The 54,426-nt window shown below is 74.5% G+C and carries 53 protein-coding genes and 1 pseudogene; 30 read left to right on the top strand and 24 right to left on the bottom strand.

Translation table 11 applies throughout. The features are described 5' to 3' along the window. Positions 1-572: 572 nt before the first annotated feature. Positions 573-1,169, bottom strand: a complete 597-nt coding sequence (locus tag BJP25_RS23485) for a TetR/AcrR family transcriptional regulator (protein WP_075977173.1) — start codon at positions 1,167-1,169, stop codon at positions 573-575. A gap of 69 nt (positions 1,170-1,238) precedes the next feature. Between BJP25_RS23485 and BJP25_RS23480 the strand changes: the two genes are divergently transcribed. From BJP25_RS23480 to BJP25_RS23460, 5 genes are all read left to right on the top strand, one after another. Next, on the top strand, positions 1,239-1,445 hold the full coding sequence (locus BJP25_RS23480; protein WP_075977779.1) for a ribbon-helix-helix protein, CopG family: 207 nt from the start codon (positions 1,239-1,241) through the stop codon (positions 1,443-1,445). Positions 1,446-1,459: 14 nt separating this feature from the next. After that, the gene (locus BJP25_RS23475) at positions 1,460-1,846 is read left to right on the top strand and encodes a type II toxin-antitoxin system death-on-curing family toxin (protein ID WP_075977172.1); all 387 of its coding nucleotides are present in this window, start codon (positions 1,460-1,462) and stop codon (positions 1,844-1,846) included. 62 nt (positions 1,847-1,908) lie between these two features. Next, entirely contained in the window at positions 1,909-2,322 is a 414-nt protein-coding gene (locus tag BJP25_RS23470) for a MerR family transcriptional regulator (protein ID WP_075977171.1), read from the top strand. Further along, positions 2,319-3,296 carry an aldo/keto reductase gene (locus BJP25_RS23465; RefSeq protein ID WP_075977170.1) on the top strand — a complete coding sequence of 326 codons (978 nt, stop codon included), beginning with the start codon at positions 2,319-2,321 and terminating at the stop codon, positions 3,294-3,296. The genes BJP25_RS23470 and BJP25_RS23465 overlap by 4 nt, the downstream gene beginning before the upstream one ends. Positions 3,297-3,355: 59 nt before the next feature. Further along, on the top strand, positions 3,356-4,285 hold the full coding sequence (locus BJP25_RS23460; protein ID WP_198943609.1) for an aldo/keto reductase: 930 nt from the start codon (positions 3,356-3,358) through the stop codon (positions 4,283-4,285). A 490-nt stretch (positions 4,286-4,775) separates the two neighbouring features. On the opposite strand, the gene BJP25_RS23455 is transcribed toward BJP25_RS23460, so the two are convergent. After that, positions 4,776-5,363, bottom strand: a complete 588-nt coding sequence (locus BJP25_RS23455) for a hypothetical protein (protein ID WP_075977168.1) — start codon at positions 5,361-5,363, stop codon at positions 4,776-4,778. Between the two features lie 253 nt (positions 5,364-5,616). On the opposite strand from BJP25_RS23455, the gene BJP25_RS23450 reads away from it, so the two are divergent. From BJP25_RS23450 to BJP25_RS23420, 7 genes are all read left to right on the top strand, one after another. Further along, the gene (locus tag BJP25_RS23450; protein WP_075977167.1) at positions 5,617-7,398 is read left to right on the top strand and encodes an acetyl/propionyl/methylcrotonyl-CoA carboxylase subunit alpha; all 1,782 of its coding nucleotides are present in this window, start codon (positions 5,617-5,619) and stop codon (positions 7,396-7,398) included. Positions 7,399-7,428: 30 nt separating this feature from the next. Further along, positions 7,429-7,884: a DUF1707 SHOCT-like domain-containing protein gene (locus BJP25_RS23445; RefSeq protein ID WP_075977166.1), complete on the top strand. Its 456-nt coding sequence runs from the start codon at positions 7,429-7,431 to the stop codon at positions 7,882-7,884. 36 nt (positions 7,885-7,920) lie between these two features. Then, positions 7,921-8,313 (top strand): DUF1707 SHOCT-like domain-containing protein, encoded by a 393-nt coding sequence (locus BJP25_RS23440; protein WP_075977165.1) that lies wholly within the window; start codon positions 7,921-7,923, stop codon positions 8,311-8,313. 444 nt (positions 8,314-8,757) lie between these two features. After that, a complete protein-coding gene (locus BJP25_RS23435) occupies positions 8,758-9,306 on the top strand; it encodes a GNAT family N-acetyltransferase (RefSeq protein WP_075977164.1) in 549 nt (182 codons plus the stop codon). A gap of 121 nt (positions 9,307-9,427) precedes the next feature. Next, positions 9,428-9,817, top strand: coding sequence for a transcriptional regulator (locus BJP25_RS23430; protein ID WP_143219271.1), 390 nt, complete (start codon positions 9,428-9,430; stop codon positions 9,815-9,817). A gap of 51 nt (positions 9,818-9,868) precedes the next feature. Then, entirely contained in the window at positions 9,869-11,314 is a 1,446-nt protein-coding gene (locus BJP25_RS36325) for a PPE domain-containing protein (protein WP_075977162.1), read from the top strand. Positions 11,315-11,319: 5 nt separating this feature from the next. After that, positions 11,320-12,108 (top strand): ESX secretion-associated protein EspG, encoded by a 789-nt coding sequence (locus BJP25_RS23420; protein WP_075977161.1) that lies wholly within the window; start codon positions 11,320-11,322, stop codon positions 12,106-12,108. 401 nt (positions 12,109-12,509) lie between these two features. Here the strand turns inward: BJP25_RS23420 and glpD are convergent, their stop codons facing one another. Further along, a complete protein-coding gene (glpD, locus tag BJP25_RS23415) occupies positions 12,510-14,249 on the bottom strand; it encodes a glycerol-3-phosphate dehydrogenase (protein WP_198943591.1) in 1,740 nt (579 codons plus the stop codon). 181 nt (positions 14,250-14,430) lie between these two features. On the opposite strand from glpD, the gene BJP25_RS23410 reads away from it, so the two are divergent. After that, the gene (locus tag BJP25_RS23410) at positions 14,431-15,174 is read left to right on the top strand and encodes an MIP/aquaporin family protein (protein ID WP_075977159.1); all 744 of its coding nucleotides are present in this window, start codon (positions 14,431-14,433) and stop codon (positions 15,172-15,174) included. Positions 15,175-15,201: 27 nt separating this feature from the next. After that, a complete protein-coding gene (gene glpK / locus BJP25_RS23405; protein WP_075977158.1) occupies positions 15,202-16,713 on the top strand; it encodes a glycerol kinase GlpK in 1,512 nt (503 codons plus the stop codon). A 288-nt stretch (positions 16,714-17,001) separates the two neighbouring features. Here glpK and BJP25_RS23400 read toward each other — a convergent pair whose 3' ends face one another. The 5 genes from BJP25_RS23400 to BJP25_RS23390 form a co-directional block, all read right to left on the bottom strand. Continuing rightward, on the bottom strand, positions 17,002-17,349 hold the full coding sequence (locus tag BJP25_RS23400; protein WP_075977157.1) for a hypothetical protein: 348 nt from the start codon (positions 17,347-17,349) through the stop codon (positions 17,002-17,004). 246 nt (positions 17,350-17,595) lie between these two features. Next, positions 17,596-18,000: a DUF4190 domain-containing protein gene (locus BJP25_RS23395; RefSeq protein ID WP_075977156.1), complete on the bottom strand. Its 405-nt coding sequence runs from the start codon at positions 17,998-18,000 to the stop codon at positions 17,596-17,598. A gap of 99 nt (positions 18,001-18,099) precedes the next feature. Beyond that, positions 18,100-18,234 carry a hypothetical protein gene (locus BJP25_RS36320; RefSeq protein WP_269844572.1) on the bottom strand — a complete coding sequence of 45 codons (135 nt, stop codon included), beginning with the start codon at positions 18,232-18,234 and terminating at the stop codon, positions 18,100-18,102. A 125-nt stretch (positions 18,235-18,359) separates the two neighbouring features. Then, positions 18,360-18,506 (bottom strand): hypothetical protein, encoded by a 147-nt coding sequence (locus BJP25_RS34315; RefSeq protein WP_158075707.1) that lies wholly within the window; start codon positions 18,504-18,506, stop codon positions 18,360-18,362. A 23-nt stretch (positions 18,507-18,529) separates the two neighbouring features. After that, positions 18,530-19,930 carry an NAD(P)H-quinone dehydrogenase gene (locus BJP25_RS23390; RefSeq protein ID WP_075977155.1) on the bottom strand — a complete coding sequence of 467 codons (1,401 nt, stop codon included), beginning with the start codon at positions 19,928-19,930 and terminating at the stop codon, positions 18,530-18,532. A 165-nt stretch (positions 19,931-20,095) separates the two neighbouring features. Between BJP25_RS23390 and BJP25_RS23385 the strand changes: the two genes are divergently transcribed. Continuing rightward, entirely contained in the window at positions 20,096-20,557 is a 462-nt protein-coding gene (locus tag BJP25_RS23385) for a gamma-glutamylcyclotransferase (protein WP_075977154.1), read from the top strand. Between the two features lie 336 nt (positions 20,558-20,893). On the opposite strand, the gene BJP25_RS23380 is transcribed toward BJP25_RS23385, so the two are convergent. The 5 genes from BJP25_RS23380 to BJP25_RS23360 form a co-directional block, all read right to left on the bottom strand. Next, positions 20,894-22,192, bottom strand: a complete 1,299-nt coding sequence (locus BJP25_RS23380) for an amidohydrolase (protein WP_075977153.1) — start codon at positions 22,190-22,192, stop codon at positions 20,894-20,896. A gap of 300 nt (positions 22,193-22,492) precedes the next feature. Next, complete coding sequence (locus BJP25_RS23375) at positions 22,493-22,780, bottom strand: hypothetical protein (protein WP_143219270.1); 288 nt, start codon at positions 22,778-22,780, stop codon at positions 22,493-22,495. 5 nt (positions 22,781-22,785) lie between these two features. Further along, on the bottom strand, positions 22,786-23,790 hold the full coding sequence (gene meaB, locus BJP25_RS23370) for a methylmalonyl Co-A mutase-associated GTPase MeaB (protein ID WP_233158227.1): 1,005 nt from the start codon (positions 23,788-23,790) through the stop codon (positions 22,786-22,788). Further along, a complete protein-coding gene (gene scpA, locus BJP25_RS23365) occupies positions 23,783-25,966 on the bottom strand; it encodes a methylmalonyl-CoA mutase (RefSeq protein WP_075977151.1) in 2,184 nt (727 codons plus the stop codon). Before scpA ends, meaB begins: the two co-directional genes overlap by 8 nt. Next, on the bottom strand, positions 25,963-27,882 hold the full coding sequence (locus BJP25_RS23360) for a methylmalonyl-CoA mutase family protein (RefSeq protein WP_075977150.1): 1,920 nt from the start codon (positions 27,880-27,882) through the stop codon (positions 25,963-25,965). The genes scpA and BJP25_RS23360 overlap by 4 nt, the downstream gene beginning before the upstream one ends. A gap of 206 nt (positions 27,883-28,088) precedes the next feature. Here BJP25_RS23360 and BJP25_RS23355 point away from each other — a divergent pair, with 206 nt between their 5' ends. After that, a complete protein-coding gene (locus tag BJP25_RS23355) occupies positions 28,089-29,729 on the top strand; it encodes a serine/threonine-protein kinase (RefSeq protein WP_075977777.1) in 1,641 nt (546 codons plus the stop codon). Between the two features lie 25 nt (positions 29,730-29,754). Here BJP25_RS23355 and BJP25_RS23350 read toward each other — a convergent pair whose 3' ends face one another. Next, positions 29,755-30,408: a MerR family transcriptional regulator gene (locus tag BJP25_RS23350; protein WP_075977149.1), complete on the bottom strand. Its 654-nt coding sequence runs from the start codon at positions 30,406-30,408 to the stop codon at positions 29,755-29,757. A 101-nt stretch (positions 30,409-30,509) separates the two neighbouring features. On the opposite strand from BJP25_RS23350, the gene BJP25_RS23345 reads away from it, so the two are divergent. The 5 genes from BJP25_RS23345 to BJP25_RS23325 all read left to right on the top strand — a co-directional run bounded on the left by BJP25_RS23345 (position 30,510) and on the right by BJP25_RS23325 (position 34,913). Further along, a complete protein-coding gene (locus BJP25_RS23345; RefSeq protein WP_198943590.1) occupies positions 30,510-31,460 on the top strand; it encodes a hypothetical protein in 951 nt (316 codons plus the stop codon). After that, positions 31,457-31,882 carry an ABA4-like family protein gene (locus tag BJP25_RS23340; RefSeq protein WP_075977148.1) on the top strand — a complete coding sequence of 142 codons (426 nt, stop codon included), beginning with the start codon at positions 31,457-31,459 and terminating at the stop codon, positions 31,880-31,882. Before BJP25_RS23345 ends, BJP25_RS23340 begins: the two co-directional genes overlap by 4 nt. A gap of 43 nt (positions 31,883-31,925) precedes the next feature. Further along, on the top strand, positions 31,926-32,726 hold the full coding sequence (locus BJP25_RS23335; RefSeq protein WP_075977775.1) for a purine-nucleoside phosphorylase: 801 nt from the start codon (positions 31,926-31,928) through the stop codon (positions 32,724-32,726). Continuing rightward, complete coding sequence (locus BJP25_RS23330; protein WP_075977147.1) at positions 32,723-34,384, top strand: phospho-sugar mutase; 1,662 nt, start codon at positions 32,723-32,725, stop codon at positions 34,382-34,384. The genes BJP25_RS23335 and BJP25_RS23330 overlap by 4 nt, the downstream gene beginning before the upstream one ends. 76 nt (positions 34,385-34,460) lie before the next feature. Continuing rightward, complete coding sequence (locus tag BJP25_RS23325; RefSeq protein ID WP_075977146.1) at positions 34,461-34,913, top strand: flavodoxin family protein; 453 nt, start codon at positions 34,461-34,463, stop codon at positions 34,911-34,913. Positions 34,914-35,102: 189 nt separating this feature from the next. Here BJP25_RS23325 and BJP25_RS23320 read toward each other — a convergent pair whose 3' ends face one another. From BJP25_RS23320 to BJP25_RS23295, 6 genes are all read right to left on the bottom strand, one after another. After that, the gene (locus BJP25_RS23320; RefSeq protein WP_075977145.1) at positions 35,103-36,425 is read right to left on the bottom strand and encodes a dicarboxylate/amino acid:cation symporter; all 1,323 of its coding nucleotides are present in this window, start codon (positions 36,423-36,425) and stop codon (positions 35,103-35,105) included. A gap of 67 nt (positions 36,426-36,492) precedes the next feature. Then, the gene (locus BJP25_RS23315; RefSeq protein ID WP_075977144.1) at positions 36,493-37,125 is read right to left on the bottom strand and encodes a Maf family protein; all 633 of its coding nucleotides are present in this window, start codon (positions 37,123-37,125) and stop codon (positions 36,493-36,495) included. 50 nt (positions 37,126-37,175) lie between these two features. Further along, complete coding sequence (locus BJP25_RS23310) at positions 37,176-38,996, bottom strand: CocE/NonD family hydrolase (protein WP_233158226.1); 1,821 nt, start codon at positions 38,994-38,996, stop codon at positions 37,176-37,178. A gap of 60 nt (positions 38,997-39,056) precedes the next feature. Further along, the gene (locus BJP25_RS23305) at positions 39,057-40,634 is read right to left on the bottom strand and encodes an MFS transporter (RefSeq protein ID WP_075977143.1); all 1,578 of its coding nucleotides are present in this window, start codon (positions 40,632-40,634) and stop codon (positions 39,057-39,059) included. A gap of 157 nt (positions 40,635-40,791) precedes the next feature. After that, positions 40,792-41,022: an acyl-CoA carboxylase epsilon subunit gene (locus BJP25_RS23300; protein ID WP_084794423.1), complete on the bottom strand. Its 231-nt coding sequence runs from the start codon at positions 41,020-41,022 to the stop codon at positions 40,792-40,794. A gap of 83 nt (positions 41,023-41,105) precedes the next feature. Then, positions 41,106-42,743 (bottom strand): acyl-CoA carboxylase subunit beta, encoded by a 1,638-nt coding sequence (locus BJP25_RS23295; protein ID WP_075977142.1) that lies wholly within the window; start codon positions 42,741-42,743, stop codon positions 41,106-41,108. A 188-nt stretch (positions 42,744-42,931) separates the two neighbouring features. Between BJP25_RS23295 and BJP25_RS23290 the strand changes: the two genes are divergently transcribed. The 7 genes and pseudogenes from BJP25_RS23290 to BJP25_RS35775 all read left to right on the top strand — a co-directional run. Continuing rightward, positions 42,932-43,753 (top strand): biotin--[acetyl-CoA-carboxylase] ligase, encoded by an 822-nt coding sequence (locus BJP25_RS23290; RefSeq protein ID WP_075977772.1) that lies wholly within the window; start codon positions 42,932-42,934, stop codon positions 43,751-43,753. A gap of 93 nt (positions 43,754-43,846) precedes the next feature. Next, positions 43,847-44,452: a PH domain-containing protein gene (locus tag BJP25_RS23285; RefSeq protein WP_075977141.1), complete on the top strand. Its 606-nt coding sequence runs from the start codon at positions 43,847-43,849 to the stop codon at positions 44,450-44,452. Position 44,453: 1 nt separating this feature from the next. Continuing rightward, a complete protein-coding gene (locus BJP25_RS23280) occupies positions 44,454-45,395 on the top strand; it encodes a hydroxymethylglutaryl-CoA lyase (RefSeq protein WP_075977140.1) in 942 nt (313 codons plus the stop codon). 364 nt (positions 45,396-45,759) lie between these two features. Next, positions 45,760-46,203, top strand: a complete 444-nt coding sequence (locus BJP25_RS23275; protein WP_075977139.1) for a YbaB/EbfC family nucleoid-associated protein — start codon at positions 45,760-45,762, stop codon at positions 46,201-46,203. Further along, positions 46,203-46,523 (top strand): hypothetical protein, encoded by a 321-nt coding sequence (locus tag BJP25_RS23270; protein ID WP_075977138.1) that lies wholly within the window; start codon positions 46,203-46,205, stop codon positions 46,521-46,523. Before BJP25_RS23275 ends, BJP25_RS23270 begins: the two co-directional genes overlap by 1 nt. Before the next feature lie 12 nt (positions 46,524-46,535). Then, complete coding sequence (locus BJP25_RS23265; RefSeq protein WP_075977137.1) at positions 46,536-49,184, top strand: TNT domain-containing protein; 2,649 nt, start codon at positions 46,536-46,538, stop codon at positions 49,182-49,184. Further along, positions 49,181-49,444 (top strand): annotated as a pseudogene (locus BJP25_RS35775) (hypothetical protein); the annotation flags it as partial. The gene BJP25_RS23265 and the pseudogene BJP25_RS35775, both read left to right, overlap by 4 nt. Positions 49,445-49,601: 157 nt before the next feature. Here the strand turns inward: BJP25_RS35775 and hisN are convergent. Further along, complete coding sequence (gene hisN, locus BJP25_RS23255; RefSeq protein WP_075977135.1) at positions 49,602-50,372, bottom strand: histidinol-phosphatase; 771 nt, start codon at positions 50,370-50,372, stop codon at positions 49,602-49,604. 39 nt (positions 50,373-50,411) lie between these two features. Between hisN and BJP25_RS23250 the strand changes: the two genes are divergently transcribed. Continuing rightward, positions 50,412-51,080, top strand: coding sequence for a response regulator transcription factor (locus BJP25_RS23250; RefSeq protein ID WP_075977134.1), 669 nt, complete (start codon positions 50,412-50,414; stop codon positions 51,078-51,080). Position 51,081: 1 nt separating this feature from the next. Further along, complete coding sequence (locus BJP25_RS23245; protein ID WP_075977133.1) at positions 51,082-52,368, top strand: ATP-binding protein; 1,287 nt, start codon at positions 51,082-51,084, stop codon at positions 52,366-52,368. 12 nt (positions 52,369-52,380) lie between these two features. Here the strand turns inward: BJP25_RS23245 and BJP25_RS23240 are convergent, their stop codons facing one another. The 3 genes from BJP25_RS23240 to BJP25_RS23230 form a co-directional block, all read right to left on the bottom strand. Beyond that, positions 52,381-52,878 carry a GtrA family protein gene (locus BJP25_RS23240; protein ID WP_075977132.1) on the bottom strand — a complete coding sequence of 166 codons (498 nt, stop codon included), beginning with the start codon at positions 52,876-52,878 and terminating at the stop codon, positions 52,381-52,383. 23 nt (positions 52,879-52,901) lie between these two features. Beyond that, positions 52,902-53,444 (bottom strand): GtrA family protein, encoded by a 543-nt coding sequence (locus tag BJP25_RS23235; protein WP_075977131.1) that lies wholly within the window; start codon positions 53,442-53,444, stop codon positions 52,902-52,904. 90 nt (positions 53,445-53,534) lie between these two features. Next, positions 53,535-54,224: a COG1361 family protein gene (locus BJP25_RS23230; protein WP_075977130.1), complete on the bottom strand. Its 690-nt coding sequence runs from the start codon at positions 54,222-54,224 to the stop codon at positions 53,535-53,537. Positions 54,225-54,426 lie beyond the last annotated feature (202 nt).

Raw genomic sequence — 54,426 nt, 5'->3', positions numbered from 1 at the left:
TCCCCGGCCTCGGCGACGCGGGCGACCGCCAGTACGGCGCCGTCTGACCCCCGTTTGTCCACACCCTCCCGGGCTTCGTCGCGATTTGTCGGTGCCTCGTGGAAGAATGGAATTCGGGGGTTCCCCGGGGCCTGTGGATGGTATTCCCCGGGGTCGCTTGTTCTGTGCTAGGGGATCTCGGTGTGCTCGGATGGCCTGATCGTCTTCGGGGAGCTGGTGGTGATCCTGGCGGGCTAGCTGGCGTCTGCGCACTGGCCCCGCTCCTGCGGTTCGGCGCACCTGGATGGCTTCGCTGAGCTGGGGCAACCTGTCGGTGAGGGTTGCCCGGCCGAATGCGGTCTGATCGTCCGCGCTTGCCTGTGGATGATTTTCCTGCACGCCGCCCCGATGTGGGAGAATGGATATCGGGGGTCCCCCAGGGTCTGTGGATGCGCGCTCGCGCGGCCCGGTCATTTCTGGTAAGCGCGGGTGTGGGGCCCGGGCTGTGGATGGTTTTCCCGCTTGTCGTCCCGGTGCGCCAGAATGGGTGCCGGAAGTCGGAAGCGACCAGTGGGGAAGGGGGTGGTGCCGCGTCAGCGGGTGCGGCTCCAGCCGCGGGTGTTGGCCTTGACCGCGAGCTCGTAGGTCTTGGCGCTGTCGAGGTCCGGGGGCAGGGTGCCGCCGAGTTCGAGGGACACGAGGCCGTGGACGATGCCCCAGCAGGCCATGGCCATGTCCTCGGGGCGGTCGGCGGTGAACTGGCCGGACTCGATGCCGTTGGTGATGACCTCCAGCAGCGGGGCCAGGGCGGCCAGGGCCTCGGCGGTGGCCTCGGCGTCGGGCTCGAAGCCGGGGATCACGCCGCCGAACATGACCCCGTAGAAGTGGGGGTCGGCCAGGGCGGACTCGCGGTAGGCGGTGCCCAGCTTGTCCAGGGAGTCGGCCGGGTCGCCGGTGGTGTCGACGGCGCGCAGGCGGGTGCCCAGGCGGCGGAACGCCTCCACGTACAGCTCGCGGACCAGGGCGGGCTTGCCGCCGAAGAGGGAGTAGACCGCCGTGGTCGAGGTGCCCGCGTCGGCGGCGAGCCTGCGCAGGCTCAGGGCCGAGGCGCCCTCGCTGGACAGCAGCTCGCCTGCGCGGTCGAGCAGCCGGACGCGCAGCGCGTCGTCGTGGGTCTTCGGTCGCGGCACGCCACGGAGCGTACCCGCCGCGTTGTCGAAGCCGCGTCGCCCTGGTACCACGGTGGTACCGTGGTGGTCATGGCCATGACGCTGCGGCTGACGGACGAGGACAACGCCCGCCTGGACGCCCTCGCGGCGGCCGAGGGGCGGTCGAAGCAGGAGGTCCTGCGGTTGGCGCTGGCCGACCGCTGGGCCAGACTGAACAAGGAGGAGCAGCTCAGCGAGGTGCTGGGCCGCGTGGTCCCGCGCTACCGGGGGCTGCTCGACAGGTTCGGCACCGCCTGACCGATCATGCCCCGGTGACCACGAGCTACCTCGACGCCGGGGACCTGCTGGTGCTGGCCGCCGCCGTGACCGGGGGCGACCTGGTCGTGCGCGACCTCGGCCTGCTCGACGCCGCCGCCCACCGCCCGCGCGCCACCGTGCTCGGCGTGGAGGCCTACGCGACGCTGTGGTCCAAGAGCGCCGCCCTGCTCGACTCGATCGTGCGCACCCGGCCCCTGGCCGCGGGCAATTGGAAGCTCGGCTGGATCGCCGCGGTCACCCTGTGCGACATCAACGGCCACTGGGTCGACGCGGACGACGACGAGGCGCTGGAACTGGTGCGCGAGGTCGGCCGCGGCGCGATCGAGGTGCCCGCCCTCGCCGACCGGATCGAGGCCTGGGCACTGCCCAAGCAGGCCTGAACCGGGCGCGCGCGGCGGTTCGGGTTGACCTGGAGCGCACTCCAGCTCCTACCGTCGACCCCGTGACCTACGCGATCGCCGAGGCGGCCCACCGCACTGGGCTGTCGATCGACACCCTCAGGTACTACGAGCGGATCGAGCTGATCGATCCCCCCGCCCGCGACTCCGGGGGCAGGCGGGCCTACACCGACTCCGACCTGGACTGGCTCACCTTCCTCACCAGGCTGCGGACCACCGGCATGCCCATCAGGCTGATGCGGGAGTACGCCAGGCTGCGCCACCAGGGCCCGGCCAGCGCGGTCCCGCGCAAGCGCATCCTCGAGCGCCACCGGGCGGACGTGCTGGCCAGGGTGGCCGAGCTGCGGTCCTGCCTGGAGGTCCTCGACTACAAGATCGACAACTACGAGCGGATGGCCGCGTGCGAGGCCGGTGCCCCGGCCGCTGCCGTCCCCGAGCTGCGGGAGGCGACCGCATGAGCATCCCCACCAGGGCGCTGGGCGCGCTGGAGGTCAGCGCGCAGGGCCTGGGCTGCATGGGCATGAGCCACGGCTACGGCGGTGGCGACGACACCGAGTCCACCGCGACCATCCACGCCGCCCTCGACGCGGGCATCACCCTGCTCGACACCGCCGACATCTACGGCGCCGGGCGCAACGAGGAGCTGGTGGGCCGGGCCATCGCGGGCCGCCGCGACGAGGTGGTGCTGGCCACGAAGTTCGGCATCGTGTCCATCGACCCGGACGCGGGCGTCGTCGTGCGCGGCGACCGCGAGTACGTGCGCGAGCGCTGCGAGGCGTCGCTGCGCCGCCTCGGCGTCGACCACATCGACCTGTACTACCAGCACCGCGTCGACCCGCGGGTGCCCATCGAGGACACCATCGGCGCGATGGCCGAGCTCGTCGAGGAGGGCAAGGTCCGCCACCTGGGCATGTCCGAGGCGGGCGCGGACACCATCCGCCGGGCCGCCGCGGTGCACCCGGTCGCCGCGCTGCAGAGCGAGTGGTCGCTGTGGACGCGCGACATCGAGGCCCAGGTGCTGGGCACCTGCCGTGAGCTGGGCATCGGCGTCGTGCCGTTCTCCCCGCTCGGCCGCGGGTTCCTCACCGGCCGCATCGCCAAGCCCGAGTACGGCGACGGCGACATGCGCGCGGGCATGCCCCGCTTCACCGGCGAGAACTTCGACCGCAACCGCGCCGTCGTCGAGGCGCTGGAGGCGCTGGCCGCCCAGCGCGGGGTGACCGCGGGGCAGCTGGCGCTGGCCTGGGTGCAGTCGCGCGGCGACGACGTCGTGCCGATCCCGGGCACCAAGCGGCGCACCTACCTGGCCGAGAACGTCGCCGCCGCCACCCTGGAGCTCTCGGCCGAGGACGTCGCCGCGATCGAGGCCGCCGCCCAGGGGTTCGCGGGCGACCGGTACGCGGGGGCCATGAGCAGGGCGGTGGGCCGGTGAGCGGGCTGCCGCAGCGCGCGCTGGGCGACCTGCGGGTCAGCGCGCAGGGCCTGGGCTGCATGGGCATGAGCGACTTCTACGGCGAGCGCGACGACGCGGAGTCCACCGCGACCATCCACGCCGCGCTCGACGCGGGGGTCACCCTGCTCGACACCTCGGACATGTACGGCCCGCACACCAACGAGGTGCTGGTGGGCAAGGCCATCGCGGGCCGCCGCGACGAGGTGGTGCTGGCCACGAAGTTCGGCGTGGTCCGCGACCCGGACAACCCGTCCGCGCGCGGCATCCGCGGCGACGCCGCCTACGTCCGCTCCGCCTGCGACGCCTCGCTGCGCAGGCTCGGCGTGGACCACGTCGACCTGTACTACCAGCACCGCGTCGACCCCGGCGTGCCCATCGAGGAGACCGTGGGCGCGATGGCGGAGCTGGTCGAGGCGGGCAAGGTCCGCCACCTCGGCCTCTCCGAGGCGGGCCCGGACACCCTGCGCCGCGCCGCCGCGGTGCACCCGATCGCCGCGCTCCAGACCGAGTGGTCGCTGTGGTCGCGCGACATCGAGGAGCAGATCCTCGGCACCTGCCGCGAACTCGGCATCGGGGTCGTCGCCTATTCGCCGCTCGGCCGCGGATTCCTGACCGGTCGCTTCGCCACGCCGGGGGATTTGTCGACCGGTGACACCCGTGGGACCCACCCGCGCTTTTCCGGTGACAACTTCGAGCGCAACCAGGCCATCGTGCGCGCACTGGAATCCCTCGCCGCCGACCGCGGCGTGACCGCGGGGCAGCTGGCCCTGGCCTGGGTCCAGTCCCGCGGCGACGACGTCGTGCCCATCCCGGGCACCAAGCGCCGCGGGTACCTCGCCGAGAACATCGCCGCCGCCACGCTGGACCTGTCCGCCGACGACCTCGCCGCCATCGAGGCCGCCGTCCCCCAGGACGGGCCCGCGGGCACCCGGTACCCGGCCGAGGCCCTGCGCGGCCTGGGCATCTGACCCCCGGAACCCGCTCGTCGAGGTCGCCTACCACAGGACCCCGGCGAGCGGGTTCCTCTGTCCACAGGTCCCGGGGATCCCCCGAGTTCCACTCTGCCGGCACGGGCCGACAGTTCCGGCTGGGCGGCGGGGGTTGTCCACAGGTGCGCCAAGTGCCGCTGCGGCAACGGTTTCCTGGCTGCTCCGCCCTTACCACAGATCACGCGCCTGCGGACGATCCTGTCCACAGGCCCAGGGGGACCCCCGATTTCCACTCTGCCACGGGGGCACGACAGTTCCGGGCACGGTGGTGGCAGTTGTCCACAGGGGTCGGGGGTGTCCTCCGCGGGAGCTGGCTGCCCGGTGCGCCCGAGCGGGGCGGGGGCGAGGTCACGCGGCTCCTACCACAAGGGCGGTGGGTGTGGGGTGATCCATCCACAGGGCCAGGGGGACCCCCGAATTCCATTCTGCCAGGTGGGGTGTGGGGGAGGTGGGGGTTGTCCACAGGGGGTCAGGTGGGGCAGGGGCGGAGGGCGGCGTAGGGGACGGAGACGTCGGGGTAGCGGGGGAGGGCGGTCAGCCTGGGGTAGGGCTGGGTGCAGCCGAGGACGGGGCCGGTGATCTGGGAGACCTGCAGGTAGACGCGGGCGCAGCCGGGGGTGCAGGTGGCGGCGAGGACCTCGGGGGTGGAGTCGCCGTAGACCTGGTTGAGGGCGAGGTAGCCCGCGGTGGAGGTGAAGGCGCGGTTGATGGGGCTCCAGGTGCCGGAGCGGCCGACGACGGCTTGGCCGACGACGCCGGTGGGGCCGGTGCCGCGGACGAGGCAGGCGGAGATGCCCGCGCCGACGCAGGTCAGGGAGCCCTGGTCGAGGGTGACGCCGGAGCCCGCGACGGTCAGCTCCACGACCAGGCTCAGCGAGGCCGAGCCGCCGATGCGCAGGCGGCCGCTGCGGCCGCCGGGGTCGCCGATGAGCTGGATGTGGGTGGTGCCGATGACCTCGGTGCCCAGGACGGTGCACGCCTCACCGGGGCGGCAGCCGTCGGCGCCGGTGCCGGGGGAGGTCGGGGCGGGCTGGCCCGCGGCGGGCGGTGGGTCCACTTGGGCTGCCCGGGCGGCGCCCCGGTGGCGCAACCAGGCGGCACCGCCCACTGAGGCCACCACCAGTGCGGCGCACAGCAGGGCCGTCCACAGGACTCCGCGTGGTACCCGTAGAAGCGGCAAAGCTGTCACCCCCGCTAGTGAAGCGCCCACTGCTCGACCATTATCCGCGATTGTGGGGGTTCTTACGGTTCCCCGGGGCTGCGGAATCCGTAAACTGCCCAGCAGCCCGCGCGAGTCAAGGAGGAACGGCGTGTCCGAGTCGAAGGCGTTGAGCAAGGTCCTCATCGCCAACCGGGGCGAGATCGCCGTCCGGGTCATCCGTGCTTGCCAGGACGCAGGCCTCGCCAGCGTCGCCGTCTACGCCGAGCCGGACCGGGACGCGCTGTTCGCCCGGTTGGCCGATGAGGCGTTCGCCCTCGGCGGGAACACCCCCGGCGAGAGCTACCTGGACATCGACAAGGTGATCGACGCCGCCAAGCGCTCCGGCGCGGACGCGGTGCACCCCGGCTACGGGTTCCTGTCCGAGAACGCCGAGTTCGCCCAGGCCGTCATCGACGCCGGGCTGACCTGGGTGGGCCCGGACCCGCAGGCCATCCGCGACCTCGGGGACAAGGTCACCGCCCGGCACATCGCCATGCGCGCCGGTGCCCCGCTGGTGCCCGGCACCAAGGAGCCGGTCTCCGGCGCGGACGAGATCATCGCCTTCGCCGAGGAGCACGGCCTGCCCGTGGCGATCAAGGCGGCGTTCGGCGGCGGCGGCCGCGGCCTCAAGGTCGCCCGCACCCTGGAGGAGATCCCCGAGCTGTTCGAGTCCGCGGTGCGCGAGGCGGTCGCCGCCTTCGGCCGCGGCGAGTGCTTCGTCGAGCTGTACCTGGACAAGCCCCGCCACGTCGAGGCCCAGGTCATCGCGGACAAGCACGGCAACGTGGTGGTCGTGGGCACCCGCGACTGCTCGCTGCAGCGCCGCCACCAGAAGCTGGTCGAGGAGGCCCCCGCGCCGTTCCTCACCGACGCCCAGCGCGCCGAGATCCACAGCTCCGCCAAGGCCATCTGCAAGGAGGCCGGTTACTCCGGTGCGGGCACCGTGGAGTACCTGGTCGGCGCGAACGGCGCCATCTCCTTCCTGGAGGTCAACACCCGCCTGCAGGTCGAGCACCCGGTCTCGGAGGAGACCGCGGGCGTCGACCTGGTGCTGGAGCAGTTCCGGGTCGCCGCGGGCGAGAAGCTGCGCTTCACCGAGGACCCCACCCCGCGCGGGCACTCCATCGAGTTCCGCATCAACGGCGAGGACGCGGGCCGCGGCTTCCTGCCCGCCCCGGGCACGGTGACCCGCTGGGTCGCCCCCGACGGCCCCGGCGTGCGGGTGGACTCCGGCGTGGAGTCCGGCACCGTCATCGGCGGGCAGTTCGACTCGCTGCTGGCCAAGGTCATCGTCACCGGCGAGGACCGCGACCAGGCGCTGGCCCGCTCCCGCCGCGCGCTCGACGAGCTGGTCGTGGAGGGCATGGCCACGGTCGTGCCGTTCCACCGCGCGATCGTGCGCGACCCGGCCTTCCTCGGCGACGGCGAGAAGTTCACCGTGCACACCCGGTGGATCGAGACCGAGTTCGACAACACGATCGAGCCGTTCACCGGCGCGGCCGAGGCGGGCGAGGACGAGCCCCGCCAGAACGTCGTGGTCGAGGTCGGCGGGCGCCGCCTGGAGGTGTCGCTGCCGGGCAACCTGGCCGTGGGCGGCGGCGGTGGCGGGGGCGGCGCGGCCGCCAAGGCCAAGCCGCGCAAGCGGGCCGGGGCCAAGGCCGGTGCCGCCGCGTCCGGCGACGCGGTCGCCGCGCCGATGCAGGGCACGATCGTCAAGATCGCCGTCGAGGACGGGCAGGCCGTGCAGGCGGGCGAGCTGGTCGTGGTGCTGGAGGCCATGAAGATGGAGAACCCGGTCACCGCGCACAAGTCCGGCACCGTCACCGGCCTCACCGTCGCCCAGGGCGAGACGGTGACGACCGGTTCGGTGATCTGCGAGATCAAGGACTGAGGCACCGGCGGAGGCCCTAGGATCCGGCCCGTGGTGGAGCAGGGCCGCGACCAGGGCATCCGGATCAGCGCGGCGGAGCGGGACGAGGCGGTGCGGCTGCTGGCCGCCCACCTCGCCACCGGTCGGCTGGAGCTGGACGAGTACGAGTTCCGCTGCGTGCGCGCGGGTGCCGCGCGCACGCGGTCGGAGCTGGAGGCGCTGTTCACCGACCTGCCCGCCCCGCACCCCGACATGAGCGCCGCCCGCAGCCCGCTGCGGGCGGTGCGGGACGCGGCGGGCAAGTCGGGGCGCACCCCGCCGGACGGCCTGCTGGCCACCCCGCTGAGCGAGGCGCTGGGGACGCTGTGCGCGCTGACGCTGGTGCTGGGCATCCCCGGTGCCATCGTCCTGACGGCGTTCACCGGCGCCTGGTGGACGATCGTGGCGACCGTGCTGGTGACGATCGCGGCGGGCACCCTGGAGAGCGCCGCCCGCCGCCGCCCCTGAGAGCGCCCTCAGCTGCCCGGTCGGAGCATCGGGGTGGTGAGCGACCCCCAGCCCGACCTGCGCATCGGCGACGCCGAGCGGGAGACCGCGCTGCGCCTGCTCGGTGAGCACATGGCCGCGGGCCGCCTCGACGTCGAGGAGTACGGCGACCGCTCCGCCACCGCCACCACCGCCAGGACCCGCGGCGACCTGCTGGCCCTGTTCAGCGACCTGCCCGAGCCCAAGCCCCGCTTCGACGCCCCCGCCCGCGCCCCGCACCCCGGCCGCCTGGCCCGCCGCCCCGGCCCGCCGGTCGCCCTGGCCCCCGTGCTGCTCGCGCTGATGATCACCCTCGTGATCGCCACCAAGGGCCTCGCCCTCCCCTTCCTCATCGCCCCCCTGATGTGGCTCGCCGCCGCCCGCGGCCGCCACTGGGGCGGCCGTCCCTGACCCCGGCCGCGCTGGCCCTGCCTCGCCCCGCGCTGCCCCCGCTCATGCCCCTGTGGACAACTCGCGATCTTGAGCGCGGGTTGTCGGTCCTGCGTGGCAGAGTGGAAATCGGGGGTCCCCCTGGGCCTGTGGATGGTTTCGCCTGGTGGCGGGTGTTGTGTGGTAAGGGCGGGTGCTTGTGGCCGCGTGGGCCTGCGGTGTGGCGCGGTGCTGGGTGGACCTGTGGACAACTCGCGATCTTGAGGCCTGGGGTGTCGTGGTGTGCTGGGAGGATGGAATTCGGGGGTCCCCCTGGGGCTGTGGATGGAGCGACCTGGGTGGGGCGGATCTGTGCTAGGCGCGGCTCGGTGCGGGTGGGGGTGTTCGTGCGGGGATGGGTGGTGCGCAGGCGGGGTGGGGTGGATCGGGGGCGGGGGTGTCGGGGGTGGGGGATAGCGTGGGGGCGTGGAACCGGTGGAGATCAACGCGGGGACCTGCTACCTGCGGGGTTTCCGGGCCGACGAGCTGATGGACGACCGGCCCGCGCTGGTGGAGGGGTTCGCCGACGCGGAGTGCAGGCGGTGGTTGCCGTTCATCCGGGTGGGGTCGCTGGTCGAGGCGGGCGAGTACGTCGAGCGGCGGCGGGCGGAGTGGGTCGAGGAGACGCGGTTGTCGTGGGTGGCGGCGGAGCCGACGACGGGGCGGTTCCTGGCCGAGGTGCTGATCAAGGGGCTGGACCTGGCCCGGGGGGTGGGCGAGGTGGGGTACTGGGCGCACCCGGTGGCCCGGGGGCGCGGGGTGGTGACCGACGCGGTGGGGGCCGTGGTGCGGTTCGGGTTCGGGGGGTTGGGGCTGCGGGAGCTGACCTGCACCGTCGGGGTGGGGAACACGGCGTCGCTGCGGGTGGCGGAGCGGGTGGGGTTCACCTCCTTGCGTGAGATCGACGACACCTGGGTACTGGTCATGCGTAACCCGAGGGTGGATCCTGACGTTGTACGGGGCGAAACGGTGTGAAGCCGGCGGGTTGCGGAACCGAGGCGGCCCGGTGCACGTCTGAGACATGGCACGGGAACGGTCGAATCCGAGGGTGGGCACTCGGTAGAGTCGGTGCGCACAGGGGAGACGGGGAGGCGTCGTGGCACCAGCGGGACACGGGCACGGCAACCAGGGCGGGCCGGGGGGACGGGGTGACGACCCGCTCGACGTGCTGAACGTCGCGCCCGAGGCGGTGCCGGGGCTGCGCGCCGCCTTCGCGGAGGCGCTCGCGCGGGTCGACGGGGAGCTCGGGCTCGACGACATCGGGCTGCGGGTCGAGCCGTGGGCCAAGGACCCGGTCAGCCTGGAGGCCGCCACCGCGGTCAACGGGCTCGCCGCCGACGACCAGGAGCGGGCCGCGCTGCTGGCCCTGCGGTCGTTCCGCGCGCAGCTCGACACCGCCGTGCACAACCTGGACAAGGTCGCCGAGCACTACCGGCTGCTGGAGGAGGACAACTCGGCCACGGTCACCCAGCGGGGCCAGGGCTAGGCGAGCAGGACCGGCAAGGGGCGAGGGACCACGCAGGGCAAGGGGACGGGCATGACCGAGCAGGCCACGGCGCAGGGCGCCCAGCAGGCGGGGAACCAGCAGCAGCAGCCGCTGCCCGACGAGGTGCGGCGCTGGCGCGGGTTCACCCACGAGGAGCTGTACCGGATGCTGCACGACGGGCCGGGGGCGCAGGCCTCGGCGGACCCGTCGCGCCGCTGGGCGGCGCTGCACGCCGCCCTCACCGAGATCGGCCAGGACCTCGGCGACTCGCTCAGCGCCACCGGCTCGCAGTGGGCCGGTCGCGCGGCGGGCGCCGCCTACGACAAGCTCGCGCCGCTGGCCGTCTGGGCGCAGGCGGGGGCCACCGAGGCCGGGGCGATGCGGTTGCTGGTGGAGAACCAGGCCGACGAGGTCGCCAAGGCCCGCGCGGAGATGCCCGCGCCCGAGGACGTCCCCGCCCAGCAGCCCGACCCGGCCACCGCCCCCGCGCTGACCGTGGTCGGCGTGCAGAACGACGCCGAGCCGGTGGAGGCCGCGCGGTCGGCGGGCGAGCAGAAGGCCTTCGAGGTCATGGCCGCCTACGAGCAGAACACCACGACCAACCTGGCCACCGCGCACGGCTTCGCCAAGCCGACCGCGCTGGCGGGTGTGGAGACGGGCGGGCACGGCACCCGGGGGCCCGGCGTCAACCTGGGCACCGGCATCGCGAACTTCGTCGGCAACCTGCTCACCCCCGGCCACCAGGACCAGCACCGGCCGCCCCAGCACCACGGCGGCGGGTGGCACGGCGGCGGCGAGGGCACCAACCCCGCGTACGCGGGCGTGGTCGACCGCCCCCGGTTCACCCCGCGCCGCCCCTACGGGCCGCCGGTGGGCGCGGGCGGGCCCCACGGCGAGTTCAGCGGTTACCTGCCCGGTCAGGGTGTCCCCGGCCGCGGCGACGACGACCGCGACCGCGAGCGCGTGGTCCGCGGCGGGGCCCCGAGCGGGTCGGCCAACCAGGCGGGCGCCTCCGCGCAGGCCGACCTGCCCCAGAGCGGCGGCCAGGGCGGTCAGGGCGGCTACCAGCCCAGCGGCCACCAGGGCGCCCCGGTCTCGCGCCCCGGCCCGCACGGCCCGGGCGGCTTCACGGGCGCGGGTGCCCTCGGTGGCGACGACTTCACCGCGGCGGGCGCGGCCTCGGCCGGGTCCGCCCCGGGCGCGATGAACCCGGCGGGCGCGGGCGCCGCCCCGGTCGGCGCCGGTGGCGCGGGCGTCCCGGCGGACAACCGGATGGCCCCGCGCCGGTTCGGCACCGAGGCCCTCGGTGGCAGCCAGTGGTTCGGCGACGCCGCCGAGTCGGTGGCCGCGGGCGGTGGCGACGCGGGCGGGCGCCAGACCGGCGGCCGCCGCCGCGACTTCACCGCCGCCGCGGCCGAGCCCGAGCAGGACTTCATCGAGTCGCACGACATCAACGGCGAGGACGTCCACCTGCCGCCGGGCGTCATCGGCGGCTGACCCGCGTGGCGACCGCGCTGTTCGCCGAGCTCCAGGGCCCGCCCGCGCTGCGGGTGTCGGCCCTGGAGCTCGACGTGCTCTGCGACCACCTGGGCATCGAGGTGCCGCTGGTGCTCAGGGTCCCCTCCCCGGGCCGCACCGACCGTGAACGCCGCGACCTGGTCGACCGGGCGTGGGCGTCGCTGGGCGAGCGCGGCCTCGGCAGGCCGGTCGACCTCGACGCCCGGCTGGAGCGGCTGCTGCGCCTGCTCGTGCGCCCCGACCGGGAGGTCGACGGCAGGCTCTGGCACGGCGCCGAGGTCCGCGTCCTGGCCGCCGCCACCGGGCCCGACGCGGTGCTGGCCACCCTCACCGACGACGGGCTGACCCTGGTGGAGGCCGACGCGACCGGGCTGCCCCGGCAGTTGGTGGGCGCGCTGCCGCCCCTCGGGCCAGGGCCGGGCCGGTCGGTGACGCTGCCGTCGTCGGTGTTCGAGGACGCCGCGGCGGTGCCCGCCGCGCAGTTCCCGCAGGCGCTGCGCGAGCGCGGGGTGCGCGCCGACGACGCCACCGCGCTCGGCGAGATGATCAGCGAGGTGGTCGGGCACGGGCGCATCGGCGTGGCCGTGCGGGACCGGTGGGGCAAGCGGCACCGGGCGCCCCGGGTTGTGTCCTATTTCGACACCCCGCAGGGGCGGTACTTGCAGACCCGGCTGCCCTCGCCGGACGGTTCACAGTGGACGACCGTCTCGCCTGCCACGGCGATGGCGTTGCAGCACCAGGTTTCCCGCCTGCTCGGGTCCTATCGGGACTGATCCGCGTCGGCTGCCCTCCGCCGCCCGACCGCGCGCTCACTGGCACGGCCGCACGCTGGTGCGGGGGTACCCCGGGCAAGGGGACCCCTGTTTTCAACGTTACCGGCGGGGGGCGACGGGAATCGATCCCCGCGACGTGGCTGTGGACAACTCGGAGTTGTTGACGGCAAGCGGTGTGGACAACTCGGAGCTGTTGACGGCCAGGCGGTGTGGACGACTCGAAGTTGTGGACGGCCAGGCGGTGTGGACGACTCGAAGTTGTGGACGGCCAGGCGTTGTAGACGACTCGCGGCGCTGGGGAAGACCCCGCGTTGGGGAAGACCCCGCGCTGGGGGTGCCCCGGCGCCGTGGGCGGCTCGGCACCGGGGGCGACCTCGCGGGGGGTGGGCGGGACCGGGCGGTCAGACGACGGGTTCGAGGAGGTAGCGGCGGGATTCGGGGGCGGCGGCGCGGGTGGCGTCGGCGGCCTCGTCGCCGGGTTGGGTCTGGGAGTCGCGTTCGGCGTCGACGCGGGCGAGGTAGACCTCGACCTCGCGGGTGGTGGTGTCGGCGTCCCAGCCGAGGACGGGGGCGACGAGTTCGGCGACCTGCTGGGCGCAGGCGACGCCGCGGTGGGGGTACTCGATGGAGATGCGGGTGCGCCGGGCGAGGATGTCCTCCAGGTGCAGGGCGCCCTCGTGGGAGGCGGCGTAGACGGCCTCGCAGCGCAGGTAGTCGGGGGCCTCGTCGATGGGCTTGAGCAGGTCGGGGTCGTCGTCGGCCAGGGCGAGGACGTCGTGCAGCAGGGAGCCGTAGCGGTCGAGCAGGTGGCGGACCCGGTAGGGGTGCAGGCCGTGGCGGCTGGCGAGCAGGTCGGTCTGGTTGACCAGGGCGTGGTAGCCGTCGGCGCCCAGCAGGGGCACCTGGTCGGTGATCGAGGGTTGCAGGCGGCCGCGCAGGTCGACCGCGGCGGCGTCGACGGCGTCCTTGGCCATGACCCGGTAGGTGGTGTACTTGCCGCCCGCGATGGCCACCAGGCCGGGGGCGACCCTGGCCACGGCGTGCTCGCGGGAGAGCTTGGAGGTCTGCTCGTCCTCGCCCGCCAGCAGGGGGCGCAGGCCCGCGTAGACGCCCTCGATGTCGTCGTGGGTGAGCGGGGTGGCCAGGACCTTGTTGACGTGTTCGAGGATGTAGTCGATGTCGGCCCTGGTCGCCGCGGGGTGCGCCAGGTCGAGGTTCCAGTCGGTGTCGGTGGTGCCGACGATCCAGTGGTTGCGCCACGGGATGACGAACAGCACCGACTTCTCCGTGCGCAGGATCAGCCCGGTGTCCTCGGAGACGATGCGGTCGCGCGGCACCACGATGTGCACGCCCTTGGACGCGCGCACCCGGAACCGGCCCCGGGAGCCCGACGCCTTCTGCATCTCGTCGGTCCACACCCCGGTGCAGTTGACCACCACGCCCGCGCGGACGTCGACCTCCTGACCGCTCTCCACGTCGCGCACCCGCACCCCGGACACCCGGTCCGCCTCGCGGACGAAGTCCACCACCTGCGTGGAGGTGCGCACGACGGCGCCGTAGTGGGCGGCGGTGCGGGCCACGGTCATGGTGTGCCGGGCGTCGTCGGCCTGGGCGTCGAAGTAGCGGATGCCGCCGATCAGCGCGTCGCGCTTGAGCGCGGGCAGCATCCGCTGCGCGCCCGAGCGGGTCAGGTGCTTCTGGCCGGGCACCGAGCGGGAGCCGCCCATCGAGTCGTAGAGGAACAGCCCGGCCGCGGTGTAGGGCCGCTCCCACACCCGGTGGGTGAGCGGGTACAGGAACGCCACCGGCTTGACCAGGTGCGGGGCGATCCGGGTGAGCATCAGCTCGCGCTCCCGCAGCGCCTCGCGCACCAGCCCGAACTCCAGCTGCTCCAGGTAGCGCAGGCCGCCGTGGAACAGCTTGCTCGACCGCGACGAGGTGCCCGAGGCCAGGTCGCGGGCCTCCACCAGGGCCACCCGCAGGCCGCGGGTCGCCGCGTCCAGGGCCACCCCGACCCCCACCACGCCGCCGCCGATGACCACCACGTCGAACTGCTCGGACCCGAGCCGCTCCCACGCCGCGGCGCGCTCGGCCGGGCCGAGCACCCCCGTCGAGTCCGCTGTGGATCGCTTGTCGGACACCGTGCCTCCCGCCGGATCGGATGCCCCCAACGCTACCCGCGACACGCGCACGGTGCGCGAAACCCAGCCGTGGACAGCCGCGTGAACTTGGCGGTAGCGTCCGAAGTCACTCAGGGTGGGCGCCGCGGCCGCCCGACCGGCGGCCGCGCGCTGCCCATCCCCGTCGAAGGGATTCCGGTCGGTGGGCTTCGGTGAGATCGTCCTCTGGGAGTTTCTGGGTACCGCTGCGCTGACCCTGCTCGGCTGCGGTGTGGTCGCCAACACCGTGCTGCGCTCGTCGCTGGGCGCGGGCGGCGGGTGGCTGCTGGTCAACATGGGCTGGGGCATGGCGGTCTTCGTCGGCGCCAGCATCGCCGCCCCCACCGGGGCGCACCTCAACCCGGCCGTCACGATCGGCCTGCTCACCGCGGGCAAGCTGCCCGCCGGGGACGTCCCGGCCTACCTCATCGGTGAGCTGGCGGGCGCGTTCCTCGGCGCGGTGCTGTGCTGGGTGGCCTACAAGCTCCAGTTCGACGACCACGACGAGCCCGGGAACACGCTCGGGATCTTCGCCACCGGCCCCACCGTGCGCAACCTGCCCTGGAACGTCGCCACCGAGGTCATCGGCACCTTCGTGCTGATCCTGTGGGTCCTGCTGTCCCCCGGTGCCAAGGTGGGCGAGGAGGGCGTGCCGAACTTCGGCAACTCCGCGCTGGGCTACGCCGCGGTGATGTTCGTCGTCATCGGCATCGGCAACTCCCTCGGCGGCCCGACCGGGTACGCCATCAACCCCGCCCGCGACCTCGGCCCGCGCCTCGCCTACGCGGTGCTGCCGATCCGGGGCAAGGGCGGTGCCGACTGGGGGTACTCCTGGGTCCCCGTGGTCGGCCCGCTGGTCGGCGCCGTGCTCGCCGGCCTGCTGTTCCGCGTCCTGCCCGCCGCCTGACCGCCCCCGAAAGGCAGATCACCGAAGATGACCACCTACGTCGCCGCCATCGACCAGGGCACCACCTCCACCCGCTGCATGATCTTCAGCCACGCGGGCGAGGTGGTCGCGGTGGACCAGCGCGAGCACGAGCAGATCTTCCCCAGGGCGGGGTGGGTCGAGCACGACCCCGCCGAGGTGTGGGAGAACACCCGCGCCGTGGCCGCGGGCGCGCTGGCCAAGGCCGACCTGACCGCCGCCGACATCGCCGCCGTCGGCATCACCAACCAGCGCGAGACCGCCGTGGTGTGGGACCGCGCCACCGGTGCGCCGGTGTACAACGCGATCGTCTGGCAGGACACCCGCACCGACCGCATCGCCACCGAGCTGGGCAACCTCGGCGGCGGGCAGGAGCGCTACCGCGACCGCACCGGCCTGCCGCTGGCCACCTACTTCTCCGGGCCCAAGGTCAAGTGGGTGCTGGACAACGTCGAGGGCGCGCGCGAGCGGGCCGAGGCGGGCGAGCTGCTGTTCGGCAACATGGACACCTGGCTGCTGTGGAACATGACCGGCGGGGTCGACGGCGGCGTGCACGTCACCGACCCCACCAACGCCTCGCGCACCCTGCTGATGGACCTGGGGACCCTGGAGTGGGACGCCGACATCGCCGCGGAGATGGGCATCCCGCTGTCGATGCTGCCGGAGATCAGGTCGTCCTCGGAGGTCTACGGCAAGGTCCGCGAGCGCGGCGCGCTGGCCGGGGTGCCGATCGCGGGCATCCTCGGCGACCAGCAGGCGGCCACCTTCGGCCAGGCGTGCCTGTCGCCCGGCGAGGCCAAGAACACCTACGGCACCGGCAACTTCGTGCTGCTCAACACCGGCACCGAGCGGGTGATGAGCGAGAACGGCCTGCTCACCACCGTGTGCTACAAGATCGGGGACAACGCCCCGGTGTACGCGCTGGAGGGCTCGATCGCGGTCACCGGCTCGCTGGTGCAGTGGATCCGCGACAACCTCGGCATGATCACCTCGGCGGCGGAGATCGAGGAGCACGCCCGCTCGGTCGAGGACAACGGCGGCTGCTACTTCGTGCCCGCCTTCTCCGGCCTGTTCGCCCCCTACTGGCGCTCCGACGCCCGCGGCGCGATCGTCGGCCTGACCCGGTTCGTCAACAAGGGCCACCTCGCCCGCGCGGTGCTGGAGGCCACGGCGTTCCAGTCCCGGGAGGTCATCGAGGCGATGAACGCCGACTCCGGCGTGCCGCTCAAGTCGCTCAAGGTCGACGGCGGCATGGTGGTCAACGAGCTGCTCATGCAGTTCCAGGCCGACATCCTCGGCGTGCCGGTGATCCGCCCGGTGGTCGCGGAGACCACCGCGCTCGGCGCCGCCTACGCCGCGGGCCTGGCCGTGGGCTTCTGGGCGGGGGAGGACGACATCCGCCGCAACTGGGCCAAGGACAAGGAGTGGACCCCCGACCTCGACGAGGCCCAGCGGGAGCGCACGTTCACGGAGTGGAAGAAGGCCGTCACCCGCACCTTCGACTGGGTCGAGTCCGACTGACCCGACCGCTCCCGGTGGGCGGCGCCCCCCACCGGGAGCGGCTCGGTCAGTCGGGTTGGCGCGCGGGTGCGGGAAACCCTGTGTCGCAAGGGGTTGTGGTGGGGGAGGAGTGTGGGCTCGCGGTGGGCGGCAAGGGGCGTTGCGGCTTGGGGAGGCGGAAAGGCGTGCGGGCGCGTGGTCGGTTGGGAAGGCTGCGGCGGCGGGTGGTCGGGTGGGCCGGGGGCGTACCCGGGCCGCTGCGGCCACTGGCCCGGGTGGGGGCGCCGGGGTGCGACGGGTGACCGGGGATCACGGGAACCACTGCCGCCACTTGACGATGGTCATGATCGTCCAGAACACCAGGGTGCCCGCCAGCGCGGTGGTGCCGCAGATCGTGCCCGCCTTCGCGACGGCGGCGCCGTCGGCCTCGCCGCGCTTGGCCGCGCCCGCCGCGCTCAACGACAGCAGGAGGCCGGTGGTGCCCAGGACGAGACCCGGGATGAGCATGAGGATGCCGACGAGGCCGAGCGCAGAGCAGATCAGGCCGCCGATGGCCTTGCCGTTCGACCGCGGTTGCTGGGGGAAGCCGAAGGCGCCGGGGTGGGCGTGGGCTGGCGCCTGCTGGTGGCCGGGGAACGGCCCGGGACCAGGGGGCATCGGGTGGCCCGGGGCCGGTGCGTAGCCGGGGGAGTGCCCGGGGGGAGGCGCGTGGCCGGCGTGCGGGGCGTGGGTGGGCGGGTGCGGCGGCGCGGGCCAGGTGGGGCCCGGTCCCTGCGGATGGCCCAGTGGTGGTTGGTGCACGGGGCGGACACTACCGACCCGCGGTGACAGCGCGTGGCCGTTTCACCACGCGCGCGGCTGGACCGGGGTGGCGGTTCGTGGTCGCCACCCCGGTCCCCCGGGTCAGTAGGAGATGCTGCCCGAGGACAGGGCCGCCGCGACGATCAGCACCACGATGACGAACAGCGCGAGGCCGACGACACCGCACACCAGGCCCGCGATGGCGAGGCCCTTGTTGTTGGCCTGGCCCTTGTTGGCCTTGGAGATGCCGACACCGGACAGCGCGATGCCGATGATCGCCAGGATGATCCCGACGAAGCTGAACCAGAAGAGGATGAGGCCGAGCAGGCCGCAGACGAAGCCCCCGGTGCCGATGCCGTTCTGGTACTGCTGCTGGGGGGCGACGCCCTGGTACGGCGCCTGCGGGAACTGGCCGGAGTTCGTGTCGTAGCTCGGGGCGGACGGGGCTGCCTGGTAGCCCTGCGCCGCCGGGTCGGTGGGCTGGGAGTCCGACTGTGGGTAGGTCACGGTGGCGCCTTTCCTGGCTGACGATTTCTTTACCCCCAGTCGGCCGCCGGAGGCGCATCGTTACCGGTGTGACGCGACCGTGACGCGGCCTGCGCGGGCTCAGCGGCGCACGCGCACCGGCTCCGACACCCCCCGCGGCACCTGGCCGATGCCCCCGCAGCGGGGGCAGAAGTCGCGGCGGTTCGGGGCCAGGCCCGAGCCGAGGCACTCCGGGCATTCGGTTCGTGCGGACATGGTGGTCCTCCATGACAACCTGTGGCGCAACAGGGCCACCATGAGTACCGCTTTCGATGTCAATTGACTAGACAAGCTGATTGCATTCACCCGATCTTGCTAAAAATAGCCACGCAGAGCGACATTCACCCGATCCACACCAGCACTGCGTCACCACCCGAGGCCAACGACCCGTCGAGCGGCGCGCCGCCCGGAACCGGGTCCAGCGGCTCGTGCGGCACCGGGATCGGCCACGTCGGGTCCTGCTCGGCCCTGGCGGGCGCCGGGGCCACCGGGCGCGGACCCCCGCGGCGGGTCAGTCCAGGTCGTCGTGGCGCATGAGCTGGCGGCCCGCCTCGGTGACCGACCCGGACAGCGACGGGTACACCGAGAAGGTCAGCGCCAGGTCGTCCACCGTCAGCTGGTTCTGCACGGCCAGCGCGATCGGCAGGATCAGCTCGCTCGCGCTCGGCCCCACGATCACCCCGCCGATCACCACCCCGGTCGCCGGGCGGCAGAACAGCTTGACGAAACCGCGCCGCAGCCCCGACATCTTCGCCCGCGGGTTCGTCGCCAGCGGCAGCATCACCGTGCGCGCGGGCACCGCCCCGGAGTCGATGGCCTGCTGGTTGATGCCGACCGTGGCGATCTCCGGGTGCGTGAACACGTTGGCCGCCACCGTCTTCAGCTTGATCGGCGCCACGCCCTCGCCCAGCGCGTGCCACATCGCGATGCGGCCCTGCATCGCCGCGACGCTGGCCAGCATCAGCACGCCGGTGCAGTCGCCCGCGGCGTAGACGCCCGCGACACCGGTGCGCGACACCCGGTCCACCGCCAGGAACCCGCCGGGGCCCGGCTCCAGGCCCACCTTCTCCAGGCCGATGCCCTCGGTGTTCGGGATGGACCCCACCGTCATCAGCGCGTGCGTGGCACGCACCGTCTCCCCGCCGCGCAGGTGCACGGTGACACCGGTGGCGTCGCGGTCGATCTTCTCCGCGCGCGCGTGCTTGACCAGCGTGGTGCCGCGCTCGGAGAACACGTCCTCCAGCACCGCGGCGGCGTCGGCGTCCTCGTGCGGCAGCACCCGGTCGCGGCTGGAGATCACCGTGACCTGCACGCCCATCTCGATGAACGCCGAGGCGAACTCCGCGCCGGTGACGCCGGAGCCGACCACCACCAGGTGCTCGGGCAGCTCCTCCAGGTCGTAGATCTGGCGCCAGTCCAGCACCCGCTTGCCGTCCGGCTCGGCGCCCGGGATCACCCGGGGGGTGGCGCCGGTGGCGATGAGCACCACGTCGGCGTCGAGCACCTCCGCGCCGTCGCGCCCCTCCACCGCGACCCGGTGGGTGGCCATGCCCGGCCGCGGGTCGTCGAACCGCGCGGTGCCGTGCAGCACCCGCACGCCCTCGCGCTGCACCCGGTTGCGGATGTCGGCCGACTGCGCCAGCGCCAGGCCCTTGACCCGGCCGCGCACCACCGGCAGGTGCACGGTGGAGTCCACGTCGTCGGTGCCGATGCCCAGTTCGTCGGCGTCGCGGAAGGCCACCCGCGCGCCCGCCGAGGCGATGAAGGTCTTCGACGGCACGCAGTCGTAGAGCACGCACGCCCCGCCGAGGCCGTCGCGCTCGACGACGGTCACCTCCGCCCCGTGCTGCGCCGCGACCAGCGCCGCCTCGTAGCCGGCCGGACCCCCGCCCATGATCACGATCCGGGTCACGTGCAGGTCCTCCCTCGTCGGCGGCTGGTGGGGCCGGGTGGCACCGGCCCTCGCGTCCAGCCACACCCTATGCGCGCCGCTCCCGCGCCCGCCGCACAGGCGGGCGATCGGTGATCCACCGCGCGGCTGCCTGGCGCGCGGCGCCATCCTCAGTAGGCTGTCGGCGTGCCGCTCTACGCCGCGTACGGGTCGAACATGGACCCGAACCAGATGATGGAACGAGCCCCGCACTCGCCGATGGCGGGAACCGGCTGGCTGGTCGGGTGGCGGCTGACCTTCGGCGGCGAGGACCTCGGCTGGGAGGGCGCGCTGTCCACCGTCGTCGAGGACCCCGACTCGCAGGTCTTCGTCGTCCTCTACGACGTCACCGAGGAGGACGAGAAGGACCTCGACCGCTGGGAGGGCTCCGAGCTGGGCCTGCACCACAAGATCAGGCTGCGGGTGCAGACGCTGGAGGGCTCGGTGCTGGCCTGGCTGTACGTGCTCGACGCCTACGAGGGCGGGCTGCCCTCGGCGCACTACCTGGGGGTGGTCGCCGACGCCGCGGAGGCCGCGGGGGCACCTGCGGACTACGTGGCTGACCTGCGGATACGGCCGTGCACGGGTATCGGTCCCGCCACCAGCTGAGCGGGACGGGGCTCTTGAGGCGGCCTGGGTGGGTGGCCCGGTTGGGTGGATCCGCTTGGTCGGGGCCCCTACGGCGATCATGTGCTGCGGGCGGGGAAAAGGCGGGCTGGAAAGACGCCCGCCCGTCCCTTTTAGGTAGCACATGATCGCCTCCCCCGACCAAGCGAATCCACCCAACCGGGCAGGGCCTGCTGTCCGGGTTCGGCTTGTGTGGGTGGGCGCCTCTGTGAACCACCTACTACCCACTAGGCACTACTCGCCGCTCACCGCCTGCCAACGCCACCGGCCACCTGCTTGGGCAGGTGGCCGGTGGCGTTGGCAGGTGCGGTGGGGCCGTCAGGCGGTGAGGGCGGCCAGGGCGGTGTGGGTCATGACGCGGATGCCGGTCAGCAGGGCCCGCTCGTCGAGCTGGAAGGTGGGTTGGTGCAGGTCGCGCATGGGGCCCTCGCCGGGCCAGACGCCCAGGCGCATGAAGGAGCCGGGGATCTCCTCCAGGTACCAGCCGAAGTCCTCGCCGCCGCTGGACTGCTTGGTGGTGGTGAGGGCGGCGGGGCCCAGCGCGGCGGTGACGGCGCCTTCGAGCAGGACGGTGCTCTGGGCGTCGTTGACGACCGGGGGGACGCCGCGGCGGTGGTGGAGGTCGTAGCCGACGCCGGTGGGGACGAGCAGGGACTGGACCAGGTCGGCGACGAGGGGCTGGAGGTCGGCCCAGACGGTGGGGTCGCCGGTGCGCAGGGTGCCGCGCAGCAGGCCGTCGCGGGGGACGGCGTTGGGGGCCTCGCCCGCGTGGACCGCGCCCCAGACCAGGACGGTGCCGGAGCGGGGGTCGACGCGGCGGGAGAGCAGGGCGGGCAGGCCGGTGATGACGGTGCCCAGGGCGTGCACCAGGTCCGCGGTGAGGTGCGGGCGGGAGGTGTGGCCGCCGGGGGAGGTCAGGTGCAGCTCCAGCAGGTCGGTGGCCGAGGTGATGGCGCCGACCCGGGTGCCCACCCGGCCGACCTCCAGGCGCGGGTCGCAGTGCAGGCCGAAGATGCGCTCCACGCCCGCGAGCCCGCCCGCCTCGATGACCTCCAGGGCGCCGCCGGGCATGACCTCCTCGGCGGGCTGGAACACCAGGCGGACCCGGCCGGGCAGCTCGTCGGCCACCGAGGCCAGGGCCAGGCCCGCGGCCAGCAGGATCGTGGTGTGGGCGTCGTGGCCGCAGGCGTGGCAGGCGCCCTCGGCGGTGGCCGCGTAGGGCAGGCCGGTCGCCTCGGTCAGCGGCAGCGCGTCCATGTCCGCGCGCAGCGCCACGCAGCGGTCGCCGGTGCCGATGTCGCAGGTCAGGCCGGTGCCGCCGGGCATCACCTGCGGTTGCAGGCCCGCCTGCTTGAGCAGGCCCGCGACCAGTTCGGTGGTGCCGAACTCCTGGCGGGACAGCTCGGGGTTGGCGTGCACGTGCCGGAACCACGCCTGCACGTCCGCCGCGTTCGCCAGCAGCCACGCGTCCAACCACGCGGGCCCGCGGCCCGCCCCGAGGTCCTCCACAGCAGTCATGCTGACGCCACCGGAGCTGATCAGCACACCGGGGTGGCCCCCCGCCCCCGTGCGCTCGCCGTCCGCGGGCCGGTCCGGTCGGGAATCCAGCACGGTCATCGCAACCCCCCAGTTGTGATCTCGATCTCGTGTGCGCAATCCATCCCCACCGATCCTGCCGCACGCGTCCCCCGGCTCCGGGCCGGGCATGCGCGGTGGGCGGTCCGTGGTCGGGCTGCTGCGCTGAGCGGCGCCCCCGGTTCAGGGGCGCCGAACTGGGTGATCAAGACCAGTGCACCGCCCGGTGGGACCAACGGTCGGTGCAGGGGTGGTGGCGGTGTGTGGCGAGGACGGCCATCGGGGTCGGCAGGGGATCACCCTGATGGGTGAGACACCACCGGACGGGTGATGAACCCGGGATCAGCTCGCCTTCTTCTTCGCGCGCACCCGGTTGCCGTAGATGACGATGCCGAGCAGCACGATCGCGGCCACGCCCACCACCACGGTGTTGCGGGCCTTGTCGGCCTCCTCCTGGCTGCCCGGGGCGGGGGTGGTGGTCGTCGTGGGCGGTGCCGGTTGGGCGAGCGCGGGCTGGGCGGCGGCCACGGGGGCGCCCAGCAGGAACACCACGAGCACGGCCAGCAGCAGTCGGGTCGCGCGGACGGGCATGCGCCTGCCCTCCAGGGGGTCGGGGGTCCGGGTCGTCACCAAGGTTAGTCGGACCGGTCACGCTGTGCGAAGGCCGCGAGGATCTCCTGCGCCGCCAGCGTCGCGGTCAGCTCCCCGGCCCGCACCCGCCGCTCCAGCTCCGGGGCCACCGCCTTGACCGCCGGGTGCCCGGTGAGCTGGGCCAGCAGCGAGTCGCGCACCATCGACCAGGTCCACTCGACCTGCTGGCCGCGCCGCTTCTCGGCCAGCTCGCCGGTGCCGTCGAGGGTCTTGTGGTGCTCGCGCACCTGGTCCCACAGCGCGTCCAGGCCCAGGTTCTCCCGGCCGCTGCACGTCAGCACCGGCGGGGTCCACGAGGCGTCCGGGTTGCGCAGCAGCCGCAGCGCGCCCGCCAGCTCCCGCGCCGCCTTCTGCGCCTCCCTGGCGTGCTCGCCGTCGGCCTTGTTGACCGCGATGACGTCGGCCAGCTCCAGCACGCCCTTCTTGATGCCCTGGAGCTGGTCGCCGGTCCTGGCCAGGGTGAGGAACAGGAAGCAGTCGACCATCCCCGCCACCGTCGTCTCCGACTGCCCGACGCCCACGGTCTCCACCAGCACCGTGTCGAACCCGGCCGCCTCCATCAGCACGATCGTCTCCCGGGTGGCCTGGGCGACCCCGCCCAGCGTCCCGGAGGTGGGCGAGGGCCGGATGTAGGCGGCCGGGTCCACCGCCAGCCGCTGCATCCTGGTCTTGTCGCCCAGGATCGAGCCGCCGGTGCGCGTCGACGACGGGTCGACCGCCAGCACCGCGACCCGGTGGCCCGCCGAGGTCAGGTTCGTGCCCAGGGCGTCGATGAAGGTGGACTTGCCGACGCCGGGCACGCCGGTGATGCCCACCCGGTGCGCGCCCCCGGCGTGCGGCAGCAGCTCGACCAGCACCTCCTGGGCGAGGGCCCGGTGGTCGGCGCGGCGCGACTCCACCAGGGTGATCGCCCGCGACAGCAGTCCCCTGTCCCCGGCGAGCACGCCCTTGACCAGCGTCGGCACGTCCGGCAGCGCCCGACTAGCCAAGCTCGTACCCGTGCTGGGCGGCGAGCGCGCGCAGCAGCTCCGCGGCGGCGTCGGCGATGACCGTCCCCGGGGGGAAGATCGCCGCGGCACCGGCGGCCCGCAGCTCGTCGAAGTCCTGCGGCGGGATCACCCCGCCGACGACGACCATGATGTCCTCGCGGCCCAGCCCGGCCAGCTCCTCGCGCAGCGCGGGCACCAGGGTGAGGTGGCCCGCGGCGAGCGAGTTCACCCCGACGATGTGCACGTCGGCCTCGACGGCCTGGCGCGCGACCTCGCCGGGGGTGGAGAACAGCGGGCCCACGTCGACGTCGAAGCCGAGGTCGGCGAAGGCGGTGGCGATCACCTTCTGGCCGCGGTCGTGGCCGTCCTGGCCCATCTTGGCGACCAGGATGCGCGGGCGCCGCCCGTCCTGCTCGGCGAACGCGTCGACGACCGCGCGCGCCTCGTCCACGTTGGACACCCCGGCCCCCACCTCGTCGCGGTAGACGCCGGAGATCGTGCGGATCTGCGCGGCGTGGCGGCCCCAGACCTTGCCCAGGGCCTCGGAGATCTCACCGACGGTGGCCTTGGCGCGGGCGGCGTCGATGGCCAGCTCCAGCAGGTTGCCCTCGGCGTCGGCGGCCCGGGTCAGCGCGTCCAACCTGGACTGCACGGCCTGCTCGTCGCGCTCCGCGCGCAACCGGCGCAGCTTCTCCACCTGCTGCGCCCGCACGCCGGCGTTGTCGACCTTGAGCACGTCGATCTGCTCGTCCTCGGCGACCCGGTACTTGTTGACCCCGATCACCGGCTGGCGCCCGGAGTCGATGCGCGCCTGGGTGCGCGCGGCGGCCTCCTCGATGCGCAGCTTGGGGATGCCCGCGTCGATCGCCTGGGCCATCCCGCCCGCGGCCTCGACCTCGCTGATGTGCGCCCACGCCTTGCGCGCCAGGTCGTAGGTGAGCCTCTCGACGAACGAGCTGCCGCCCCACGGGTCGATGACCCTGGTCGTGCCCGACTCCTGCTGAAGCAGCAGCTGGGTGTTGCGGGCGATGCGCGCGGAGAAGTCGGTGGGCAGCGCCAGCGCCTCGTCCAGGGCGTTGGTGTGCAGCGACTGGGTGTGCCCCTGGGTGGCGGCCATCGCCTCCACGCAGGTGCGGATGACGTTGTTGTAGACGTCCTGGGCGGTGAGCGACCAGCCCGAGGTCTGGCAGTGCGTGCGCAGGCTCAGCGACTTGGTCGACCGCGGCTCGAACTGCTTGACCAGCTTGGCCCACAGCAGCCGGGCCGCGCGCATCTTCGCGACCTCCATGAAGAAGTTCATGCCGATGGCCCAGAAGAAGCTCAGCCGCGGCGCGAACCGGTCCACGTCCAGCCCGGCGTCGCGCCCGGCCCGGATGTACTCCACGCCGTCGGCCAGCGTGTAGGCCAGCTCCAGGTCGGCGGTCGCCCCGGCCTCCTGCATGTGGTAGCCGGAGATCGAGATGGAGTTGTACTTCGGCATGTTCTGCGAGGTGAACGCGAAGATGTCGGAGATGATCCGCATCGACGGCCGCGGCGGGTAGATGTAGGTGTTGCGGACCATGAACTCCTTGAGGATGTCGTTCTGGATGGTCCCCGCGAGCTGCTCCGGCTTCACCCCCTGCTCCTCGGCCGCCACCACGTAGAGCGCCAGCACCGGCAGCACCGCGCCGTTCATCGTCATCGACACCGACATCCGGTCCAGCGGGATGCCGTCGAAGAGCTGGCGCATGTCGTAGATGGAGTCGATGGCCACGCCCGCCATGCCGACGTCGCCCGCCACCCGGGGGTGGTCGGAGTCGTAGCCGCGGTGGGTGGCCAGGTCGAACGCCACCGACAGGCCCTTCTGGCCCGCGGCCAGGTTGCGCCGGTAGAAGGCGTTGGACTCCTCGGCGGTGGAGAAGCCCGCGTACTGGCGGATCGTCCACGGCTGGTTCACGTACATCGTCGGGTAGGGGCCGCGCAGGAACGGCACCACGCCCGGGTAGGTGCGCAGGAAGTCGATGCCCGCGGTGTCCTCGGCGGTGTACACCGGCTTGACGCCGATGCCCTCCGGGGTCTCCCAGCTCAGCGCGTCGACGCCCTTGCCGGTGGCCTCGTCGAGGGCCTTCTGCCAGTCCGCGGCGCTGGGGGAGCCGGGCTCGCCCAGCTCGACGCCGCTGAAGTCGGGGATGCTCATGCGGGGGCCTCGTCCTTCTCCGGAACGCCCAGGGTCTCCAGCGCGCCGCGCAGCACGGCGAGCGCGTCGCAGCCGGTGAACACGAACTCGTCCACACCGGCGCGCAGGAGCTCGTCGGTGGGCTTGCCCGCCAGGTACACCCGGGCGGCGGTGGCCCCGAGGGCCTCGGCCACCGGGGCGGCCAGCTCGGCGTAGGTCTTGTCGGACCCGCACAGGCAGGCGATCGCGGCGCCGCTGTCGGCGAAGCGGGCGGCGGCGGTCTCCGCGTCGGGGATCACCCCGCCGTCGACCGTCTCGACCCCGCCCGCCTGGAACAGGTTGGCGGCGAACCCGGCGCGCGCGTTGTGCTGCGCCACCGGGCCGAGGGTGGCCAGGAACACCCTGGGGCGCGACCCGGTGGCCGCCAGGTGCGCGTCGGAGCGGTCGCGCAGCTCCTCGTAGGCCTCGGCGTAGCGCACCGCGGGCAGGCCGCCGCCGGGGCGGGCGGGCTCGGGGGTGCGGTGCACGGCCTTCTCGGCCAGGTTGGGGAACTCGCTGACCCCGGTGACGGCGTCGGCGCGGGTGGCCAGGTTGGCCGAGCGGGCCGCCCAGGTGGCCGCGATCCGGTCGCCGACCAGGCCCGAGTCCAGCGCGGCGACGACCCCGCCCGCCCGCTCGATGTCGGTGAACCAGGTCCAGGCCGCCTTGGCCAGCTCGTCGGAGAGCCGCTCGACGTACCAGGAGCCGCCCGCCGGGTCGATGACCCCGGCCAGCTTGGACTCCTCCAGCAGCACCGACTGGGTGTTGCGGGCGATGCGCCGGGCGAACGCGTCGGGCAGGCCGAGCGCGCCGTCGAAGGGCAGCACCGTCACCGCGTCCGCGCCGCCGACGCCCGCGCCGAAGCAGGCGAGCGTGGTGCGCAGCATGTTCACCCACGGGTCGCGGCGGGTCAGCATGGCGGGGCTGGTCACCGCGTGCTGGCGCTGCGCGGCCGCCGCGGCGGAGATGCCGCTGACCTCGGCCACCCGCGCCCACAGCCGCCGCGCCGCGCGCAGCTTGGCGATGGTGAGGAACTGGTCGGCCGAGGCGGCGTAGCGGAACTCCAGCGCCGCGGCGGCGGCGTCGACGTCGAGGCCCGCGTCGGTGAGCGCCCGCAGGTAGGCCACGCCCGCGGCCAGGGTGGCGCCCAGCTCCTCGACGTCGGACCCGCCCGCGGAGTGGAACGGCGTGCCGTCCACCACGATCGTGCGCAGCTGCGGGTGCTGGGCGGTGTCGACGGCCAGCCGGGCGGCCTCGCCCAGCAGCTCGGCGCCCGCGCCGGTGCGCGCGTGCAGGCCGATCGGGTCGGCGCCCAGGTTGCCCTTGACCTCGCTGGCCGGGATGCCCTTGTCGGCGTGCACCCGCAGCAGCTCCCGCGCGGCGGCGGTGAACTCCGCGCCCGCGTCCAGGGTCACCGGCGCCAGGTCCAGGTAGACCTCGGCGAGCACGTCGCCGAGCGCGGCGACCGGCAGGCCCGCGCCGCCCGCGACCAGCCACAGCGAGCTGACCCCGTTCTCCAGGTCGGCCAGCACGGCCTTGGCGGTGGCGGCCGGGTCCGGGTCGGCGTGGCGCTGGCGCACGTCCCAACCGCCCGCGACGTTCCCCTCCGGACGCCCGCCCCGGGTGAACGGCGGCAGGCCGGGGAAGCCCGCGGGCGGGGCCGCGTCGTCGGCGGTGTAGAGCGGGGAGAGCACCACCCCGTCGTAGGTCCTGGTCGACAGCAGCGATTCCGCGGCGCCGTCGAAGTCCTGCGGGTAGGCGCCCGACTTGCGCAGCACGCCCGCGACGAGTTCCTGCCACTGCTCGCGCGCGACCTCGGCGAACTCGCCCGCCAGGGTCAGCTCGGCCGGGGGGTCCTGCTCATCCGGCGCCGCCGCTGGCGCGGAAGGGGGTGTCATGCCCCGCAATGCTACGGAAACCCAGGCTCGGCACCAGGTGGGAGTGCTGTGAATCAAGTCGCGGTTGACAAAGGCCTGTTCCGGTGCGGTTGCGGGGGGCGCTTTTGTCACCCGCGTGCGCTTAACGCCCGCTCACATCCCCGGTCGGACAGAATGGTCGCGTGCCCACCGCGCCCGACGACGACGGCCCCGAGGCCCCCCAGCGCCTGATCGCGGGGCGCTACCGGCTGCGCGAGGTGCTGGGCCAGGGGTCGATGGGCACGGTGTGGGCCGCCTACGACGAGTTCCTGCGCCGGGTGGTCGCGGTCAAGGAGGTGCGGCTGCCGCCGGGGGTGCCCGAGCGGGAGGCCGACGAGCTGCGCGAGCGGACGCTGCGCGAGGCGCGGGCGATCGCCGTGGTGTCCCACCCGAACGTGGTGACCCTGCACGACGTGGCCCAGGTGGACGGCGACCCGTTCGTGGTCATGGAGTACGTGCCCTCGCGCAGCCTGGCCGAGGTGCTGCGCGACCACGGGCCGCTGGGGGTGGCGCAGGCGGCCGTGGTCGCCGACGCCGTGGCCGCGGCCTTGCAGTGCGCGCACGAGGCGGGCATCACCCACCGCGACGTCAAGCCGGGCAACGTGCTGCTCGGCCGGGACGGGCGGGTCACCCTCACCGACTTCGGCATCGCCCGCAACGTCTCGGAGCGGACGCTGACCAAGTCCGGGGTGATGCTCGGCTCGCCCGCCTACATCGCCCCCGAGGTCGCCTCCGGCGGCGGGGTGACGCCGCGGGCGGACCTGTGGGGGCTGGGCGCGACGCTGTTCGCCGCGGTCGAGGGGCACGCCCCCTACGACCCGCACGCGCAGGTGGTGGCGACCCTGGCAGCCGTGGTGGACGGGGAGCCGCCGGTGCCCGCGCACGACGGGCCGCTGCGCCGGGTGATCACCGGGTTGATGGTGAAGGACCCGGCGGCCCGGCTGCCGCTGGCCGAGGTGCGCGAGCTGCTGGTGCCGCTGCTGCCCGGGCCGGGCACCCAGGTCTTCGACGGGTTGGCGCTGCCGGTGCGCGACGTGGAGCGGCCCACGGTGCAGACCCCGCCGGTGCCGCCGCCGCAGCCGCCCGGCGAGGCGAGCGCGCCGCTGGCCGCCGCCCCCGGCCCGCTGCCGTTCGAGCGCAGGCCCGCCCCCACCGCGCGGCCGCGCCGCCGCGGCGCGCTGGGGACCCTGCTGCTCGCCGTGCTGGCGGTGCTGCTGTTCTCCGGGGCGGCGGTGGGCGGGTTCTCCCTGGTCCGGACCGTGGGCGGGGCGCCGCTGCGGCCGCCTGAGCCCACCGCGGCGCAGCCGCCGCCGAGCAGCGCGCCGCTGGGCCGGTTCGTCGAGCAGACCGCCGACGCCTCGCCGCTGGAGGGCACCCGGGGCGCGGCGTTCCGCATCCCGGTGCCGCAGGACTGGGTGAAGTTCGTCGAGCAGCGCACCAACGACGGCGCCCCGGACAGCACACGGGTGCACTGGGTGTCGCCGGACGGGGCCTCGGAGCTGGCGGTGGAGCGCTTCCCGCAGTTCTTCCCGACCGGCACCGCGGCCGGGTACGTCCAGCTGCTCAGCGCGCAGGAGCCGCAGTTCCAGCTGGTGAGCGGGCCCACCGAGGCCGCGGGGGTGTTCGACCTGGCCTTCCGGACGGTGGAGTCCGGGCCCGCGGCAGGCGGGCAGCCGGAGCCCTCGCGCACCCGCTCGACCTTCGCCCAGGTCAGCCCGATCGGCGGCGACCTGTGGGTGATCACCGCGACCGTCCCGATCGAGCAGGAGGACCTGGGCAAGCAGGGCCTGTTCGACCGCGCCGCGCCTGGGTTCTCGGTGGTCGGCTAGGGCCGGCCCCAGGGCTGGTGCCGGGTCAGCCGGGCCGGCGGTGGTACCGGGAGCCCGACTCGTGCACGTGGGCGAGCCTGCGCAGCGCGGTGAGGATCGAGTCGCCCAGCACGGTGCCGACGACGACGCTCTCCACCATGTCGTCGAGCGCGCCCGCGGCGGCGACGTAGTCCAGGTCGACCGCGGCGATGCGCGTGCACGCCTCGGCGTAGGGGGCCAGCAGCCCGGCGATGCGGCCGTGGCCCAGGCCCTCGGCGGCCACGAGCACCGACACCAGGGCCCGCGCCGAGGGGTGGTCGGTGCCCACCTGCCAGCCCATGTCGTCGATCAGCTCCGCCACGGCCTCCTCGGCGGCGGTGCGCGCCGGGTCGGGGGTGTCGTCGTCGGCGGCGGGCTTGGCCGCGTGGGTGATCACGGCGTTCTGCACGGTGCCCAGGGTCTTGTCCACGCCCCGCTCCGCGGAGTCCACCGTGTCCAGCACGTCGCGCACGGCCGCCAGCGGTAGACCGCCCACCTCGACCAGCGCCCGCACGAGCCGCAGCCGGTGCACGTGGGCGTCGCCGTAGCTGGCCTGGTTGGGGCTGGTGCGCTCGCCGGGGGCCAGCACGCCCTCGCGCAGGTAGAACTTGATCGTCGGCACCGCCACCCCGGTGCGCCTGCTCAGCTCCGCGATCCGCACGCGCCGCTCCTCCCCGCTTGACGCGATCCCGCCTTGACATGGATAGTGTACTTATCGATAGTAGAGATATCCGCTATCCATCGTCCGGAGGGGGACGCGTCATGGGGATCACCGCACGGCTCCAGCGGGAACAGCGCGGGGGGAAGCGGTACCGGGCAGGGGTGTGGGGCCGCGTCCTGGGGTGGGACCGGCCGATGCTGTGGTTCACCGCCTCGATGGGCGTGCTCGCCGCGGTGGCCGCCGTCGGGCTGGTCGTCGACGACCGGCTGCTGCTCGGCGCGCCGGTCTGGCTCAAGCCGCTGAAGTTCGCGCTGTCGTTCGCTGCCTACGGCCTGAGCTGGGCGTGGCTGCTGTCGCTGCACCCCGCGCCGCCGCGCGGCCTGCGCCGGGTGGGGCTGGTGGTGATCGCCGCGAGCGCGGTGGAGATGGTGATCATCACCGGCGCCGCCGCGCGCGGGGTCGGCAGCCACTTCAACGTCTCGACGCCGTTCACCGCCACCCTGTTCGGCGTCATGGGCGTCACCGTCGCCGTGCTCTGGGCGGGCACGGCCTACCTGTCGCTGGTCATCGGCGCCAAGCGGCTCGCCCCGGCCGCCGACCTGCTCGCCATCCGCGCGGGCATGGCCATCTCGCTGCTGGGGATGCTCGTCGGCGTCCTGATGCTCGTGCAGGACCCGGGTGTGCCGGGCGCGGCGGGGGCGCACACCGTCGGCGCCCCCGACGGCGGGCCGGGCATGCCGCTCACCGGGTGGAGCACCACCGCGGGTGACCTGCGCGTCGGGCACTTCCTCGGCCTGCACGCCCTCCAGCTCCTGCCGCTGCTCGCCGCGCTCACCCGCGGCTTGGGCGAGCGGGCCCGCGCCCGGCTCGTCGCCGCGGGCGGCACGGGCTACCTGGGGCTGGTGCTGCTGGCGACGTGGCAGGCCCTGCGCGGGCAGCCGCTGGTGCGGCCCGACGCCCTGACCCTCGGCGCGGTGGTGCTGCTGGTCGGCGGGGTCGCCGCGGTCGCTTTCACCGCCCGCTCCACCGACCGGGAGCTGGTGCGCGCATGACCTCCGTCCTGTTCGACCTGTCGTTCTACCTCGCCGCGCCGTTCTGGTTGTTGGTGGTGCTCGCGCCGAAGTGGACGTGGACGCGCCGTGTCGTCGGGTCGCCGTGGGTCGTCGCGCCCACCCTGGTGGTGTGGCTCGTGCTGGCCGTCCCGGTGATGGGGGAGCTGGTACCGCTGGTGCTCAGCCCCACGCTCGACGGGCTCGTGGCGTTCACCCGGGACGACGCCGCACTGGCCGCGCTGTGGGCGCAGATCATCGCGTGGGACCTGTTCATCGGGCGGTGGATGTACCTGGACTCGCGGGAGCGGGACGTGCACCCGCTGGTCATGGGGCCGATGCTGGTGCTGACCGTGCTGCTGTCCCCGATCGGGCTGCCGCTCTACCTCGCCACGCGCGGCCTCCTCACCAGGCGCCCCGACTAGGCTCGCCCGCGTGACGCACGACTCCGCGCAGGTGGACCCCGCCCTGTTCGACGACGACCCGCACTCCTACGCCGAGCAGGCCGCGGCCGCGCTCGCCGAGCGCACCGGGCACGACCGGCACGACCTGGCGCTCGTGCTCGGCTCCGGCTGGCGGCCCGCGGCCGACGAGCTGGGCGCCCCGACCGCCGAGCTGCCGGTGGGGGAGCTGCCCGGCTTCCGCGCCCCCACCGCCGTCGGCCACGGCGGCACCGTCCGGTCGGTGGCGGTGGGCGACAAGCAGGTGCTGGTGTTCCTCGGCCGCACGCACGTCTACGAGGGCCACGGCGTGCCGCGCGCGGTGCACGCCGTGCGCACCGCGGCCGCGGCGGGGGCGAGCGGGGTCGTGCTGACCAACGCCGCGGGCTGCCTGCTGGCCGACGCGAGCATCGGCCAGCCCATCCTCATCAGCGACCACATCAACCTGACGGCCAAGTCGCCGCTGGTCGGGGCGAACTTCGTCGACCTGACCGACCTGTACTCCCCGCGCCTGCGCGCGCTGGCCCGCGAGATCGACCCCACCCTGGTCGAGGGCGTCTACGCCGGGCTGCCCGGCCCGCACTTCGAGACCCCGGCCGAGATCCGGATGCTGCGGGTGCTCGGCGCGGACCTGGTCGGCATGTCCACCGTGCACGAGGCGATCGCCGCCCGCGCCGCGGGGCTGGAGGTCTTCGGCCTGTCCCTGGTCACCAACCTGGCCGCGGGCATGACCGGCGAACCCCTCAACCACGAGGAGGTGCTGGCCGCGGGCAACGCCGCCGCGGCCAGGATGGGCGGGCTGCTGCGCGAGCTGGTCCTGCGCTCGTGACCCGCCCCACCTCCACCCTGCGCGACGCCGCCTACCGCTGGATCGCCGACGACCCCGACCCGCGCACCCGCGACGAGCTGCAACGCGTGCTCGCCGCGGCCATGGGCGGGGACGCCGCCGCGCTGGCCGACCTCACCGACCGCATGTCCGGCCCGCTGACCTTCGGCACGGCGGGCCTGCGCGGACCGGTGCGGGCGGGCCCGAACGGCATGAACCGCGCCGTCGTCCGCCGCACGTCGGCGGGGCTGGCGTCGTGGCTGGCGGCCCGGGGCGCGGGTGGCGGGGTGGTGGTGGTCGGCCGCGACGCCCGGCACGGCTCGGAGGACTTCTGCGCGGACGCGGCCGGGGTGCTGGCGGCGGCGGGCTTCGACGTGCGGGTGCTGCCCCGCCCCCTGCCGACGCCCGTGCTGGCCTTCGCCGTGCGCTCGCTGGGCGCGGTGGCCGGCGTGCAGGTCACCGCCTCGCACAACCCGCCCGCCGACAACGGCTACAAGCTCTACCTCGCGGGCGGCGCGCAGCTGGTCCCGCCCGACGACCGCGAGATCGAGGCGGCCATCGCGGCGGTGCCCTCCCGCGTGGAGCTGTCCGAGGGGTGGACCCGGCTCGGTGAGGACGTGCTCGACCGCTACCTGGAGCGGGTGGCGTCCCTGCCGCGCGGCGGGTCCCGCGCCCTCCGGGTGGTCGCCACGGCGCTGCACGGCGTGGGCGCGGCCCCGCTCCAGGCCGCGTTGAGCGCCGCGGGCTTCACCGACGTCACCCTGGTGCCCGAGCAGTCCCAGCCGGACGCGGACTTCCCCACGGTGGCCTTCCCGAACCCCGAGGAGCCCGGGGCGACCGACCTGCTGCTGGCCCTGGCGGAGTCGGTGTCGGCGGACCTGGCCGTGGCGCTGGACCCGGACGCGGACCGCTGCGCCCTGGGCGTGCCGGGCCCCGACGGGTGGCGGATGCTCAGCGGCGACGAGGCGGGTGTGCTGCTCGGCGCCCACGTGCTGTCCACAGTGGATGCCGCGGGTCCGGTGGGTGGACCGGGACCGTTGGTGGCGAACACGATCGTGTCGTCGTCGATGCTGCGCGCGGTGGCGGAGGCGGCGGGCGCGCGCTACGACGCGACCCTCACCGGCTTCAAGTGGCTGGTGCGCGCGGGCGACGGCCGGGGGACCGGCCTCGTCTTCGCCTACGAGGAGGCCCTGGGCCTGTGCGTCGACCCCGACCACGTGCGGGACAAGGACGGCATCTCCGCGGCCGTGCTCGCCTGCGACCTCGTGGCGAGCCTGCTGGCCCGCGGCTCGTCCGTCCACGCCGAACTGGACGCGCTGTCCACCCGCCACGGCGTGCACCTCACCCGCCAGCTGTCGGTGCGGGTCACGGACCTGGGCCGCATCACGGCCCTGATGGCGGCCCTGCGGACCTCGCCGCCCACCCGCCTCGCCGATGTGCAAGTTGCCGCTGAGGACTTGCAGCCAAAGGCGGACGTCCTGCGCTACACCGGCGGGGGCCTGCGCGTCATCGTCCGGCCCTCGGGCACCGAACCCAAGGTCAAGGCCTACCTGGAAGTGGTGGAGCCGGTGTCCGGCGAGCAGGACCTGGCCACCGCCAAGCAGGCCGCGCAGGACCGCCTGGAGCGCCTGGCCACCGAAGTCGGGGCCCTGCTCCAGTAGCCCCTTCGCCGCGGTTCTCTCCCCGTCGAGCACCCCCAGCGCCCGCCCGGACGCGGGGGTGCTCGATGCTTGGCCCATGCCCCGCCTGCTGATCGTCCACCACACCCCGTCCCCCGCCTGCCAGGCGATGTTCGAGGCGGTGGTCCGGGGGACGTCAGACCCGGACCTCGCGGACGTCGAGGTGGTCCGCCGGGCGGCGCTGTCCGCCACCGCCCACGACGTCCTGCACGCCGACGGCGTCGTGCTGGGCACCCCGGCGAACATCGGCTACATCAGCGGCGCGCTCAAGCACTTCTTCGACACCGTGTACTACCCGGTGCTGGATTCCGGGCGGGGTACTCCGTTCGGGTGCTACATCCACGGCAACCAAGGTACGGAGGGTGCGGAACGGGCGATCGCAACCATCACGAACGGATTGGGGTGGCAGCGGGTGGCCGCCGATGTCGTCGTCGCGGGCGAGCCGTCCACGACGGACCTGGGGCGCTGCGCGGAGATGGGAGCCACCGTCGCGGCCACGCTGCTGGGGTGAGCTGCGGTCGTTCACCGTCCGAACCGGACTTGACACGGAGCGAACGGGTTCATTGAATGTGGAAACACTTCGGGTGGGGGTGCCGATGGGCCTGGTGACGGGCTGCTTCGCGGTGATGCCCCCACCGCGAAGCAGCCCACTGTCATCCAGCCCGCTGCCCGGCCCGCTGCCCGATCGGGCAGGCCCCGGTCAGGCCGGGACGGGCTCCTCGCGCTCCGCGCGCCGCTCCTGCTCCGCGGTGTCGAACAGCGGCGGCGGGGTCGCGGCGTTGAGGCGGTCGTCGTCGAGCAGGCCCTCGCCCCGGGCGACCAGGACGGGCACGGTGATCTGGCCCGCGACGTTCGTGGCGGTGCGGACCATGTCCAGGATCGGGTCGATGCCGTAGACGATGGCGACGCCGGTGGCGATGACCTCCGGGGGCAGGCCGATGGTGCTCAGGGTCAGCGTCAGCATGGTGAACCAGCCGGTCGTGCCCGCCGTGGCGAACGCGCCGAACACCGCCACCAGCACGATGCCCGCGTACTGCCACAGGCTGAGCTGGATGCCGAAGAGGTTGGCGATGAAGATCGTCGCGATGGCCGGGTAGAGCGCCGCGCAGCCGTCCATCTTGGTGGTGGTGCCCAGCGGCACCGCGAAGCCCGCGTAGCCGGGCTCGACGCCCAGGTTCACCGCGGTCTGCCTGCTCAGCGGCAGGGTGGCGCCGGAGGAGCGGGACACGAACGCGAACTGCAGGGCCGTCCACGCCTTGCGGAAGAAGGTCACCGGCGAGACCCGGCCGACGAACTTCAGCAGCAGCGGGTACACCACGAACAGCACCAGCAGGGCGGCGGCGTAGACGCTGGCGATCAGGGCGAACAGCGGCTTGACGAACGAGTTGCCGTAGGTGGCGAACGCCGTGCCGATTAGGCCCAGGACGCCCAGCGGCGCCAGCTTGATGATCCAGCCGAGCAGCTTCTGGATGATGTCGAACACCGCGCGGTTGAGGGTGACGAACGGCTCGGCCTTCTCGCCCAGCGCGTACGCGGCGACGCCGACCGCGACCGCCACGAACACCACCTGGAGCACCTCGCCCTCGGCGAAGGCGGAGAACAGGTTCGACGGCACGAGGCCCTGGAGCACCGTGAGCCAGTCGCCTTGGGCGCGCTGGGCCAGCCGCTCGACCGTGCCCTCCCCGGGCTGCACGGCCACGCCCGTGCCCGCGCGGCCGATGAGGCCCACGGCGATGCCGATGAGCACCGCGACCAGCGAGGTGGCCGCGAACCAGGCCAGCGTCTTGCCGCCCAGCCGCGCCGCGGTGCGCGGGCCGCCGAGCGCGCGCAGGCTGGTCACGCCCACGACGATCGCGGTGAACACCAGCGGGATGACGGTGAACTGCAACAGGCTGGTGAAGACGTCGCCGATCGTGGACAGGGTGGTCGTGAGCCACTCGGCACCGGTGGCCTTGGCGGTGAAGCCGAGCACGGCGCCGAGGACGAGGCCCGCCAGCGTGGCGAGCCCGAACGCGCGGGACATGTTCCGTCCTCCAGGGGGTTGGGCTGTCCTTGGTCCAACCAATCCTGGGGGGTCGGGTAATCCCGTCTCAGCTGCTGGGAGGCGGTTGCCACAGGTCGGTGACCGACACCCCGACCCGGCCCAGCAGCCGCCGGGTCAGCGGCAGGCTGATGCCGACCACGCTGCTCGGGTCGCCCTCGATGCCGCGGACGAACCACCCGCCCAGCCCGTCGAGGGTGAACGACCCGGCCACGTGCAGCGGCTCCCCGGTGGCCACGTAGGCGTCGACCTCGGCGGGCGTCGGGTCCGCGAAGTGCACGGTGGTGGTCTCGGTCCCCGACGCCGTGGCGACGACCTCGCCGTCGCTGGTGCGCACCACCACGTGCCCGGTCAGCAGGTGCCCGGTGCGCCCGGCCATCCGCCGCCACCGCTGCCGGGCCACCTCGGCCGACTGCGGCTTGCCCACCATCTCCCCGTCGATGTGCAGCATCGAGTCGCACGCCACGACCAGGGCCTCGGGGAACTCGGTGGCGACGTCGGTCAGCACCGCCTGCGCCTTGGCCTCGGCCAGGGCCGTCACCAACTGCTCGGGGGCGGGGTCGGTCAGCGCGGCCGCCACCGCGTCCTCGTCCACCCCGGACACCCGGACGGTGGGCTCGACCCCTGCGGCGCGCAGGACGGCGAGGCGGGCGGGGGACTGGGAGGCGAGGACGAACTGCACCGGGGAAGGGTAGCCGGGGCGGGGGAGCCCGCCCGCGCGAGCCGCCGGGGTCAGAGGCCGCCGACGACGGGCAGGTCGAGGCGGGTCGCCCCCAGGTCGACGGTGATCCGGGCGACGCCGTCGGGCGGGGTGAGGTGCGCGGCGTCGGTGCCCGCGACGACCAGCCCCAGCCGGTGCCCGGCCGCCACCACGCGGTCGGTGGTGGCCAGCGGGAACGTCATCGCGTACGGCGTCCCCGGCGTCAGCGGCGCGCCCTGCGCCAATCCCGCGTGGTGGCCCAGGTCGGCCCAGCCGCGCGCGAGCACCGTCCGGTCCGACTCCACGAGCGCGGTGCGGGTGTCCAGGTAGCAGGCGCTGTCCGGGGTGGTGCTGGGGCCCCAGCAGCTGCGCGTGGCCAGGTTCTCGATGCCCTCGCCCTCGCCCTGGGCCCTGCTGGTGGTCGGCCCGTAGTCCACCAGCAGGGCCGAGAGCCGGGCTGCCCCCGTGCTGGACGACGCGGTCACGGTGATCGACGGGGTGCCGACGACCCGCACGTCACGCGGCAGCGGGTCGGTCCGGTAGAGCAGCCGCCCGGGGTTGCTGCCCTCCGGCACCCACGTGTCCTCGGTGCCCCGGTCGTCGGTGAACCCCGCGGTGCCCGAGGACGCCGCGGTGGTCAGCGAGCCCACCCCGTCGTCCGGCCCGGGGGCGGGCGACAGCGAGGCCGTGGACGTCGGCGGGGGCCACACGGGGTCGTTGCGCCACACGTCGGGGGCGGTCTCCACGGTGCCCTGCGGGTCCGAGGTGATGCCGTTGTCCATGCCCAGCAGGTAGTGGTCGAACCACCGGTGCAGCGCCTCGACCCACTCGGGGCGGCGGAAGTCGAACGGGTCGACGTGCCCGGTCTGCGAGAGCCACACCTTCTTCTCGACCCCCGGCGGCAGCGCGGCCCACCACCGCCCGAAGTTCAGCGTCTTGACGTTGAGGTCGTTGAGGCCGTGCACGGCGAGAACGCTGGCGCGCACCTTCCCCGCGCTCGCCGCGTAGTCGCGGGCCCGCCAGGTGGGCGTCAGGTCGCCGGTGGGCGGGGTGCCCGCGTCCAGCGCGGCCTTCACACCCCCGCAGAGCCGGGCGGCCTGGGGGTTCTCGACCAGCGCGGCCAGCCCGGACAGGGTGCCGGTGGGGAAGGCGGCGCCCGCCGAGCGGTAGTAGTCGTACCAGGAGCTGATGGCCGAGATCGGGACGATCGTGTCCAGGCCCTCGACGCCGGTGGCCGCGGCGGCGTTGGCGATGGTGCCGTCCCAGGACTTGCCGATCATGCCCACCGCGCCCGACGCCCAGGTGGCGGCCACCCGGGTGCCCGCCGCGGGGGCGGTGAACGCGGGCGCGCGGCCGTTGAGCCAGTCGACCACCGACGTCGCCGAGGACACGTCCGAGGGCCCGCCGACGTCGGTGCAGCCGGTCGACCGCCCGGTGCCCGCCAGGTCGACCTGGACGACGGCGTAGCCGCGGGGGACGAAGTAGTTGTCCAGGAACAGCGGGAACGACGTGGGCCGCCCGGCGGCGTCGAAGGCCTTGCGCTGGGACTCGTTGCCCCGGCCCAGGGACAGGTAGTACGGGCTCGCGTCCATGATCACCGGCACCGGGCCGGGGGTGCCGGACGGGCGGATGACGTCCGCCGCCACGCGCACGGGGGTGCCGTCGGGGGCGGTCTGCCCGGTCGGCACCCACACCGTCTCGCGGGTGGCGGCGGCGTAGTCGTACGCCGGTTCGCTGCGCGGCACCGCCGCCGCGGTGCCCGCCACCCGCGGGACCGCCGCGCCCACCGCGCCGAGGCCGGTGGCGGCGACGGCGGCGATGGCGAGCAGGCCCGCGCGGGCGGTCAGGTGCACCTGGTCAGGTTATGGTCCGAGCCCGCCCCTGCGGCGACCGGCGAACTCGTCGGTCGAGTTCTAGGGGGCGGGTTGCCTGACCGGGGTGCCCGCGGCGGGTGCCCGCGCGGGCCGGGGCGCCTTGGGCAGCCCGAAGGCGGCGATGACCCCCAGCACCAGCACCACCACCGGCAGCACCAGCGCCGCCCTGGCCGCGTTGGTGAACCCCAGGTCGAACGCGGCCCTGGCCAGTTCGCGGACCTTCTCGGCGATGCTCGGCGACCACTCCGCGGGCACCTGAGGCCCGCCCGCGCTGAACTCGCCCGCCGCCGCGGCCGCCGCGCTCACCCGCTCGACGAACTCGTCGGCGAAGCGCGGCGGCAGGAACTTCGCGTACTCCGCCGCGGCCTTGGGCACCGACACGCTCAGCCCCACCTGGAGCAGCACCCCCGTGGCCGACGAGCCGAGCACCCCGCCGACCTGGCGCGCGGTGTTGAACACCCCCGACCCCGCGCCCACCAGGTCCGGCGGCAGCGCGGTGGTCGCGGTGGCGGTGAGCGGGGAGAACACCAGGCCCATGCCGAACCCGGCGACGGCCGTGCCCGGGATCAGCTCCAGCGGCGCGGTGCCGGGGGTGGCCGCCACGGCGAGCGCCACCGTGCCCGCCATGAGCAGGCCGAGCCCGCTGGTGATCAGCAGCCGCGGGTCCCAGCGCACCCTGCCCGCGATGAGCGCCCCGGCGCCCGCGGCGGCGGCCATCGGCAGGCACAGCAGCGCCGAGCGCACCGGGTCGAGGCCGAGCACCGACTGGGCGTAGATCACCAGCGGCAGGAACATCGCCGTGGTGGCGAAGCCGAGCGCGGCGTGCACCAGGTTGGCGAACCCGAACGCCCGGTCGGCGAACAGCCGCCGGGGGATGAGCCGGTCGGGCCCGCGCTGGCCGATGGCGAACACCACCAGCAGCACCAGGCCCGCCCCGATGCACGCCAGCACCAGCGGCGACCAGCGGAAGTGCTGCCCGTTCTGCACCCCGAACACCAGCAGCGCCAGCCCCGCCGCGGCGAGCACGGCACCGGTGGTGTCGAAGGTGACCGCGCGCCGCCCGCGCGGGTCCGGCAGCAGCCGCAGGCCCAGCACCAGCCCCGCGAGCCCGATGGGCAGGTTCAGGAAGAAGATCGACGGCCAGCCCAGGTGCTGCACCAGCAGCCCGCCGATGACCGGCCCGGTGATCGTGGCCACGCCCGCCACCGCGCCCCACACCGCGATCGGCGCCCGCCGCCGCTCGGGCGGGAACAGCGCCGAGATGAACGACAGCGTCTGCGGGGTCATCGCCGCCGCGCCCAGGCCCTGCACCGCGCGGGCGGCGATGAGCGAGGCGGGCGTGGGGGACAGCGCGCACCACAGCGACGCGGCGAGGAACACCACCAGGCCCACCACCAGCACCCGCTTCGGCCCGAACCGGTCCCCGAGCCTGCCGGTGACCAGCAGCGGGACGGTGTTGGCCAGCAGGTAGGCCGAGTTGACCCAGATGACCTCGTTGAGCGTGGCGCCCAGGTCCGCGAGCACCGCCGGGATCGCCACCGTGACCACGGTGGCGTCGAGCATGACCATGAAGAAGCACGCGCAGAGGGCGGTGAGTGCTGTCCACGGTGAGCGCATGGGGCTAGAGGGTAGAGGCAGCGCCGGGCCGTGCCCGGGGTTCAGCGAACCCCGCTGCCGGAGCCGGTGCGGGGTGCCCTGGGATCGGCGGGTGCGGGACACGCGAACAGCCCGCACCCGGTGGGGTGCGGGCTGCGGCCGGGGCTCGTGCCGGGGGTCAGCGGGGGCGGGCGGAGGCGCGCCACGCGCCGGGGCCGTGCGGCAGCGGCGCGCGGACCTGCGCGGCCTTGTCCGCCCAGCCGCCGCCCTCGGTCGGCTGCTCCGGCTCGCCGCCGGTGGTCGCGGCGGCTGCCACGACGGCGGTGAGCGCGGCCAGTTCCACGTCGTCGGGGTTGCCCCGGACGACGTGCAGCAGGGCCGGGGACGCCGGTTCGTTCTGCTCGGGCACAGCGGGCTCCTCGTCGGGGCTGCTCGTGGTCGGGGTGGGTGCGGCCGCCGCCCCGGTGTCGCCACCGGGGCGGGGCGGGGCGGCTACAGCGGGATGTTGCCGTGCTTCTTCGGCAGGCCGGTCTCGCGCTTGTCGGCCAGGATCCGCAGGGCGCGGGCCACCTGGCCGCGGGTGTGCGAGGGCGGGATGACCGCGTCGACGTACCCGCGCTCGGCCGCCTGGTACGGGTTGAGCAGGGTGTCCTCGTACTCCCGGTCCAGCTTGGCGCGCAGGGCGTCGACGTCCTCGCCCGCCTCCACCGCCGCCTTGAGGGTTTTGCGGTGCAGGATGTTCGAGGCGCCCGAGGCGCCCATGACCGCGATCTGCGCCGTCGGCCAGGCCAGGTTGACGTCGGCGCCCAGGTGCTTGGACCCCATGACGTCGTAGGCGCCGCCGAAGGCCTTGCGGGTGATGACGGTGACCAGCGGCACGGTGGCCTCGGCGTAGGCGTAGATGAGCTTGGCGCCGCGGCGGATGATGCCGCCGAACTCCTGGTCGGTGCCCGGCAGGAAGCCCGGCACGTCGACGAAGGTCAGCACCGGGATGTTGAACGCGTCGCAGGTGCGCACGAACCGCGCCGCCTTCTCCGAGGCGTCGATGTCCAGGCAGCCCGCGAACTGGGTCGGCTGGTTGGCCACCACGCCGACGCTGCGGCCCTCGACCCGGCCGAAGCCCACCACGATGTTCGGCGCGAACAGCGGGTGCACCTCCAGGAACTCGCCGTCGTCGAGCACCCGGTTGATGACCTCGTGCATGTCGTAGGGCTGGTTGGCCGAGTCCGGGATGATGGAGTCCAGCTCCAGGTCGGTCTCGCCGATGCCCTCGGCGACCGAGCCCTCCTCGGTGAACCCGGGGAACACCGGGGCCTCGGTGAGGTTGTTCGAGGGCAGGAACGACAGCAGCTCCTTGACGTAGCCGATCGCGTCCTCCTCGTCGGCGCCCATGTAGTGGGCCACACCCGACTTGGTGTTGTGCGTGCGCGCGCCGCCGAGCTCCTCCAGCGTCACCTCCTCGCCGGTGACGGTCTTGACCACGTCCGGGCCGGTGATGAACATCTGCGAGGTCTGGTCGACCATCACGATGAAGTCGGTCAGCGCCGGGGAGTAGACGTGCCCGCCCGCGTTGGCGCCCATGATGAGCGAGATCTGCGGCACCACGCCCGAGGCCCGCACGTTGCGGGTGAAGATCTCGCCGTAGAGGCCGAGGGAGACCACGCCCTCCTGGATGCGCGCGCCGCCGCCCTCGTTGATGCCCACGATCGGGCGGCCGGTCTTGATCGCCAGGTCCATCACCTTGACGATCTTCTCGCCGTAGACCTGCCCGAGCGAGCCGCCGAAGACGGTCACGTCCTGGGAGAACACGCACACCGGGCGGCCGTCGACGGTGCCGTGCCCGGTCACCACGCCGTCGCCGTAGGGGCGGTTGTTCTCCAGGCCGAAGTTGGTCGACCGGTGCCGCGCCAGCGCGTCGAGCTCCACGAAGGACCCCGGGTCGAGCAGCAGGTCGATCCGCTCGCGGGCGGTCAGCTTGCCCTTGGCGTGCTGCTTGTCCACCGCGCGCGCCGACCCGGCGTGGATCGCCTCGTCGTCGCGGCGGTACAGGTCGGCCAGCTTGCCCGCGGTCGTGTGGAGGTCCGGCTCCCCCGCGGGCACCTGTCCGATCGGCTCGGTCGCGCTGCTCATAGCGCCGCACCCTATCGAGTGACCACCCGGTTGAGCAGTGTTCAGTCGGCAGCATCACGGCGTTCTGGAACGGTTCCGCGCGCTTGACCTCCACCGCGCTGGAGGGAGCAGGGTGGTCCCACCGCGGCCGGGACGGGCTGTCCCGCTCCGACCGGCCCGCCCCCGGCCCGCGGCCCTACCCTGGGGCCATGCCTGGAGCCGACTCGCCAGCCCCGGACGCCGCCGCGCTGCGGGCCGCGCTGTCCGACCGGTACGCCGCCGTGGACGTGGTCGCCTCGACCGGGTCCACCAACGCCGACCTGGTGGCCGCCGCGGCCGCGGGCGCCGCCGACCGCACCGCGCTGCTCGCCCTGGCCCAGACCGCGGGCCGCGGCAGGCGCACCCGGGGCTGGGTGTCGCCGCCCACCGGCCTCTACCTCAGCGTCCTGCTGCGCCCGGCCGGGGTCCCGGTGGCCCGGTTCGGCACGCTGGCCATGGTCGCCGGGGTCGCGCTGGTGCGCACCGCCCGCGCCGCCGGGGTGACCGCCACCCTCAAGTGGCCGAACGACCTGCTCGCGGGCTCGCACAGCGCCAAGTGCGCCGGGGTGCTGGCCGAGGTGGCGGGCTCCGGCCCCGAGCCCGCCGTGGTGCTGGGCATCGGCCTCAACGTGGGCCCGGTGGGCACCGCCGTGCCCCCGGGCGCGGGCGGGCTGCCCGCGACGTCGCTGGCGCAGGAGGGCGGCACCGCCGACCGGCACGCGGTCGCGCTGTCCCTGCTCACCGAGCTGGACGAGCTCGAACGGGCGTGGCGGGCGGCCGGGGGCGACCTCGCCGCGGCCGGGCTGCTCGCGGACTACCGGGCGCACTGCTCGACCCTTGGCCAGCAGGTGCGGGTCGAGCTGCCCGGCGGGTCGGAGCTGCGCGGCCTGGCCAGCGAGGTCGACGGGACCGGGCAGCTGGTGGTCGACGTGGCGGGCACTCAGCGCACCCTGTCCGCTGGCGACGTCGTGCACGTGCGCCCGCTGCCCTGAGGCCACCCGGGGGGACTTGCCGCGACCGGGGCACCGGGGGTGCGCGCCCCGAGTACGGTGGGCCCGTCATCGGGTGGTGATCAGGAGGACGACGTGGCGTACCCGGAGGACCTGCTCAGCGACGGCGAGCAGGTCGTGCTGCACAAGCACTCGCACTGGAAGATGCTGCTGCTCCCCTACTTCTTCCTCGTGGTCGTCGTCGGCGCGGCCATCTGGCTCGCCGTCCTGGCCCAGGACCTCGACTGGGCGAACATCGCCTGGATCGCCATCGCGGTGGTCGCCGCGGCGCTGGTCGTGTGGCTGTTCCTGGTGCCGTTCGTGCGCTGGCGCACCACCCACTTCATCGTCACCACCGACCGGGTCATGGCCCGCGTCGGGGTGATCAACCGGACCGGCATCGACATCCCGCTGTCGCGGATCAGCAGCGTGCGCTTCGAGCACGGGCTCATCGACCGGATCGTCGGCTGCGGCACGCTGATCATCGAGTCGAGCGCGCAGGAGCCGCTGGAGTTCTACGACATCCCGTCGGTGGAGAAGGTGCACACGCTGCTCTACCGCGAGGTCAACGACAACCCCAACGACGACTTCCACCGCCAGCCCGCCCGCGAGGACTACCGCGACGACTACCGGGGCCAGGGCGGCGACACCGCCCAGCTGCCGCCGCACGGTCACCCGGACGACCGCGGGTACCGTCGCTGACATGAGCGCACGGGATGTCGGCCTCCCCGCGGTCGCCCGCTCCGGCGACCTGCCCGACCGGGTCACCATCTGGGAGGTGGGCGCCCGCGACGGCCTGCAGAACGAGTCCACCACCGTGCCGGTGGGGGTCAAGCTGGAGTTCCTGGACCGGTTGGCGGCCGCGGGCCTCACCACGGTCGAGGCCACCAGCTTCGTGCACCCGAAGTGGGTTCCGCAGTTGGCCGACGCCGAGCAGGTGCTCGCGGGCCTGACCCGCGCCCCCGGCGTCCGCTACCCGGTGCTGGTGCCCAACGAGCGCGGCCTCGACCGGGCGCTGGCCGCGGGCGTGCGCGACATCGCCGTGTTCGGCAGCGCCACCGAGACCTTCGCCAAGCGCAACCTCAACCGCACCGTCGAGTCCCAGTACGAGATGTTCGAGCCGGTCGTCGCCCGCGCCCGCGCCGAGGGCCTGGACGTGCGCGCCTACGTCTCGATGTGCTTCGGCGACCCGTGGGAGGGCCCCGTCGCGCCCGAGCAGGTGGCCGAGGTCAGCGCGCGGCTGATGGCGATGGGCTGCTCGCAGCTGTCGCTGGGCGACACCATCGGCGTCGCCACTCCCGGCCTGGTCGAGGCCGTGCTGGACGCCGTGGTCGCCGCCGGGACGCCGGTGGGGGCGGTGGCGGTGCACTTCCACGACACCTACGGCCAGGCGCTGTCGAACACCCTCGCCGCCCTGCGCCGCGGCGTGACGACCGTCGACTCCTCCGCGGGCGGCCTGGGCGGCTGCCCCTACGCCGAGTCCGCCACCGGCAACCTCGCCACCGAGGACCTGGTGTGGATGCTCGACGGCCTGGGCGTCGACACCGGGGTCGACCTGGGCGCGCTGGTGGCCACCAGCGCGTGGATGGCCGAGCGCCTCGGCAGGCCGAGCCCGTCGCGGGTCGTGCGCGCCCTCGCGGGCTGACCCGCGCCCGCGCAGGCTGACCCGCGCCCGCGCAGGCGAAACAGCGGCGCGGGTGGCGGCGATCAACGCGGTGTGCGCCCCTCCGGCCCGCGTCCCCGACGCCGCCCCGGTGAACCCCGTCGCCCCCGCGGCGCAGGCCGTGCCCTGCCCGCCGGGCCGGTCCGCGCGCGCCCCGCGCCCGCCCGCCGCCCGCCCGCCGCGGCCGGGTGCGCGCGCCGCCGCCACCGCTGGCTGGACCGCCTGCTGGCGGTGCTGGCGAGGGTGCGCGCCGCGCGCGGGAACCGGCGGGAACCGGGGGCGCCGCCCGCCCGTCCAAGCCCGGACCGGGAACCCTGCCGGCGCCGACTACCCAGCGGAGGTCTCCGTGGTTGCTGACCACGCAGCCCAGGTCGAGGAGCTGATCGCCGACTACCGCCGCAGCCGCGAGCAGCTCGCTGAGGTGCACCGCGCGCTGGCCGCGATCAGCGAGTCCGCGACCAGCCCGTGCGGCATGGTCACCGCCACCGTCTCCGCCCAGGGCGCGCTGACCGGCCTGGTGATCGCCGACGGCGCCTACCGCCGCTACCGGCCCGCCGAGCTCGCGCACGTGGTCGTGCGCACCACCGCCGCGGCCGACGCGCTCGCCGCCCGCGCCGCCGGGCACGCCGTGGCCCCGGTGCTGCCCGCGGGCACCGACCCCGAGGCGCTGCTGCGCGGCACCGCCGACCTCACCCCGGCCGAGGTGGCGCCGCCGCGGCGCCCCGCACCGGACGACGACAGCTTCGAGCACATGACCTGGCTCGAATCGGACACGCCGAGGAGTTCCTGATGCCGCACGGGGGGTTCGAGACCGAGGCCGAGGCGCTGGCCGCGCGCGCCGGGCAGTTCGACGGCATCGCGGAGCGGGCGGGCCGCATCCACCGCGACCTCGACGACGTGCTGGGCGCGCTGGGCGCCTGCTGGGGCACCGACAGCATCGGCCGCAGCTTCGCCGCCGCCTACGCCGCGCCCGCCGACACCGCCCTCGGCGCCCTCGGCGCGCTGCCCGGGCAGCTCGGCGACGTGCGCGGCCGGTTCGCCGACAACGCCCGCGCGTACCTCGCCGACGACGAGGGCAACGCGCGCACCATCGGCTCAGCGGACGCCTAGGAGGGGATGGGGATGGGCATCGAGCTCCCCGCGGTGCTGCGACCGCTGGCGGCCCTGGTCGGCCTCCAGTGGCCGGAGGCGGACGAGGACAAGATGCGCGAGGCCGCCGGGGCCTGGCGCGAGGCGGGCACCCGGATGGGCGCGCTCACCGGCGACGCCGACAGCGCCGCGCGCACCACCCTGGCCACCTTCTCCGGCGAGGCCAACGACGCCGCGCGCAGGCACTGGTCGGGCTTCGTGGCGCCGGACACCGGGCACCTGACCGCCGCGGTCACCCGGTGCGCGGCCAACGCCGACACCCTGGAGCACGCCGCCACCCAGATCGGGGAGGCCAAGGTCGCCATGGTGCGCACCCTGGTCGACCTGGCCAAGCAGACCGACGCGGCCAACACCGCCGCGGGCGCGGGCGGTGGCGGCGCCCCGCTGCTCCAGCTCCAGACCCTCACCGCGGGGGTGAAGGCCAACCTCGCGCACATCACCACCTCGCTCATCGGCGCCGTCACCGGCGGCGAGGGCAACTACCACGGCCCCGTGAACACCCACCCCGGCACGTCGTCGGGGCCGGGCAACGCCGCGGGCCACGGCCTGTTCGGCAACCACGGCACCGACGGGCTCACCTTCCAGCCGGGCGGGCAGCGCCCCGGCGGCGGCGGGCTGCTGGGCCTGCCGAACTTCGACGTCGCGGGCGCGGTGCAGGGCGTCACGCAGGCGCTCACCCCGCACGGCCCCACCGCCGAGCAGGTCGCGAACGCGGGCGCGGGCGCGAACTGGGGCGGGCCCGGGGCGGGCCACGGCGGCGGACCCGGCCACGGCGGGCTCCTCGGCGGCGTGCTCAACGCGGCGGGCCACGTCGCCGACGCCGCGCTCGGCGCCACCGGCCAGGTCGTCGACGGCGCGTTGCACGGCGCCTCGAACGCCGTGCACGGCGTCTCCGACGCGGTCGGCGGGCTCACCGGCGCGCCGCCGGGGCGCGGCCCGCTCGACGGCGTGGCGCACGTGGTGGACCAGGTCGCCCAGACCGGCCACCAGGCCAACCAGGGCGTGCAGCACGCCGTGCACGACGCGCTCAACCCCGGCGGCGGCCCCGGTGGGCCCGGCGGGCACCCGGGCGGCGGTCCCGCGGGCGGCCACGGCCCCGCCGCGCCCGCTCCCGGCGGCCACCCGATCACCGACCTGCCCGGCGCGGTGACCGACCTGCCCGGCCAGGTCGTGTCCCACCTGCCCGGCGGCGGGGGCGCGGGCGCGCCGCTGGTCGACCTGCCCGTCCACCACGACTCCGTGCAGGCGGCGTCCGCCGCCGTGCTCGACGCCCCCGCCGCGTCGGCGGGCGCGCAGGCCCCGGCCGCGGGCTCCGCCGCGGGGGCCGTCCCCGGCGCCGCGGCGGGAGCGGCGCAGCAGGTGCAGCAGAACGTCGGCAACTACGTCAGCGGCGGCAACGGACCCGTCCCCGGTGGTCCCCCGGCCGCGGCCGCCCCGGCGGCGGGTGCGGCGGCCGTCGCCGCCAAGCCCGCGGCCCCGGTGGGCGGTGTCGTGCCGGGCGCCCCGGTCGCGGGTGGCCCCGGCGGCGGTGCCGCGGGCGGCGGCCGCTCGGACGCCCCGGGCAACCGGACCGAGCCCGGCGCCAAGGTCGCGGCGGGGGCGGGGTCGTCCGGGTCCGCCACCACCGGCGGCAGGCAGGCGGGCGCCGACCCGGCGACCACCGCCACCGAGAACAAGCAGGGCACCAAGAGCACCCAGGACAGGGCCGAGGCCCCGCACGCCCGCAAGGACGAGGTCGGCGGCGTGGTGGCCGTCGGCATGGGCATCCAGGGCACCCTCGCGGGCCAGGTCCCGCCGAGCCCGGACGAGGCGCGCCAGAGCCGGGTCGCGGACCTGCTCGGCGGCAGGCTCGCGGGCTCGGCCCCGCAGACCCCCGGCACCCCCGCGGGCATGCAGCCCGCGGCACCGCTGCCGCGCGCGGCGGGCCGGGCAGGCGACCCGGAGTTCACCGCCTTCCTGGTGGCCATGTTCCCCATCGGCCACATGCCGGTGGCGTCCCCCGAACCGGCCCGCCAGCTCGCCGCGCCGCCCGCCGAGCTGGACTGCGCCGGTCGCTTCGCCCCCGGCGACCACCCCCGCTCCGACCTGGTCGACCTGTCGACCAGGGTCAGCGACCCCGGGCAGTTCGACGGCGCCGAGGCCCCGCACCTGGCCACCGACCACGACCCCCTCGGCGGGCAGCACGAGCGCGACTGGGACCGCCGCTTCCTGGTGCGCCCGCACGAGCCGGGCAGCGAGGACGCCACCGAGTTCGCCTGGCCCCCGGCGGGGGTGTTCCCCGAGGGCTGCGCGGAGGCGGGGTTGCCCGAGGTGCTGGACCCCGGCACCGTCGTCGACCGGTTCGGCACCCCGGAGGGCCGCGTGTTCAGCGCGGACGGCACCCCCTTCGCCCGCCGCTCCCTGCCCCCGACCCACCTCAGCGCGGGGTACCACCGCTACCGCGTCCTGCGCCCCCTCCCGGTCTGGCGGGGCGTGTCGGCGCCCTGGTTCGCCCAGCCCGGTGGCGCCGAGCGCTACCGCGCCACCCACCCCGCCGCCGACCTCATCGCCCTGGGGTACCTCCAGGAGATCACCCCCGACGACCTCCCGGCCGTCCCCGACTCCCCGGAGACCGCGGCGTGAACAGCACGACGATCCTCGACCTCCTGCCCGCCATCGGGGTCCCGCCGACCATCGTCTCCATCGGCGTCGAGGCGGACCACCGCTGGTGCCTGGTCCCGACCGCGGACGAGGGCACCCCGGGCTGGGAGGTCTTCTGGCGCGAGCAGGGCAACCGGTACGACTGGGCGCGGTTCAGCAGCGAGCAGGTGGCCTGCCACTACCTGTTCGGCCGGTTGACCTGGTCGCAGGTGCTGCGGGGGGTGGTGGGGGTCCTCCCCGCCGCCGAGCCGTCCACCGAGGCCGGGCCGCCCGCCCAGGCCGAGCCGACCGCCGGCCCGTCCGCCGAGGCGGTGGCCGCCGTGGCGGCGGTGGAGGACGAGGTCGCCTCCGCGCCCACGGCCGCCGTGCCGGTGCAGGGCGCGCCCTAGCCGTCCGGCCTCAGCCCCGCAGGACCTCCAGCGCGGCGTCGTGCAGCAGCCCGTTCGACGACAGCGCGTTGCCCCCGTCGAAGCGGGCGGCGCCGCCCAGGTCGGTGAAGCGCCCGCCCGCCTCCTCGACGACGACCTGCACCGCCGCCACGTCCCAGGGGTTGACGATCGGCTCGGCGGCCAGGTCGATCGCGCCCTCGGCCACCAGGCAGTGCTGCCAGAAGTCGCCGAAGGCCCGGTTCTCCCAGCACGCGTCCACCAGCGCCAGGTACCGCTCGCGGGAGTGGTGCTCCACCCAGGTGCCCAGGTGCGTCGTCGACAGGTACGCGTCGCCCAGCTCGCCCACCCCGGACACGCCGATCCGGCGCTCCTGCCCGCCGTCGGAGACCCAGGCGCCCGCGCCGCGGGCGGCCCACCAGCGCTTGCCCAGGGCCGGGGCGCTGACCACGCCCACCACCGGGGCGCCGTCGACCACCAGGGCGATCAGGGTCGCCCAGGCCGGGACCCCGCGCAGGAAGTTCTTCGTGCCGTCGATGGGGTCGAGCACCCACGTGCGGCCCGCGCCGACCTCGCCGCCGCGCTCCTCACCGGCCACGACGTCCCCCGGGTGCTCCTCGGCGAGCACGGCGCGGATGGCGTCCTCGACCGCGGTGTCGGCGTCGGTGACCGGGGTCCGGTCGGGCTTGCGGGTGACGGCGAGGTCGCCCGCCCGGAAGCGCGAACGGGTGATGGCGTCGGCGGTGTCGGCCAGCCGGAGGGCGCAAGTGAGGTCGCGTGACACGGGCGCGACTCTGCCACGCCTACGCTGTCGGACGTGAGTGTGGTGCTGCTGGCCGAGGACGACGCGGCCATCGCTGATCCGCTCTCCCGGGCGCTGCACCGGGAGGGCTACGAGGTGCAGGTGGTCTCCGACGGCCAGAGCGCGCTGGACACCGCGTCCACCGGCGTGCCCGACCTGCTGGTCCTGGACCTGGGGCTGCCCGGTCTGGACGGGTTGGACGTGTGCAGGCGGCTGCGCGCGGCGGGCCGGGGCATCCCGGTGCTGATGCTGACCGCCCGCGCCGACGAGGTCGACTTCGTCGTCGGCCTCGACGCCGGTGCCGACGACTACGTGGCCAAGCCGTTCCGGCTGGCCGAGCTGCTGGCCAGGATCCGGGCGCTGCTGCGCCGCCAGGCCCCGGGGGCGATCGACGTCAACGGGGTGCGGATGGACCTGGCCGCGCGGGTGGTGACCGTCGACGGCCAGGAGATCACCCTGGCGAACAAGGAGTTCGAGCTGCTGCGGGTGCTCATCCAGCGCGCCGGGCAGGTGGTGACCAGGGAGGAGATCCTCACCGAGGTGTGGAGCGACCCGGAGCTCAAGACGTCGAAGACCCTGGACATGCACATGTCCTGGCTGCGCCGCAAGCTGGGCGAGGGCGGGCCGCGCTCGACCGAGCGGCGCATCGCGACCGTGCGGGGCGTCGGGTTCCGCTTCAACGCGGAGTGACATGCGGCGCCGGATCCTGCTCGCGATCCTGCTCGCGGTCACCGTCACCGCCTGCGCGCTGGGCATCCCGCTCGGCTACACCGCCCTGGAGGTCGTGGAGAGCCTGACCAAGGAGGACCTGCAGGCCCGCGGCCAGCAGATCGCCTACACCCTCGACGACGAGATCGCCCACGGCAACCGCATCGACCTGTCCAAGGTCGAGCTGGCGGTGCCGCCGGGCGGGCGGCTGATCGTCACCATCCCCGGCGACGGGGAGATCAGCTACGGCGCCGAGCTGGTCGAGGACATGCTCACCACCGAGGACATCCCGATCGTCAACCAGGGCAAGGTGCGGCTGCTGCTCGACGCCGGGCCGATGCGCACCCGCCAGACCCAGGTGGCGGTGCTGGTGTCGCTGGTGGTGGTGCTGACCATCGCGGTGGGCACCGTGGTGGCCATGGTGACCGCCCGCCGCCTGGCCCAGCCGCTGCGGCACGTGGCGGAGCGGGCCACCCGGCTCGGCGCGGGCGACTTCCGCCTGGACCGGGCCCGCTACGACCTGCACGAGCTGGACATGGTGGCCGAGGCGCTGGACGCCTCCGCCACCGCGCTGGCCCAGCTGGTGCAGCGCGAGCGCGACCTGGTGGGCGACGTGTCGCACCAGCTGCGCAGCAGGCTCACCGCGTTGCAGCTGCGGCTGGAGGCGCTGACCACCGCCACCGACGCCGACACCGCGCAGGAGGCCGAGGAGGCCCTGCACCAGGCCGAGCGGCTGGCCGACGTGCTCGACGAGCTGCTGGCCGCGGCGCGCGAGGCCAGGGCGGTCGGCGCCGAGCCGGTGGACCTGGGCCAGGAGCTGTCCGGGCTGGGCGAGGAGTGGCGGGCGCTGTTCCGCGCCGAGGGCCGGGCGCTGCGGCTGCGGCTCACCCCCGGGCTGCTGGCCAGGGTCACCCCGGCGCGCCTGCGGGAGGCGATCGGCGTGCTGCTGGACAACGCCCTGCGCCACGGCGCTGGGCCGGTGACGCTGACCGCGCGCGGCGGCGGCCCCGCCGACTCGGTGGTGATCGAGGTGTCCGACGCGGGGTCGGGGGTGCCCGACGAGCTGGCGCCGCACATCTTCGACCGGGGCGTGTCCGGCGCCGGGTCGACCGGCCTGGGGCTGGCGCTGGCGCGGGCCCTGGTGGACTCCGACGGCGGCAGGCTGGAGCTGTCGACCGCCCGGCCGCCCACGTTCTCGGTGTTCCTGCCGGTGCCGCGCGCGGACAACGTGCGCGGGGTCAAGTGGCCCGCGGAGCGCTCGCCGCGCTGACCGGGCGCGGGGTCAGCGGCGCTGGCCCAGCTCGTCGGGGAAGACCCACTTGCGGAAGCCCCAGAAGCGGAAGAACATCGCCAGCACCATGCCGATCACCGACCCGCTGGCGAAGTCCGCGATCTCCTGCACGGCCCGGCTGACGTGCGGGACCTCCAGGTCGAGCACGTAGCGGGACACGTACGGCGGCACCAGGTTGATCGCCACCCCGCCCGCGCTGATGAGGAAGAACAGCGCCGCCTCGTGGTGGCGCTCCCGGCCGCCGCGGGTGCGGAAGGACCACTCGCGGTTGAGCACGTAGGAGGCGATGGTGGCGACGATGATCGCGATCGCCTTGGCGGTGATCGGCTTCTCGGCCAGCACGGTCAGCTTGAGCACGTACCAGATGCCGTTGTCGATGAGGAAGGTCGTGCCGCCGACGACCGCGAACTTCAGCAGCTCCCGGTGCTTGATCGCCAGCCTGCGCAGCGGGGGCGGCAGCAGGCCGAGGACGGAGTCGACGACGGTCACCGGCGCAGTCTACGCAGCGCTGGTCAGGCCGCCCGCTCGTCGCCGCCGCCCGCGGGCACCGAGCGCAGCGGGCGGACCCTGGCCTCGGCGTCGGGGAACACCCACTTCTTGAACGCCCACCAGCGGAACACCATGGTGATCAGGGTGCCGATGATGATGCCGGAGACGAAGTCGGCGACCTCCTGGGTCACCAGGCCCACCTCGGGCACCTGCAGGTGCAGCACGTAGCGCGAGATCGCCAGCGGCAGCGCGTTGACGCCGACGCCGATGCCGCTGATGAGGAAGAACAGCGCCGCCTCGTGCCTGCGCTCGCGGCCGCCGCGCTCGCGGAAGGACCACTCGCGGTTGAGCACGTAGGACACGATGGTGGCGATGATGACCGCGATGCCCAGCGCGGTGACCGGGTTCTTGTTGAGCACGGTCAATTTCAAGGCGTAGTTCACCGCATTGGTGACAACGAAGCAAATGCCGCCCACAACCGCGAACTTGAACATGTCGCGGTGCTTGCGCAGGAAGGCCCGCGCCGGTGCCGGGACACGGGCGAGCACGTTCTCCAGGACGGCCATGACGGCGGAGTCTATCCAGACTGGACGTGGTCCGCGCCATAGGGAGCGGCCGCTGTCCGGTCCGCCCGAATCGCGCTCTGCCACGGGGGATCAGCGTTCCCGCAGCCACCCGGGCCACCACGGGATGCGCACCACCGCGGAATCGGTTGCGCCGCCGAGGACCGCGGTGGCGGAGATGCTCCGGTCCTGCCAACCGGGGCGCGGGAATTGCGCGACGAATGTCACTTCCGCGCCGGGTGCCAGTGCGCTGCGCGTGGTGCACGTGTTGCCCGCGCAGTCGACGGGAGCGCTCGACGCCAACAACCGCACGGGCTTGTCGAACCGGACGACCGCGACACCGGGGTTGCCCCCGGTGTTGCGGACGGTGAAATCGAGGGCCGGGCCCTCGTGCCACGGCCCGGGGTGGTGCGAACCGACCAGCCGCACGCCGTCCGCGAGCCGCCGCACGGTGACGGGGATGGTGAACCTCGTCGTGGGCGAGCCCTCCGCACCGACCGACCCGGTGATCACCCCGTCCGCCGCGCCGGTGTCCGCGAGCAGCGACAGGGTGAAGGTCGCGCTGCCCCCTTCCGGGATGGCCGCGCCCCGGCAGGTGACCGTGCTGCCGCCGCCGCAGGAGGCCGCGCGGGCGCCGGTGGCCCGGATGCCCGGGGGGAGGGTGAGCGTGGCCGTGACGGGGCCGGACGGGCCGGTTCCGGTGTTGCGGACCGTCAGGGTCAGCGGCGCCGCCGCGCCCGGGGTGAGGACGGGGGGTGTCGCCGGGCCGGACGCTCGCAGCACCGCCGCCGTCCCCTGCGACGGCGGTGGGGGCGCTGGGCTCGGGGTGTTGGGCGGTCTCGTCGGCGTCGGCGTCGTCGGCGTCGTCGGCGTCGTCGGCGGTGTTGTCGGTGTCGTTGGTGTCGTCGGCGCGGTGGTCGCGGGCGGGGGAGCGCTGGTGCCCGGTGCGGTGGCGTCCGGCTCCCGTGCCGGACGCCACCGCACC

Origin of the sequence: Actinokineospora bangkokensis, from assembly GCF_001940455.1 — a bacterium.
GTDB lineage: Bacteria > Actinomycetota > Actinomycetes > Mycobacteriales > Pseudonocardiaceae > Actinokineospora > Actinokineospora bangkokensis.
Note: the sequence above shows the minus strand (reverse complement) of the source record. Positions and strands in the feature narration are given on the sequence as shown.

Coding starts and splice junctions, on each gene's coding strand:
- BJP25_RS23290 (WP_075977772.1), top strand. CDS start 42,932: ATGCCTGGAGCCGACTCGCCAGCCCCGGACGCCGCCGCGCTGCGGGCC.
- BJP25_RS23380 (WP_075977153.1), bottom strand. CDS start 22,192: ATGACCGTGCTGGATTCCCGACCGGACCGGCCCGCGGACGGCGAGCGC.
- BJP25_RS23400 (WP_075977157.1), bottom strand. CDS start 17,349: ATGCCCCCTGGTCCCGGGCCGTTCCCCGGCCACCAGCAGGCGCCAGCC.
- BJP25_RS23325 (WP_075977146.1), top strand. CDS start 34,461: ATGCCCCGCCTGCTGATCGTCCACCACACCCCGTCCCCCGCCTGCCAG.
- BJP25_RS23340 (WP_075977148.1), top strand. CDS start 31,457: ATGACCTCCGTCCTGTTCGACCTGTCGTTCTACCTCGCCGCGCCGTTC.
- BJP25_RS23245 (WP_075977133.1), top strand. CDS start 51,082: ATGCGGCGCCGGATCCTGCTCGCGATCCTGCTCGCGGTCACCGTCACC.
- BJP25_RS23235 (WP_075977131.1), bottom strand. CDS start 53,444: ATGGCCGTCCTGGAGAACGTGCTCGCCCGTGTCCCGGCACCGGCGCGG.
- BJP25_RS23305 (WP_075977143.1), bottom strand. CDS start 40,634: ATGCGCTCACCGTGGACAGCACTCACCGCCCTCTGCGCGTGCTTCTTC.
- BJP25_RS23265 (WP_075977137.1), top strand. CDS start 46,536: ATGGGCATCGAGCTCCCCGCGGTGCTGCGACCGCTGGCGGCCCTGGTC.
- BJP25_RS23295 (WP_075977142.1), bottom strand. CDS start 42,743: ATGAGCAGCGCGACCGAGCCGATCGGACAGGTGCCCGCGGGGGAGCCG.
- glpK (WP_075977158.1), top strand. CDS start 15,202: ATGACCACCTACGTCGCCGCCATCGACCAGGGCACCACCTCCACCCGC.
- BJP25_RS23270 (WP_075977138.1), top strand. CDS start 46,203: ATGCCGCACGGGGGGTTCGAGACCGAGGCCGAGGCGCTGGCCGCGCGC.
- BJP25_RS36325 (WP_075977162.1), top strand. CDS start 9,869: ATGACCGAGCAGGCCACGGCGCAGGGCGCCCAGCAGGCGGGGAACCAG.
- scpA (WP_075977151.1), bottom strand. CDS start 25,966: ATGAGCATCCCCGACTTCAGCGGCGTCGAGCTGGGCGAGCCCGGCTCC.
- BJP25_RS36320 (WP_269844572.1), bottom strand. CDS start 18,234: ATGTCCGCACGAACCGAATGCCCGGAGTGCCTCGGCTCGGGCCTGGCC.
- BJP25_RS23460 (WP_198943609.1), top strand. CDS start 3,356: ATGGGCATGAGCGACTTCTACGGCGAGCGCGACGACGCGGAGTCCACC.
- BJP25_RS23480 (WP_075977779.1), top strand. CDS start 1,239: ATGGCCATGACGCTGCGGCTGACGGACGAGGACAACGCCCGCCTGGAC.
- BJP25_RS23280 (WP_075977140.1), top strand. CDS start 44,454: ATGAGCGCACGGGATGTCGGCCTCCCCGCGGTCGCCCGCTCCGGCGAC.
- BJP25_RS23465 (WP_075977170.1), top strand. CDS start 2,319: ATGAGCATCCCCACCAGGGCGCTGGGCGCGCTGGAGGTCAGCGCGCAG.
- BJP25_RS23345 (WP_198943590.1), top strand. CDS start 30,510: ATGGGGATCACCGCACGGCTCCAGCGGGAACAGCGCGGGGGGAAGCGG.
- BJP25_RS23320 (WP_075977145.1), bottom strand. CDS start 36,425: ATGTCCCGCGCGTTCGGGCTCGCCACGCTGGCGGGCCTCGTCCTCGGC.
- BJP25_RS23360 (WP_075977150.1), bottom strand. CDS start 27,882: ATGACACCCCCTTCCGCGCCAGCGGCGGCGCCGGATGAGCAGGACCCC.